Source organism: Agrobacterium sp. OT33, from assembly GCF_017313365.1.
Taxonomy (GTDB): Bacteria; Pseudomonadota; Alphaproteobacteria; order Rhizobiales; family Rhizobiaceae; genus Agrobacterium; species Agrobacterium rhizogenes_A.
The window spans coordinates 225,574-281,366 of the sequence record NZ_JAFLMZ010000003.1 but is presented as its reverse complement, the minus strand read 5'-3'; the positions used below and the strand labels follow the sequence as shown (position 1 = coordinate 281,366).

At 60.4% G+C, this 55,793-nt stretch carries 55 protein-coding genes (1 of these 55 running past the window's edge); 26 read left to right on the top strand and 29 right to left on the bottom strand.

Annotation, left to right across the window (positions count from 1 at the left end):
* The 3 genes in view from JZX88_RS08890 to JZX88_RS08880 are tightly spaced (each overlapping or abutting the next) and all read left to right on the top strand, a layout consistent with a single transcriptional unit that may run on beyond the window.
* Positions 1-581, top strand: partial view of a DUF1285 domain-containing protein gene (locus JZX88_RS08890; protein ID WP_206913299.1) — the 3' portion only. The gene continues 49 nt to the left of window position 1, outside the view; only the last 581 of its 630 coding nucleotides appear in the window; its start codon lies off the left edge, out of view; the stop codon is at positions 579-581.
* Entirely contained in the window at positions 578-1,210 is a 633-nt protein-coding gene (locus JZX88_RS08885) for a CoA pyrophosphatase (protein WP_206913298.1), read from the top strand. The genes JZX88_RS08890 and JZX88_RS08885 overlap by 4 nt, the downstream gene beginning before the upstream one ends.
* Entirely contained in the window at positions 1,207-2,463 is a 1,257-nt protein-coding gene (locus JZX88_RS08880) for a CCA tRNA nucleotidyltransferase (protein WP_206913297.1), read from the top strand. The genes JZX88_RS08885 and JZX88_RS08880 overlap by 4 nt, the downstream gene beginning before the upstream one ends.
* 26 nt (positions 2,464-2,489) lie before the next feature.
* Here JZX88_RS08880 and JZX88_RS08875 read toward each other — a convergent pair whose 3' ends face one another.
* The 3 genes from JZX88_RS08875 to hemF all read right to left on the bottom strand — a co-directional run bounded on the left by JZX88_RS08875 (position 2,490) and on the right by hemF (position 4,088).
* A complete protein-coding gene (locus JZX88_RS08875) occupies positions 2,490-2,675 on the bottom strand; it encodes a DUF1059 domain-containing protein (RefSeq protein ID WP_004442982.1) in 186 nt (61 codons plus the stop codon).
* A 109-nt stretch (positions 2,676-2,784) separates the two neighbouring features.
* Entirely contained in the window at positions 2,785-3,054 is a 270-nt protein-coding gene (locus JZX88_RS08870; RefSeq protein WP_206913296.1) for a hypothetical protein, read from the bottom strand.
* A 122-nt stretch (positions 3,055-3,176) separates the two neighbouring features.
* On the bottom strand, positions 3,177-4,088 hold the full coding sequence (gene hemF, locus JZX88_RS08865) for an oxygen-dependent coproporphyrinogen oxidase (RefSeq protein WP_206913295.1): 912 nt from the start codon (positions 4,086-4,088) through the stop codon (positions 3,177-3,179).
* A 131-nt stretch (positions 4,089-4,219) separates the two neighbouring features.
* On the opposite strand from hemF, the gene JZX88_RS08860 reads away from it, so the two are divergent.
* Entirely contained in the window at positions 4,220-4,495 is a 276-nt protein-coding gene (locus JZX88_RS08860) for a hypothetical protein (protein WP_065113883.1), read from the top strand.
* A 7-nt stretch (positions 4,496-4,502) separates the two neighbouring features.
* Here JZX88_RS08860 and JZX88_RS08855 read toward each other — a convergent pair whose 3' ends face one another.
* From JZX88_RS08855 to JZX88_RS08845, 3 genes are all read right to left on the bottom strand, one after another.
* A complete protein-coding gene (locus JZX88_RS08855) occupies positions 4,503-6,155 on the bottom strand; it encodes a Na/Pi cotransporter family protein (RefSeq protein ID WP_110756076.1) in 1,653 nt (550 codons plus the stop codon).
* A gap of 173 nt (positions 6,156-6,328) precedes the next feature.
* Positions 6,329-6,790, bottom strand: coding sequence for a tRNA (cytidine(34)-2'-O)-methyltransferase (locus tag JZX88_RS08850; RefSeq protein WP_174029982.1), 462 nt, complete (start codon positions 6,788-6,790; stop codon positions 6,329-6,331).
* 54 nt (positions 6,791-6,844) lie between these two features.
* Positions 6,845-7,405, bottom strand: coding sequence for a nucleotidyltransferase family protein (locus JZX88_RS08845; protein ID WP_206913294.1), 561 nt, complete (start codon positions 7,403-7,405; stop codon positions 6,845-6,847).
* Positions 7,406-7,549: 144 nt separating this feature from the next.
* On the opposite strand from JZX88_RS08845, the gene JZX88_RS08840 reads away from it, so the two are divergent.
* The 5 genes from JZX88_RS08840 (at position 7,550) to JZX88_RS08820 (ending at position 15,351) form a co-directional block, all read left to right on the top strand.
* Positions 7,550-8,425, top strand: coding sequence for a phosphodiesterase (locus JZX88_RS08840; protein WP_206913293.1), 876 nt, complete (start codon positions 7,550-7,552; stop codon positions 8,423-8,425).
* Positions 8,426-8,806: 381 nt separating this feature from the next.
* Positions 8,807-10,657 (top strand): ABC transporter ATP-binding protein, encoded by a 1,851-nt coding sequence (locus JZX88_RS08835; RefSeq protein WP_065113878.1) that lies wholly within the window; start codon positions 8,807-8,809, stop codon positions 10,655-10,657.
* A 177-nt stretch (positions 10,658-10,834) separates the two neighbouring features.
* On the top strand, positions 10,835-11,266 hold the full coding sequence (locus tag JZX88_RS08830) for a GNAT family N-acetyltransferase (protein ID WP_206913292.1): 432 nt from the start codon (positions 10,835-10,837) through the stop codon (positions 11,264-11,266).
* 107 nt (positions 11,267-11,373) lie between these two features.
* Positions 11,374-13,239 (top strand): ABC transporter ATP-binding protein, encoded by a 1,866-nt coding sequence (locus JZX88_RS08825; protein WP_206913524.1) that lies wholly within the window; start codon positions 11,374-11,376, stop codon positions 13,237-13,239.
* A 198-nt stretch (positions 13,240-13,437) separates the two neighbouring features.
* Positions 13,438-15,351, top strand: coding sequence for a methyl-accepting chemotaxis protein (locus JZX88_RS08820; RefSeq protein ID WP_065113877.1), 1,914 nt, complete (start codon positions 13,438-13,440; stop codon positions 15,349-15,351).
* 72 nt (positions 15,352-15,423) lie between these two features.
* On the opposite strand, the gene JZX88_RS08815 is transcribed toward JZX88_RS08820, so the two are convergent.
* A complete protein-coding gene (locus tag JZX88_RS08815; RefSeq protein WP_174029972.1) occupies positions 15,424-16,356 on the bottom strand; it encodes an endonuclease/exonuclease/phosphatase family protein in 933 nt (310 codons plus the stop codon).
* 307 nt (positions 16,357-16,663) lie between these two features.
* On the opposite strand from JZX88_RS08815, the gene petA reads away from it, so the two are divergent.
* The 4 genes from petA (at position 16,664) to JZX88_RS08795 (ending at position 20,220) form a co-directional block, all read left to right on the top strand.
* Positions 16,664-17,242: a ubiquinol-cytochrome c reductase iron-sulfur subunit gene (gene petA / locus JZX88_RS08810; protein ID WP_065113875.1), complete on the top strand. Its 579-nt coding sequence runs from the start codon at positions 16,664-16,666 to the stop codon at positions 17,240-17,242.
* 14 nt (positions 17,243-17,256) lie between these two features.
* Positions 17,257-18,540 carry a cytochrome b N-terminal domain-containing protein gene (locus JZX88_RS08805; RefSeq protein ID WP_065113874.1) on the top strand — a complete coding sequence of 428 codons (1,284 nt, stop codon included), beginning with the start codon at positions 17,257-17,259 and terminating at the stop codon, positions 18,538-18,540.
* Between the two features lie 22 nt (positions 18,541-18,562).
* A complete protein-coding gene (locus tag JZX88_RS08800) occupies positions 18,563-19,447 on the top strand; it encodes a cytochrome c1 (RefSeq protein WP_065113873.1) in 885 nt (294 codons plus the stop codon).
* A 230-nt stretch (positions 19,448-19,677) separates the two neighbouring features.
* Positions 19,678-20,220, top strand: coding sequence for an adenine phosphoribosyltransferase (locus JZX88_RS08795; RefSeq protein ID WP_065113872.1), 543 nt, complete (start codon positions 19,678-19,680; stop codon positions 20,218-20,220).
* A 15-nt stretch (positions 20,221-20,235) separates the two neighbouring features.
* On the opposite strand, the gene JZX88_RS08790 is transcribed toward JZX88_RS08795, so the two are convergent.
* From JZX88_RS08790 to ychF, 4 genes are all read right to left on the bottom strand, one after another.
* Complete coding sequence (locus JZX88_RS08790; RefSeq protein ID WP_206913290.1) at positions 20,236-20,871, bottom strand: bifunctional 2-polyprenyl-6-hydroxyphenol methylase/3-demethylubiquinol 3-O-methyltransferase UbiG; 636 nt, start codon at positions 20,869-20,871, stop codon at positions 20,236-20,238.
* A gap of 63 nt (positions 20,872-20,934) precedes the next feature.
* The gene (locus JZX88_RS08785) at positions 20,935-21,402 is read right to left on the bottom strand and encodes a MaoC family dehydratase (RefSeq protein WP_065113870.1); all 468 of its coding nucleotides are present in this window, start codon (positions 21,400-21,402) and stop codon (positions 20,935-20,937) included.
* Positions 21,399-21,872 (bottom strand): MaoC family dehydratase, encoded by a 474-nt coding sequence (locus JZX88_RS08780; protein ID WP_065113869.1) that lies wholly within the window; start codon positions 21,870-21,872, stop codon positions 21,399-21,401. Before JZX88_RS08780 ends, JZX88_RS08785 begins: the two co-directional genes overlap by 4 nt.
* A 302-nt stretch (positions 21,873-22,174) precedes the next feature.
* Positions 22,175-23,278, bottom strand: a complete 1,104-nt coding sequence (gene ychF / locus JZX88_RS08775) for a redox-regulated ATPase YchF (protein ID WP_065116026.1) — start codon at positions 23,276-23,278, stop codon at positions 22,175-22,177.
* 252 nt (positions 23,279-23,530) lie between these two features.
* On the opposite strand from ychF, the gene clpS reads away from it, so the two are divergent.
* The gene (gene clpS / locus JZX88_RS08770) at positions 23,531-23,842 is read left to right on the top strand and encodes an ATP-dependent Clp protease adapter ClpS (RefSeq protein ID WP_065116025.1); all 312 of its coding nucleotides are present in this window, start codon (positions 23,531-23,533) and stop codon (positions 23,840-23,842) included.
* A gap of 214 nt (positions 23,843-24,056) precedes the next feature.
* Here the strand turns inward: clpS and JZX88_RS08765 are convergent, their stop codons facing one another.
* The 5 genes from JZX88_RS08765 to JZX88_RS08745 form a co-directional block, all read right to left on the bottom strand.
* Positions 24,057-24,509, bottom strand: coding sequence for a GNAT family N-acetyltransferase (locus JZX88_RS08765; RefSeq protein WP_206913288.1), 453 nt, complete (start codon positions 24,507-24,509; stop codon positions 24,057-24,059).
* Between the two features lie 7 nt (positions 24,510-24,516).
* Positions 24,517-25,233, bottom strand: a complete 717-nt coding sequence (gene pth / locus JZX88_RS08760) for an aminoacyl-tRNA hydrolase (protein ID WP_174029962.1) — start codon at positions 25,231-25,233, stop codon at positions 24,517-24,519.
* A 91-nt stretch (positions 25,234-25,324) separates the two neighbouring features.
* Complete coding sequence (locus tag JZX88_RS08755) at positions 25,325-26,038, bottom strand: ABC transporter substrate-binding protein (protein ID WP_065113866.1); 714 nt, start codon at positions 26,036-26,038, stop codon at positions 25,325-25,327.
* A 16-nt stretch (positions 26,039-26,054) separates the two neighbouring features.
* Complete coding sequence (locus tag JZX88_RS08750) at positions 26,055-28,442, bottom strand: EAL domain-containing protein (protein ID WP_142857108.1); 2,388 nt, start codon at positions 28,440-28,442, stop codon at positions 26,055-26,057.
* Between the two features lie 299 nt (positions 28,443-28,741).
* A complete protein-coding gene (locus JZX88_RS08745) occupies positions 28,742-29,350 on the bottom strand; it encodes a 50S ribosomal protein L25/general stress protein Ctc (RefSeq protein WP_065113864.1) in 609 nt (202 codons plus the stop codon).
* Between the two features lie 306 nt (positions 29,351-29,656).
* Between JZX88_RS08745 and JZX88_RS08740 the strand changes: the two genes are divergently transcribed.
* The 3 genes from JZX88_RS08740 to adh all read left to right on the top strand — a co-directional run bounded on the left by JZX88_RS08740 (position 29,657) and on the right by adh (position 34,480).
* A complete protein-coding gene (locus tag JZX88_RS08740) occupies positions 29,657-31,741 on the top strand; it encodes a bifunctional diguanylate cyclase/phosphodiesterase (RefSeq protein ID WP_065113863.1) in 2,085 nt (694 codons plus the stop codon).
* Between the two features lie 108 nt (positions 31,742-31,849).
* The gene (locus tag JZX88_RS08735; protein ID WP_065116024.1) at positions 31,850-32,809 is read left to right on the top strand and encodes a helix-turn-helix domain-containing protein; all 960 of its coding nucleotides are present in this window, start codon (positions 31,850-31,852) and stop codon (positions 32,807-32,809) included.
* A 153-nt stretch (positions 32,810-32,962) separates the two neighbouring features.
* Positions 32,963-34,480, top strand: a complete 1,518-nt coding sequence (gene adh / locus JZX88_RS08730; RefSeq protein WP_206913286.1) for an aldehyde dehydrogenase — start codon at positions 32,963-32,965, stop codon at positions 34,478-34,480.
* A gap of 174 nt (positions 34,481-34,654) precedes the next feature.
* Here the strand turns inward: adh and JZX88_RS08725 are convergent, their stop codons facing one another.
* Entirely contained in the window at positions 34,655-36,919 is a 2,265-nt protein-coding gene (locus tag JZX88_RS08725) for a methyl-accepting chemotaxis protein (RefSeq protein WP_206913284.1), read from the bottom strand.
* A gap of 186 nt (positions 36,920-37,105) precedes the next feature.
* Here JZX88_RS08725 and JZX88_RS08720 point away from each other — a divergent pair, with 186 nt between their 5' ends.
* The 4 genes from JZX88_RS08720 to JZX88_RS08705 are packed head-to-tail and all read left to right on the top strand — an operon-like array spanning position 37,106 to position 40,574.
* Positions 37,106-37,945: a glycosyltransferase family 2 protein gene (locus tag JZX88_RS08720; RefSeq protein ID WP_065116023.1), complete on the top strand. Its 840-nt coding sequence runs from the start codon at positions 37,106-37,108 to the stop codon at positions 37,943-37,945.
* 20 nt (positions 37,946-37,965) lie between these two features.
* Complete coding sequence (locus JZX88_RS08715) at positions 37,966-38,253, top strand: lipid-A-disaccharide synthase N-terminal domain-containing protein (protein WP_065113860.1); 288 nt, start codon at positions 37,966-37,968, stop codon at positions 38,251-38,253.
* Complete coding sequence (locus tag JZX88_RS08710; protein WP_206913283.1) at positions 38,228-39,736, top strand: glycosyltransferase family 39 protein; 1,509 nt, start codon at positions 38,228-38,230, stop codon at positions 39,734-39,736. Before JZX88_RS08715 ends, JZX88_RS08710 begins: the two co-directional genes overlap by 26 nt.
* Positions 39,726-40,574 carry a phosphatase PAP2 family protein gene (locus JZX88_RS08705; RefSeq protein WP_142857100.1) on the top strand — a complete coding sequence of 283 codons (849 nt, stop codon included), beginning with the start codon at positions 39,726-39,728 and terminating at the stop codon, positions 40,572-40,574. The genes JZX88_RS08710 and JZX88_RS08705 overlap by 11 nt, the downstream gene beginning before the upstream one ends.
* Before the next feature lie 243 nt (positions 40,575-40,817).
* Here JZX88_RS08705 and JZX88_RS08700 read toward each other — a convergent pair whose 3' ends face one another.
* The 6 genes from JZX88_RS08700 to lgt form a co-directional block, all read right to left on the bottom strand.
* A complete protein-coding gene (locus JZX88_RS08700) occupies positions 40,818-41,750 on the bottom strand; it encodes a ribose-phosphate pyrophosphokinase (protein ID WP_065113857.1) in 933 nt (310 codons plus the stop codon).
* A gap of 220 nt (positions 41,751-41,970) precedes the next feature.
* A complete protein-coding gene (locus tag JZX88_RS08695) occupies positions 41,971-42,738 on the bottom strand; it encodes a hypothetical protein (RefSeq protein ID WP_206913282.1) in 768 nt (255 codons plus the stop codon).
* A gap of 90 nt (positions 42,739-42,828) precedes the next feature.
* Entirely contained in the window at positions 42,829-43,980 is a 1,152-nt protein-coding gene (locus JZX88_RS08690) for a Xaa-Pro peptidase family protein (RefSeq protein ID WP_110756045.1), read from the bottom strand.
* A 1-nt stretch (position 43,981) separates the two neighbouring features.
* A complete protein-coding gene (gene pgeF / locus JZX88_RS08685; RefSeq protein ID WP_065113854.1) occupies positions 43,982-44,776 on the bottom strand; it encodes a peptidoglycan editing factor PgeF in 795 nt (264 codons plus the stop codon).
* Between the two features lie 159 nt (positions 44,777-44,935).
* Entirely contained in the window at positions 44,936-46,036 is a 1,101-nt protein-coding gene (locus tag JZX88_RS08680; protein ID WP_206913281.1) for a class I SAM-dependent methyltransferase, read from the bottom strand.
* 15 nt (positions 46,037-46,051) lie between these two features.
* Entirely contained in the window at positions 46,052-46,864 is an 813-nt protein-coding gene (lgt, locus tag JZX88_RS08675; protein ID WP_161991746.1) for a prolipoprotein diacylglyceryl transferase, read from the bottom strand.
* 307 nt (positions 46,865-47,171) lie between these two features.
* On the opposite strand from lgt, the gene JZX88_RS08670 reads away from it, so the two are divergent.
* From JZX88_RS08670 to JZX88_RS08655, 4 genes are all read left to right on the top strand, one after another.
* Positions 47,172-47,435 (top strand): accessory factor UbiK family protein, encoded by a 264-nt coding sequence (locus JZX88_RS08670; RefSeq protein ID WP_065113851.1) that lies wholly within the window; start codon positions 47,172-47,174, stop codon positions 47,433-47,435.
* Positions 47,436-47,864: 429 nt separating this feature from the next.
* Positions 47,865-48,365 (top strand): YbjN domain-containing protein, encoded by a 501-nt coding sequence (locus tag JZX88_RS08665; RefSeq protein WP_003522870.1) that lies wholly within the window; start codon positions 47,865-47,867, stop codon positions 48,363-48,365.
* Positions 48,366-48,367: 2 nt separating this feature from the next.
* Positions 48,368-49,186 carry a pyrroline-5-carboxylate reductase gene (gene proC, locus JZX88_RS08660; protein WP_174034320.1) on the top strand — a complete coding sequence of 273 codons (819 nt, stop codon included), beginning with the start codon at positions 48,368-48,370 and terminating at the stop codon, positions 49,184-49,186.
* 44 nt (positions 49,187-49,230) lie between these two features.
* The gene (locus JZX88_RS08655) at positions 49,231-49,572 is read left to right on the top strand and encodes a tRNA-binding protein (protein WP_206913280.1); all 342 of its coding nucleotides are present in this window, start codon (positions 49,231-49,233) and stop codon (positions 49,570-49,572) included.
* A 78-nt stretch (positions 49,573-49,650) separates the two neighbouring features.
* Here the strand turns inward: JZX88_RS08655 and JZX88_RS08650 are convergent, their stop codons facing one another.
* The 4 genes from JZX88_RS08650 to JZX88_RS08635 all read right to left on the bottom strand — a co-directional run bounded on the left by JZX88_RS08650 (position 49,651) and on the right by JZX88_RS08635 (position 53,128).
* Positions 49,651-51,030, bottom strand: coding sequence for an ATP-binding protein (locus JZX88_RS08650; RefSeq protein ID WP_206913279.1), 1,380 nt, complete (start codon positions 51,028-51,030; stop codon positions 49,651-49,653).
* A 30-nt stretch (positions 51,031-51,060) separates the two neighbouring features.
* Positions 51,061-51,774 (bottom strand): response regulator, encoded by a 714-nt coding sequence (locus JZX88_RS08645; protein ID WP_065113846.1) that lies wholly within the window; start codon positions 51,772-51,774, stop codon positions 51,061-51,063.
* Position 51,775: 1 nt separating this feature from the next.
* Positions 51,776-52,303 (bottom strand): MarR family winged helix-turn-helix transcriptional regulator, encoded by a 528-nt coding sequence (locus tag JZX88_RS08640; RefSeq protein ID WP_065116022.1) that lies wholly within the window; start codon positions 52,301-52,303, stop codon positions 51,776-51,778.
* Positions 52,304-52,522: 219 nt separating this feature from the next.
* Entirely contained in the window at positions 52,523-53,128 is a 606-nt protein-coding gene (locus tag JZX88_RS08635; RefSeq protein ID WP_206913278.1) for a DUF1236 domain-containing protein, read from the bottom strand.
* Positions 53,129-53,361: 233 nt separating this feature from the next.
* On the opposite strand from JZX88_RS08635, the gene JZX88_RS08630 reads away from it, so the two are divergent.
* Positions 53,362-54,006 (top strand): MBL fold metallo-hydrolase, encoded by a 645-nt coding sequence (locus JZX88_RS08630; RefSeq protein ID WP_110756038.1) that lies wholly within the window; start codon positions 53,362-53,364, stop codon positions 54,004-54,006.
* 86 nt (positions 54,007-54,092) lie between these two features.
* On the opposite strand, the gene JZX88_RS08625 is transcribed toward JZX88_RS08630, so the two are convergent.
* The gene (locus tag JZX88_RS08625) at positions 54,093-54,308 is read right to left on the bottom strand and encodes a cold-shock protein (protein ID WP_003494703.1); all 216 of its coding nucleotides are present in this window, start codon (positions 54,306-54,308) and stop codon (positions 54,093-54,095) included.
* A 445-nt stretch (positions 54,309-54,753) separates the two neighbouring features.
* Positions 54,754-55,656, bottom strand: a complete 903-nt coding sequence (locus tag JZX88_RS08620; protein ID WP_110756036.1) for a DMT family transporter — start codon at positions 55,654-55,656, stop codon at positions 54,754-54,756.
* Positions 55,657-55,793 lie beyond the last annotated feature (137 nt).

The following is a 55,793-nucleotide window of genomic DNA, read 5'->3' as shown; positions in this document are numbered from 1 at the left end:
CGATGATTTCCCGCGCCGCCGAACAGAGCGGCGATGCCAAGCGCGGGCCGGCCCCGGTGGAGCGCTGGAATCCGCCTTTTTGCGGCGATCTCGACATGGAAATCCGTGCTGACGGCACATGGTTCTACCTCGGGACGCCCATCGGACGGGCACCTCTGGTTCGGCTGTTTTCCACGGTTCTGCGCAAGGATGAGGATGGTAAAACCTATCTTGTAACTCCTGTGGAAAAAGTCGGCATCCGGGTGGTGGATGCACCCTTCGTCGCCGTGGAAATGACGGTGACTGCGGCTGGTGTGGATGGCGAATCCCTGCTGACCTTTCGCACCAATGTCGGCGACGTGGTGGAGGCGGGGCCGGAGCATCCGCTGCGCTTTGAAATTTTCGGTGAAAACCGCGAATTGAAACCCTATCTTCTGGTGCGCGGCCGGCTGGAGGCGCTCGTCTCGCGGGCCGTGATGTATGATCTCGCGGCACTCGGCGAGGTGATCGACGTGGATGGCGTCGACATGTTTGCGGTGCGCTCGGGCGGGGTGATCTTTCCGGTGATGCCCGCCAAGGAACTGGAACGGCTTTCGCAATGACGACAACGGCATTCAAGGCTTTTACCGCCACCGATTTCCGCCGCCGGGTGCTGCAGGAAGGCGAGGGCGTGGCGGAGCGGGAAAATGGTGACCACGTGCTCAATCCGGGCGTGGTGCTGTCTGGCAATGGCATCCGGCTGAAGGATGCCGCAGTGCTGATACCGGTTATCGACGATGGCGACGATGCGCGGGTGATTTTCACCCAGCGCACCGCAACCCTGCGCCAGCATTCAGGCCAGATTTCCTTCCCCGGCGGCGGCATCGATGCCGAGGACCGCACGCCGGAAGAGGCGGCGCTGCGCGAGACGGAAGAGGAGATCGGCCTGTCGCGGTCTTTCGTAGAGACGGTTGGACGGCTGCCGGATTATATTTCCGGGACGGGTTTTCGCATCAAGCCGGTGCTGTCAGTCGTCCGCCCCGGCTTTGATTTGACGCTTAATCCCACTGAGGTGGATGAGGTTTTCGAGGTGCCGCTGTCCTTTTTGATGGACCCGGCCAATCATGGTCGCGGCAGCCGCATCTTTCAGGGGAAGGAGCGGTTTTTCTACGAAATGCCCTATGGCGAACGCTATATTTGGGGCATTACCGCGGGCATCGTGCGAACGATTTACGAGAGGTTTTATACATGAATAGCCTTGCCGGGCGGGACTGGTTTGAAAAACCGGCGCTGAAGCGCATCTTTACGCTTCTGAATGCCGATGGCGGCGAGGTGCGGATCGTCGGCGGCGCGGTGCGCAATGCGCTGATGGACCTGCCGGTCGTCGATGTCGACATGGCAACGACGCTTACCCCCGATGTGGTCGTTCAGCGAGCGAAAGCGGCCGGTATCAAGGCGGTGCCAACCGGCATCGAGCACGGCACGGTGACGCTGGTGATCGATGGCGAAGGCTTTGAAGTCACGACTTTGCGCCGCGATGTCGAGACCAATGGTCGCCATGCGCAGGTTGCCTTCGGCACCGACTGGCAGACCGATGCCGAGCGGCGGGATCTCACCATCAATGCTCTTTACGCCGATGAAAAGGGCGAGATCATCGACCTCATCGATGGTCTTCCCGATATTGAAACCCGCACCGTGCGCTTCATCGGCGAAGCGGCGATGCGGATTTCGGAAGATTATCTGCGGATTCTCCGGTTTTTCCGCTTTTTCGCCCACTATGGTTCCGGTCGTCCTGATGCCGATGGCTTGCGGGCGAGCGCGCGGGCCAAGGACAAGCTGGCGACACTTTCGGCCGAGCGGGTGTGGAGTGAGCTGAAAAAGCTGCTTTCCGCCCGAGACCCTTCCCGCGCCCTTTTGTGGATGCGGCAATCGGGCGTTCTTACGGAAATTCTGCCCGAAACGGAAAAATGGGGCATCGACGCCATTCACGGGCTGGTGGCGACGGAGCAGGCTCTCGGCTGGGCGGTGGACCCGATGCTGCGGCTTGCCGCCATCGTGCCGCCAGACAGGGACAGGATGGCCGCCCTTGCGGCGCGGCTGCGGCTGTCCAAGGCCGAGGCGGGTTATCTTGCCCATTGGGCTTCGGCTCCGGCGGCTGACCCCGAGATAAAGGAAACGGCGCTTGACCGGCTGCTTTATCGTCAGGGCGTCGAAGGTGTGAAGGTGCGGCTGAAACTCGCACTTGCCGCCGCCCGTGCCGATCTTTCGGCCGGCGACACGGCCATGCAGAAGGTCGCACGTCTTTCGACGCTGCTGGCAAGGGCGGAGAAGTTCCAGAAACCCGGCTTTCCGATAAGTGGCGCCGATGTGATGGCCGCAGGCGTGGCGCCCGGTCCGAAGGTGGGCGAAGTGCTGAAAAGCCTTGAGGAAAAGTGGATCGACGTCAATTTCTCGCTCGACCGGGCAGCGCTGACCGCCCGGCTGAAAGAAATACTCGGGAATTGAAGCCGCGATAGCCGCGGCGTTTCGGCTCAGGCCGCATTTGCCTCGTCGCGGATGCGGGCCTTGATGTTTTCGATCATGTTTTCGCGGATGACCGTTTCACCATGGGCAGAGCGCATGTGCTCCACCGTGCGGCGGACGACTTCCGCATCATCATCTGCGCGGGTATGCCAGGCACAGCCGGGCACGAGCGTTCCGCATTCAAACAGTCTCATGGTCTTGCCTCCCTGTTTCAGCGTGAGAGACAGCGGCTCAGGGTCCACTGTCTCTCCCACAGGAAACGAATGTTCGCCGCTTATGTTCCGAAGCGGCGTCTTTCAGCCCCTATTCGGGCATTGCCCAGCACTGGAAAACAGAGGATGTTCCGGCGGCCGGAATTTTGGTCCGGGGTATTTCGTCATTAGCTGCCCGCCGCGCCGTGATTTGCCCGGCAAGGCTGCGTTTGACCTGTTCGACGTAAAAGGAATGCGGCAGTTCACGATCGCCCGTGGCACGCATTTCCGCTGCCAGGCGGTCGATCAGTTCGGGGGTATCGATGGATTGCGGTGCTGCCTCGGGGGCAGCAGAAATAGGCATGCTGTTCGAAGTAATCATGACGATAGCTCCTCCAGTACGTCTGCGGGAGGAGACTACCACTGCCTTGATTTTTCCATAAGTCCTAATTTGCGCTATTTGCGACAAAATGGCTGATCAGCGTCAAATTTGCGTGAGGTTTTTTAAGGCCAGCGCACCACCGGCGGCAGGGACGACAGGATCGATTCGACATTGCCGCCGGTCTTCAGGCCGAAGATGGTGCCACGGTCGTAAAGCAGGTTGAATTCCACATAGCGGCCGCGACGGATAAGCTGCTCGTCACGGTCCTCTTCCGTCCAGTTCTGGTTGAAATTGGCGCGGACGATTTTCGGATAGACGAGGTTGAAGGCACGGCCGACATCCTGCACGAAGGCGAAATTGGCGTCCCAGCCGCCCTTTTCTTCTTCCGGGTGCAGCCAGTCGAAAAATATGCCGCCGATGCCGCGGGCTTCGTTACGGTGCTTCAGGAAGAAATACTCGTCGCACCAGCTTTTGTAGCGCGGATAATCGGCGACCGGGTGGCGTTTGCAGGTGATTTCGAAGGCGCGGTGGAACAGCTGGGTATCTGCGTCCTCCTGCGTCCGTCTGCGGCCCAGCACGGGTGTCAGATCCGCGCCGCCGCCGAACCAGTGACTGGTGGTGACGACCATGCGGGTGTTCATGTGCACGGCCGGCACATTGGGATTGACCGGATGAGCGATCAGCGAAATGCCCGAGGCCCAGAAACGCGGGTCTTCTTCCGCCCCCGGTATCTGCTTGCGGAATTCCGGCGAGAACTCGCCATGGACGGTGGAGGTGTGCACGCCGACCTTTTCGAAGACGCGGCCTTCCATCATCGACATTTTGCCGCCGCCGCCTTCGCCATTGTCGCGCAGCCAGTCCTTCTGCACGAAGCGACCGGGCTCCTGATCGGAGAGCGGGCCGGTCAGATCGTTTTCGAGCGTTTCGAAGGAGGTGACGATGGTGTCGCGCAGATGCTGGAACCAGGCTTCAGCTGTGGCCTTCTTGTCTTCGATGTCCTCGGGCAAGCCCTTCGGCAAGATTGGCCGTTCCATATCTTTTCTCTCCTGCGGTGAAGTCCGTTCCCTGCCGCGTCTAGCAGGTGTTTGCGCCGCGCACAAATTCGACTCGCCAAGGCGGCGTGCCGACACTATCTTTACCGATGTAGGTGCCAGAGGTGAATATCATGACGAAATTTGCCGGACCGCCGCCCCTCGAGGGTCTGAAGCGCAGGATCGCCAATCACCGCAAGGAACGCGAAAGCGCCGGCGGTGAACAGAAACGTGACGGCATGTTCGTGCGCCAGACCTTCTGTCTCAGCCGCGAGGAAGCCCGCGCCAAGGCGCGCGAATGGTTCGACAGTTTTCCCAAGGCCGCCTATTGGACGGAAGTGGAAAGCTGGCGGCAACTGGAAGGCGACCGCATCGAATTCACCATGCGCAGGCTGCCCTCGGCCGACTGAAATCGAATCAGGCGCGTGGTTCCGCGTAACGCAGGCGGCTTTCGATCAGCACGCCGCTTTCATCCAGAATGGGATGCGCCACCGAGACGATATGGGCGTTGATGCGCTTTAAATCCCGCAGCATGTCGAGATGCAGCGAGCTGGTCTGCATGCTTTCCGTCAGCCCGTCACGCAGCCGCTCCAGATGGCGGTTGGAGGACTGTTTTTCGAGGCGGCGTATATCCACCTTGCTTTCCATCAGCCTGCGGGCGAGCTCGAAATCGCCGGTCACCAGAATGCTCTGGGCGGCGCGCAGGTTCTCGATGGTCATGTCGAACAGGGTCTTCAGCTCCTCATAACCGTCATCGGAGAACTTGAAGCTGTTGAGCACCTTCTTGCGGATCTGCTCGCAGATGCCCTTTTCGATGATGTCGCCGATATGTTCGAGATTGATGGCATAATCGATGATGGCGATCGAACGGCGCGCTTCCTCGTCGGCAAGCCCCTTGCGCCCCAGTTGCGAGAGATAGACCTTCACCTCCTGCTGACGGCGGTCGACCTTCTTTTCGAGCAGGGAAACCTCCTGCAGCGGCGTCAGGTCATTGTGCTTGAAGGCGTTTTCGGCGCGGATCAGCATCCGCTCGATGCTGTCGCCGACGCTCAGCACTTCGCGGGTGGCGTTGGCAAGCGCCACGACGGGCATGTCGAGAGCCTGCTGGTCGAGGAAGTTCGGGCCGTCTTCAGCCTTCGGATCGCCCGGCACCAGCTTTGCCATCAGGTCGGATATCAGGCCGGAGAAGGGCCAGGCCAGCGCCGCCAGAATGACGTTGAAGATGAGGTGGGCATCGACAGGCAGTTTCGCGGGTGAAAGCGGCAATTGCTGCAAATACGTGGCGCCATAGGAAGCGAGCGGCAGCGCGATGAGGCAGCCGATGGTGCGGACCACAAGGTTGCCGATGGTGATGCGCCGCGCGGATGCGGGACCGGACAGCGTGGCGATGACGGGCGGAACGGCGCCGCCAAGATTGGCGCCGAGGATGAGGACGATGATGAGGCCAGTGGACAAGGTGCCGGTGGCGGCCAGCGACAGGATCAGCACCACGACAGCGAGGCTTGAAGAGGAAACGAAGGCCAATACGGCGGAAAAGATCAGCGCGACGGGCCATGCGCCATCAAGCAGGCCGATGAAAACGCCCAGTGCCGGTGACGCGCGCATCGGTTCGGTCGCGCCGCTCAAAAGATGCAGCGACAGAAGCATCAGGCCGATGCCGATCAGCGCCGTTCCGCCACCCTGTCTGGCGTTGGAACTGCCTTTTTTGAGCACGATGCCGGAAAGGATCAGAAGCGGCGACAGCCATTCCACCCCGGCCGCCACGATCCATGCGGTGACGGCGGTGCCGACATTGGCGCCCAGCAGAACGACCTGCGCCATGCGCGGCCGGATGAGGTCGCGTTCGGCGAAGGAAGCGACGGTGAGCGCCGTTGCCGTCGAGCTTTGCAGGGCGACAGTTGCGAAGAAGCCGGAAAAGAAGGAGCGGGGGCCATTCTGGGTTCCCGTGGCCAGCACGCTTCTGAGTTTCATGCCGAAGGCGCGGGTAACGCCATCCTTGACCTGGGCAAGGCCGAACAGCAGCAGCGCGACCGCGCCGAGAAGGTTGACTATGACAATGGTGGATTGCATGCGACGTCTCCTCACACCCGCCGGCGGATGGTTCCGGCGAGAGCGATTTTTATTGTCCGGCTAAGCAGTATAGGAGCGCTGACGCCTTCGGTACAGGCCGGGTTGCGACAGTTTCGCGGTAAAAACGGTCAATTTTCATATTTGCCTGAAAAAATGGCTGCAAAGATGGCAGGTCACACCCATGCCGTCTGGCGCAGCGCCTCGCCGGTGATCATCGCGGCCGACATGGCGACGTTGATGGAGCGTTGTCCAGCCACCATGGGGATGATGATTCGCTCATCGGCCTTGTCGTGCACATGGTCGGGCACGCCGGCGCTTTCCCTGCCGAAGAGGAGGATATCGTCGGGGCGGTAACCGATATCCGTATAGGGCAGGGCGGCCTTGGTGGAGGCGAGGACGAGGCGGCGGCCGGTGGTCGCACGCCATTCCTCGAAACGATCCCAGCTGACATGGCGCGTCAGCGCCGCCGCTGCAATATAATCCATGCCCGCCCGTTTCAGATTGCGGTCGGAAATATCGAAACCGGCCGGCTCGATGATATCGACGCCAAGGCCGAGACAGGCGGCCAGCCGCAGGATGGTGCCGGTATTGCCGGGAATATCGGGCTGGTAGAGGGCGATCCTGATGTTGTTCATGTTTTCTATGCCGGTGTTACGCGCTTCATACAGAACGCTTAACACGAGCGGACCTCAAACCGCCATCGTGAGCCAGGGCCATCTTGTCCGGTAGTCACGGCATTTGCGTTCGAAGAGATCGATTTGCGGATTGTTCGGATTGAGACGCAGGATGCCGTTCCACATGTCGTCCAGCCCGTCCGGCGCATAGAGGCTGCGGTCTCCAATCCTTATTCCGAGGCGCGTGCAGGCAACCAGATATCGGTCGATACCGTCTTCAACCCGCTTCAGGGGCGGACAGAAAGCGCCGAATTTCCGTTCATACCACAGGTGCACGCGCGCCTGATTCCTGATCTCGACCTTCTCCGCCAGATCGCCGAGGAGCCGGTTGGCCCGCCGGATCACCGCGTCTTCCGCTTCCCATGAAAGATCGCCGGCATCGAAATAGAAGACGTCGTAGTCCTTGATGGCCCGTTCAGGCTCGTAACCGCTCTTGAGGTTCCAGACGGTCTGGAACAGACATCCCGCCGTCAATGTGGCCTGCGGCAACTGCAGGTCGGCAAGACCATCCAGCAGCCAGGCGTTGGTTTGGTTTTGCGTGACGTATTCGATGAATTGCCGTTCGGAAATCGCCATGGTTCGCCGTGAATCAGTCTGCCGGTCAGGTTTCCCATGTTCCAGCATGGATCGTCATTGTCACGGAGTTTCAGAGCGCCGGGTCATTCGGCTGTCATGCGCCGATGCTAGTCATCCTGCAGTAGCGATGACAGGAAAAAAGCCATGTCCGAACGGGTGAATTTCGTCCATCTGACCGATCTGCATATCGGTAATCCGCAGGTGCAGGATGATGATCTTTATTCCGAGACATCGGCCACGCTGTCTGCAACGCTCGCGCAGGTCAAGGCGCTGGTGCCGCCGCCGGAATTCATCGTCGTCAGCGGCGACCTGACCAACCGGGGCGATGCCGGCAGCTATGAGGAGCTGAAGCGGCTGATGGCTGAGGCGGAACTGGATGTGCCGGTCCTTTTTGCGCTCGGCAATCATGACCGCCGCGACGGGTTTTACCCCGTGATGCTCGACCGTCATGAGGATGTGGAAGAACCTTACGATCATGCGCAGGTCGTGGCCGGCATCCATGTCATCGTCATGGATACCAGTGTTCCCGGCAAGGTCGGCGGCGCTTTCGAGCCCGGTCAGATCGAATGGCTCGAGGACGAACTTGAAAACCACCCGGAACTGCCGAAACTTCTGGTGATGCACCATGCGCCGGCGCTCGATTTCGACCGTGCCGAGGCGGAATGGGAATCCCTGTCCTTTGACGATACCGAGGCGCTGGACGAGCTGCTGTTCGAACATGATGTCATCGGCATCCTCGCAGGCCACATCCACTATGACCGCATGTCGCACTGGCAGGGCATTCCCGTGGTGGTCGGCATCGGCCAGCATTTCGCCACGGATCCGCTATGGCTGCATGAGGGCGTGCGCATGTTGTCCGGGGCGTCTTTCGCTATCGGCACGGTGCGGGATACGGGCCTGACCGTCACCTTCGCGCCGCAGCCCAGCGACCGCCGGGAACTCAAGCGCCATACGCAGGCCGGAATGGTCGAGCTGATCACGCAATATGAGAGTGGCCAGGCGCAGGACGCGGCTGAATAAGACGACACATTCGTGTCTGCTGCCGGGCGGAAACCTTAGCGGGTAAATCCGCCCATTTGGCCATGTCCGCCACAATCGAGAGTTTTCCAGCGCGTCAGTATCTTTCCGGCTGGTCATTGACTAATTTTTGCGCTACAAGGCCACATCTTCAACACCAGCTCAGGGAGGTTCGCATGGATATTTACGTTCGCTTTCGCCTCCCGGCCCCAGTAGTGCCGCTGCTGGCCTAGGTGTTACTCCGCGGTTCGACCGCGTTTCCCATATTCCGATTCGTCATGTGGCTGTCACGGCCATATCCAGAGACTTCTCCGTTCCGTCGTGAGCCATATTTGCGTCCGCTCACCTTTCACGATGGGGCGATTGATTGCCGGAGCTTGGCCTATGTTTGGCTGGTTTGAAAAACGCCTTGATCCCTTTCCGTCTTCGACGCCCTCCGTGCCGCCGAAGAAATTGCTGTCGTTCCTGTGGCACTATGTGAAGCCCGCATGGCCGTGGCTGCTGCTGCTCGGCCTGATGTCCATGGGCATCGCCATTGCGGAAGCCATGCTCTACAAATTCCTCGGCAATATCGTCGACTGGCTTTCCACGGCCAATCGCGAGACGTTTTTTGCCGATGAGGGCTGGCATCTGATCGGCATGGCCGGACTGGTGCTTTTCCTGCTGCCGCTGATGGGCGCGATCCACACGATGACGATGCACCAGACGCTTGCCGGCAATTTCGGCATGATCGCGCGCTGGAAAATGCACCGCTTCCTGCTGCGCCACTCCATGAACTTTTTCGCCAACGAGTTTGCGGGCCGGGTCTCGACCAAGGTGATGCAGACGGCGCTGGCGATTCGTGAGGTGGCGCTGAAGGTGATCGACGTTTTCGTCTACGCCATCAGCTTCGTTGTCTCTATGCTGTTCATGGTGGCGGCGGCCGACTGGCGGCTGGTCATTCCGCTGCTGGCCTGGCTCGGCATCTATATGGCCATCCTTGCCTATTTCGTGCCGAAACTCGGCCGGCTGGCGCAGGAGCAGGCCGATGCGCGTTCGATGATGACGGGCCGGATCGTCGACAGCTATACCAATATCTCGACGATCAAGCTGTTCTCCCATGCGGGCCGCGAGGAGAGATATGCGCGGGATGGCATGAACGTGTTTCTCGGAACCGTTCACCGCCAGATGCGCAAGATTTCCGGCTTCAACATCCTGATCGACCTCAACAATGCCGTGGTGCTGTTTTCCACGGCGGCGCTCGGTCTTTATTTCTGGATGCAGGGTTCGGTGACGGCCGGTTCGGTCGCCATCGCCATCAGCCTTGCCATGCGCGTCAATGGCATGTCGCAGTGGATCATGTGGGAAGTCACGTCGCTGTTCGAAAATATCGGCACGGTCTATGATGGCATGTCGATGATGACGAAACCGCACGATATCGTCGATGTCGCCAAGGCGCCGCAGCTTGCGGCACCGCAGGGCGCCATCCGTTATGACAATGTCCGCTTCCACTACGGCAAGAACAAGGGCGTGATCGACGGGCTGACGCTGGATATCAAGCCGGGCGAGAAGGTCGGTCTCGTTGGCCGCTCGGGCGCCGGCAAGACGACGCTGATGAACCTGCTGCTGCGCTTCTATGATCTGGAAGCGGGCAGGATCACCATTGACGGGCAGGACATTTCCAAGGTGTCGCAGGACAGCCTGCGCGAGCTGATCGGCGTGGTGACGCAGGATACTTCGCTGCTGCACCGGTCGATCCGCGACAACATCGCCTATGGCCATCCCGAAGCCACCGACGAACAGGTGATCGCGGCGGCAAAGCGGGCGAATGCCTGGGACTTCATCGAAACGCTGGTCGACATGCATGGTCGCCAGGGTCTCGATGCCCAGGTGGGCGAGCGCGGCGTGAAACTGTCAGGCGGCCAGCGCCAGCGTATCGCGATCGCCCGCGTCTTTCTCAAGAACGCACCGATTCTGGTGCTGGATGAGGCGACCTCGGCGCTCGACTCCGAAGTCGAGGCGGCTATCCAGGAGAACCTGTTCTCGCTGATGGAAGGCAAGACGGTGATTGCGATCGCCCACCGCCTTTCGACGCTGACGGAAATGGACCGGCTTATCATCCTCGACAAGGGCCAGATCGTCGAGGCGGGCAGCCATGCGGAGCTGGTGGCGATGGGCGGCATCTATGCCGATCTGTGGCGGCGCCAGTCCGGCGGCTTCATCGCCGACCACGAAGCGGAAGTGGCCGCGGAATAAGGAAAGAGAGAGGGCGGGAGCGATCCCGCCCTTTTTTGCCGAAGGCCTAAACCTCTCTGTCGTCATGCCGGCTTTGAGCCGGCATCCAGCAATGGCGTGTCTGCGCCGTGAGAAACGGGTCTTTTGCGATCAGGCGCTGATCGCGTCGGATTCCGGAGCCGGAGCAAAGGGATGCGAATGGAACTGATATCACCGCAAGAATCCACCCCTTCCGGGTTTACGACCGAGTGGCGTGGAGCGTTCGGGAATGCCGAGGTCAATGCCCTCCACGCCGAGTGCTTTGAGCATCGAATCCTCACCGATGACTGGTGGTCACAGGTCAATCGCTTCAGTCTCGGCTGGGTGTGTGCCCGCCATTCGGGGAAGCTCGTCGGGTTCGTTAACGTTGCATGGGATGGCGGGGTTCATGCGTTTGTTCTCGACACAATGGTGTCGTTGGCTTTCCAGCGTCGGGGCATTGCAATGGCGCTGATGGGGGAGGTGGTTGATCGGGCGAAAGATACCACCTGCGAGTGGCTCCATGTGGATTTTGATCCGCATCTCCGGCCATTTTACTTCGACGCCTGCGGATTCCGCCCTACGGACGCTGGACTCATCGCCCTGAAGTAGCGACATCGCCTGGCGTCCGTTTCATTTCACGAACGTTACCGAAATATAATCTCTTCCCAAAGGCTCCGCGGCTGTTCGCCAGCCGGGAATCCGCCTATATCCGGATGATGGTCATTACGCGCATCTTCGAGTTCTTCGAGAACTGGATCAGGCCTTTCGCCCGGAAGGACGACCTGAGGCCGCCTGAAAACACATTCGCTTTCATCTGGTTTTATATTTCACAGGCCAAGGCGCCGTTTTTCGCCATGCTGGTGCTGGGCGGGCTGACGGCGGCCATTGAGGCGGCGTTGTTCTGGTTCGTCGGGCGGCTGGTGGATATTCTCTCGACCGTCAAGCCGGGCGATGGCTGGGCCGGGCTTCTGGCTGCCCATGGCGGCGAACTGGTGGGCATGCTGGTGCTGATCGGCGTCGTGCGCTTCGTTGTCACGATGATTACGGCACTGGTGGACCAACAGATCATCACGCCCGGTTTTTACAATCTGGTGCGCTGGCAGTCCTACATGCATGTGGCGCGGCAATCGCTTTCCTTTTTCCAGAATGATTTTTCCGGACGCATCGTCACCAAGGTCTGGTCCGGCGGGCAGGCGGCGGGTGATCTCGTCACCTCGCTGATGGAAAGCGTCTGGTTTGTCGGCATCTATTCCGTCTCTATGCTGTTTCTGATCGGCGGGCTGGACTGGCGGCTTGCCCTTGTCGTCCTCGTCTGGGTGCTGATCTTTTCGGCACTGGCGCGTTATTTCGTGCCGCGCATCCGCTACCATTCGAAAGAGACGGCGGAAGCCGCCTCCATGCTTTCCGGCCGCATGGTGGATGCCTATAGCAATATCCAGACGCTCCGGTTGTTTGGACGCGACGATGCGAATGACCGCTACATGCGGCAGGGTTTCGACATTTTCCAGAATGCGACCATGACCTTCACGCGGTTCATTACCGGCGTGCGCGCCTCCATGGCGCTGCTGTCAGGCGTGATGATCACCTCGATGGCGGCGTTGTGCATCGATCTGTGGCTGTCCGGCAGGATCAGTTCCGGTGCGGTCGCCTTCACGCTGGCGCTGGTGCTGCGTCTCAATTTCCTGCTCGGCCGCTTGATGACGCAGTTCAACGGCATCATGCGCAATTTCGGCACGGTGCAGAATGCTGCCGAGTTGATTTCGCAGCCGATCGGTCTGGTCGATGCGCCGGATGCGGCGGTGCTGGAGGTCAAAAAGCCGAGCATCCGCTTTGAGAATGTCAGCTTCCATTACGGGCGGGCCAATGGTGTCATCGACAATCTCAACCTCGATATCAAGGCGGGCGAGAAAGTCGGCATTGTCGGACGCTCTGGCGCGGGCAAATCCACGCTCGTCAACCTGCTCCTGCGCTTTTACGATGTGGAGAAAGGCCGCATCCTGATCGACGGTCAGGATATCGCCCGGGTAACGCAGGAATCGCTGCGCGCCCATATCGGCATGGTCACGCAGGATACCTCGCTTTTGCATCGCTCCATCCGTGACAACATCATGTTCGGCCGCATGGACGCCACCGAAGCGCAATTGCGGGAGGCGACACGCCGGGCCAAGGCGGATGATTTCATCGAGCGGCTGGAGGATCAACGCGGCCGGACCGGTTTCGACGCACATGTGGGCGAACGCGGCGTGAAACTCTCCGGTGGTCAGCGCCAGCGCATCGCCATCGCCCGCGTGATGCTGAAGGACGCGCCAATCCTCGTGCTCGACGAGGCGACCTCGGCGCTCGATTCGGAGGTGGAGGCGGCGATCCAGAGCAATCTGGACGAGCTGATGCAGGGCAAGACGGTGCTCGCCATCGCCCACCGGCTGTCGACGATCGCGGCTCTCGACCGGCTGATCGTGATGGATCAGGGCCGTATTGTGGAGCAGGGCAGCCATTCCGATCTCGTCCTGCAGGGTGGGCTTTATTCGGAACTCTGGGCGCGGCAGTCGGGCGGTTTTCTCGCCGCTGAAGAGAAGGCCTGAGGGTGGCAGGGGTGAGCCCGCATTCGTTCAAATATGCATAAATATAAAATCATTGGTTGCTAATACCTTTAGCTATTCCGTTTATAAAAAGATTTATTCAACCTAAAATTTATGATCCGGCGGTAAGCTCTTGTTTATCGATGCGTGTAAAAAAAGGCCGCGGGAGGAACGCGCTCATTTTTTTTGGGATCGAAAACAATGCATATTTTCAGAATTCGTATTCTTCTGCCGGCATTGTTCGGCATCACCGTCCTCTTTTCCCTCGCGCAGGGAATTGCAAGCATGCGATCCGTCACCGAGATGGAGCAGCAGGCGGACAATATCGTTCGCCGCATGGAGCGGTCGCTCATCATCGCCGATCTGGGCGACAGGCTTAACGATATTCGCCGGAACTATCTGGCGGTCATGACTGCCGCGACGCCAGAGGCGCGAAACGCCCTGTTCCAGCGCATTCTCAAAACCCAGCAGGAGCGTGCCGAAGCTTTCGACGCCTATGCCGCGCATCTGCAGCTGCCTTTAGCGAAGGAAAAATTCCAGCGCCTGAATACGATGGTCGCAAATTACGAGGCCATGGGTGCGGAGCTGAAAAAAATCGTCATCACCGGCGATGTCGATGCAGCGCGGGCGCAGGTTTCCAGCATGACGCCGGTGGGCAATGCCGCCGGTGCGCTGATGAAAGAGATGATCGAGGATAATCGCCAGCGTGGTCTGGCGGACCAGCAGGCGGCGGAAGCGGCCGGACAGTTTGCCTTCTTCACCTCGGTTGCCGCAATGCTTGTCGCCGCCGCGGTCGCGCTTGTTGCCGCACTCTTCAGTTTCCTGCGCATTTCGCGTCCGATCAACGACATCACCCGCGCCATGAACGGTCTGGCGGCAGGCGATAATGCGAGTTCCATTCCGCATTCCGGCCGCAAGGACGAGATCGGGGAAATGGCTGCGGCCGTTGCCGTGTTCCGCGACAATGCCATCGAGCGAGAGCGCCTGGAGCGGGAAACCGAGGCCAATCGCAGCCTCAGCGAGCGGGAACGTCTGGAGCACGAGGCACAGAAGGCGCGGGAGGCGGAAGAAATCCGTTTCGCGGTTGAAAATCTGGGTGCCGGGCTGAAGAAACTTTCGCAGGGCGACATGACCTGCCGTCTGGACATGGCCTTTGCCGAGCGGCTTGACGGTTTGCGCGGCGATTTCAACGAATCCGTCGCCACGCTGCAATCGGCATTGCGCTCGGTCGGTGAAAATGCCCGGGTCATCGATGCCGGTGCCGGTGAAATCCTGGCGGCGGCGGGCGATCTTTCCCGCCGCACCGAGCAGCAGGCTTCTTCGGTCGAGGAAACAGCTGCGGCGCTTGAACAGGTGACGACGGCCGTGAAGGATTCGGCCCATCGGGCTGCCGAGGCTGGCCGGATCGTGGAACGGGCGCGCGAAAGCGCGGAAATGTCCGGCCAGATCGTTACACGCACGGTTCTGGCGGTACAGGATATCGAAAAATCCGCCAATGAGATCAGCAATATCATCAGCGTCATCGATGAAATTGCCTTCCAGACCAACCTTCTTGCACTGAATGCCGGGGTTGAGGCTGCGCGTGCGGGCGACGCCGGCAAGGGGTTCGCCGTGGTCGCGCAGGAAGTGCGCGAACTGGCGCAACGTTCGGCCAATGCCGCCAAGGAAATCAAGGTCCTCATCAACCGCTCCGGCGAGCAGGTGCGCGAGGGTGTCACGCTGGTCGGCAAGACCGGGGAGGCGCTGGCGGGGATCGTCGACGAGGTGCGTGATATCAACCGCCACGTCGCATCCATCGTCATCTCCACGCGCGAACAGTCGACCGGCCTTTCGGAAATCAGTTCCGCTGTGAACCTGATGGATCAGGGCACCCAGAAAAATGCGGCCATGGTGGAACAGACGACGGCGGCCAGCGGCAGCCTCGCTTCGCAGGCAAGCGCTCTCAATGCGCTTCTGGCGCAGTTCCGACTGCGGGAGGCGGCAGAGACTATCCTTGTCGCCGGTCCGGCCTCCGTTCCGCAGCCTTCGCCGGCACGCGCCATGGGGCATAAAATCGCTGCCGCCTTCGGGGGCGGGCGACAGGCAGCGTCGGCACAGGAATGGTCCGAGTTCTGAACCGCGCCCGGCAGCGTCCTGAAAAACACAATGGCGGCTTTCGGGCCGCCGTTTTCTTATGGTTTGCGTCTGCTACCGGCCGATCATGAAATCCGAGATCAGCCCGTAGTGATTGGAACCGAGGCTGCCGGGCAGGCGGGTCGTCTTCATCAGGATTGCCGGCGCACGGGCGAAGACGTGGTCGATGGCGATGCCGAAGCGGCCGGCCTCCGTCGGCCATGTGGCCGGTTCCCAGGTCGCTTTCCTGAGGTCGTTGGCGGCGAGGAAAGCGCGCATGTCGGGGGCGATGCTCGCCGAATTGAAGTCTCCGGCCAGAATGAGCGGCCCGGTGACACGAAAGAGAATTTCGCTGACTTCATCCAGCTCGTCGCGGTGATAATCGTCGAAATAAGGTTTGGTGATGTGCCCGGCGGCAAGCGTCAGCTCAGTGCCGTCGAAATCGACGCTGGCGATTGCGAAGCGGTCCCGGCGCAGATCGCTGAGACTGTGGAAACGGCCTTCCAGCAACGGCCGCTTCGACAGGATCAAAAGGTCGCATCCCGGCGTTCCGGCAAAACAGCCGAGCCTGTAAGGATAGGTTTGCTGCAGGCGCGGCAGGACCGACTGCAGCGCCGCCGCTTCGAACAGATAGACCGCATCCGCGCCCGAATCGAGAATGGTGTCGGCGATCGCATCGGCATTGGCGGCATTGTCCATCAGCACGTTGAAGGACAGGAGCCGGAAAGGCCGGGCATCGGGCGTCGAGGTTGCGGAGGTGGAGAATTCCAGAAGCATGACGACGGCATGGATGGCGAGCGCCAGCGACCAGACCACAAGCAGGCCGGCAACCGCGTCGCGCGTGAGCCAAAAGACGAGGCATGACAGCAGGATGCAGATGATGGCGATGTGAAGCTGGAAACTCGTGACGAAGGCAAGAAGCCAGAAATCCGTCACATAACGCAGGCTGGCAATGAAAAGAACGGCAGCCACCACCGTGGAGACCATGCAAGCGAGCTTCGCCGTCATCCGAATCCCTGCGTTCCAAGCTCTCCCTGCGCGTCTCCTAACATGGCGCAGGGGTGCGCACAATGTTGCCCGCCTGCCAAGGCGCGGGAAAAATGAGAAGCAAATCGGCCCCTTGGGCAGAATTACGGCAGCTTTGTGTGCTTTGCTCTTGCCAAGTCAGTCAATATTTTGCGATCAAACACAGTGACGCGGTTTCTTAATGCCGCAGTTGTGTCCAGGACGATGGGACGGAGTTTGTCCTGGATCAAATCATAGCGGGAGGACTCATGCGATTTACGGCAAAAACAGCGCAGAGGATGGTGTAGCGGTGAGCGAGCACGTAACCAATCACGACGCCTCGGGTGAACCGACCCGTCGCGATTTTCTATATCTAGTAACCGGAATGACGGGCGTCGTTGGCGCCGCTGCAGTCGCATGGCCTTTCATCGACCAGATGCGTCCCGATGCATCGACGCTGGCGCTCGCTTCCATCGAGGTTGACGTGGCGGCGGTCGAGCCGGGCATGTCGCTGACGGTGAAGTGGCGCGGTAAGCCGATTTTCATCCGCAACCGCACGGAAAAGGAAATCGAGGAAGCCAAGGCCGTCGCCCTTGGCGATCTCAAGGATCCGGTGGCACGCAATGCCAACATCGCTGTCGACGCGCAGGCGACGGATATCGACCGTTCCGCCGGTGAGGGCAAGGAAAACTGGATCGTCATGATCGGTTCCTGCACCCATCTCGGTTGCGTTCCGCTCGGCCAGGCCGGCGATTTCGGCGGATGGTTCTGTCCCTGCCATGGCTCGCACTACGATACGGCGGGCCGCATACGTAAGGGTCCGGCGCCGGAAAACCTCGCCATCCCGACATTTGCATTCACATCCGATACCGTGATCAAGATCGGATAAGGGGACAGATATTCATGAGTGGTCATTCCAGTTATCAGCCGTCCACCGGCATCGAAAGGTGGATCGATTCGCGGCTTCCCTTGCCGCGCTTGATCTATGACAGCTTCGTTGCCTATCCTGTCCCGCGTAACCTGAACTACGCCTACACCTTCGGCGCGATGCTTTCCGTCATGCTGATCGTGCAGATCCTCACCGGCGTCGTGCTTGCCATGCATTATGCCGCTGAAACGACGGTTGCCTTCAATTCCGTCGAAAAGATCATGCGTGACGTCAACCACGGCTGGCTGCTGCGCTACATGCATGCCAACGGCGCGTCGTTCTTCTTCATCGCGGTCTATCTTCACATTGCCCGCGGTCTTTATTACGGATCCTACAAGGCGCCGCGCGAAATCCTCTGGATTCTCGGCTGCGTGATCTATCTGCTGATGATGGCAACGGGCTTCATGGGCTACGTGCTTCCCTGGGGTCAGATGTCCTTCTGGGGTGCGACCGTCATCACCGGCTTCTTCACGGCGTTCCCGCTCGTGGGTGAATGGATCCAGCAGTTCCTGCTCGGCGGCTTTGCGGTGGACAATCCGACGCTCAACCGCTTCTTTGCGCTCCACTATCTGCTGCCGTTCATGATTGCGGGTGTCGTCATCCTGCACATCTGGGCGCTGCATGTGACCGGCCAGACCAACCCGACCGGCGTGGAAGTGAAGAGCAAGACCGATACGGTCCCCTTCACGCCCTATGCGACGCTGAAGGATGCGCTCGGCGTTTCGGTGTTCCTCATCGCCTATGCCTGGTTCATCTTCTACATGCCGAACTTCCTCGGCCACCCTGATAACTACATCATGGCGGATCCGCTGAAGACGCCGGCGCATATCGTGCCGGAATGGTACTATCTGCCGTTCTACGCGATGCTGCGCGCCATTACCTTCAATATCGGGCCGATCGATTCCAAGCTCGGTGGCGTTCTTGTCATGTTCGGCGCGATCATCGTGCTGTTCTTCCTGCCCTGGCTCGATACGTCGAAGGTTCGCTCCGCCGTTTATCGCCCCTGGTACAAGATGTTCTTCTGGGTGTTCGTGGCCAACGCCATCCTGCTCGGCTGGCTGGGTTCGCGCCCTGCGGAAGGCATGTATGTCGTCATGTCGCAGCTGGGAACGCTGTATTATTTCGGGTTCTTCCTCGTCATCATGCCGATCCTCGGTCTGGTGGAAACGCCGCGGCGTATTCCGAATTCGATTACCGAGGCCGTTCTCGAAAAGAACGCGGCCAAGAGGGGTGCCGCGCCAGCGGCCGCCGAAGTCTGAGCGCGAAGGAAGGATGACGACAATGAAGACGCTTCTCACGAGCATCGCGCTTATCGCCGCCATCGGCTGTTCCTCCGCCGCCTTTGCGGCCGAGGAGAGCCATGACCTTGCCACCAAGACCGAACATGCGATTGCCGGCGGCCACTTCCCGGTGATCAAGCCCGAGGAACAGAGCTGGTCCTTTGCCGGACCTTTCGGCAAATACGACAAGGGCCAGCTGCAGCGCGGTCTCAAGGTCTATAAGGAAGTCTGCTCCGCCTGCCATTCGATGAACCTTGTTTCCTTCCGCACGCTGGGAGATCTCGGTTACTCGGAAGACCAGGTGAAGGCCTTCGCCGCCGAATATGAGGTGCAGGACGGGCCAAATGCCGATGGCGAAATGTATAATCGCAAGGCTGTGCCTTCCGATCATTTCCCTTCGCCGTTCCCGAACCATGAAGCGGCTGCCGCCGCCAATGGCGGGGCCGCACCGCCCGACATGTCGCTGCTTGCCAAGGCACGCGGCGTGGAGCGCGGGTTCCCGCAATTCATCATCGACATGATCCCGATCGTCGGCGGTTATCAGGAAGGCGGCCCGGATTATATCCACGCGCTGCTGACCGGATATCAGGACCCGCCGGCCGGCGTTGAAGTTTCGGAAGGCACGCACTTCAACCCGTATTTCGTCAGCGCAGCGTCGCTGAAGATGGCGCCGCCGATCAGTGCCGATCAGGTGACCTATGACGACGGTGCGCCGCAGACCGTGGATCAATATTCCAAGGATGTCTCCGCTTTCCTGATGTGGGCGGCGGAACCGCATCTGGAACAACGCAAGCGCACCGGCTTCATGGTCATGGTGTTCCTGTTCATCTTCACGGCGCTGATCTATCTCACCAAGAAGTCGGTCTACGCCAACAAGGAACATTGAACCGGTTTTAATCGGTTGAAATCATTGGCCTCCACGGTCTTCCGTGGGGGCTTTTTCATGGCCGGCCGGATAAGCTTGCCTGTATCGCCGCTCGCGTGCCCCGGGCTATTGATGTTCCGTGCCAACAGATGATGGCCGTTGCCTGCGCCGGTCCTTTTTTGTTGGTCCGCAGCCGGCAAGTTGATAGGGTGGCCCGAACCTTCTGATCCATTCCCATCTATGGAAATACCATGACCGTTATCGCTTCGGAGCTTGCCGCCGCCATCCGTTCCATTCCCGACTATCCGAAGCCGGGCATCATCTTTCGGGATATTACGACACTGCTCGGCAATCCGCGCGCTTTCCGCCGGGCGGTGGACGAGCTTGTGCAGCCCTATGCGGGAACGAAGATCGACAAGATCGCCGGCATGGAGGCGCGTGGCTTCATTCTGGGCGGCGCGGTGGCGCATCAGCTCTCGGCCGGTTTCGTGCCCATCCGCAAGAAGGGCAAGCTGCCACACACGACGGTGCGGGTCGCCTACAGCCTGGAATATGGCGTCGACGAAATGGAAATGCATGTGGACGCCGTGCAGCCGGGCGAGAAGGTCATTCTCGTCGATGACCTGATTGCGACCGGTGGCACTGCTGAAGGCGCGGTCAAGCTTTTGCGGCAGATGGGCGCGGAAATCGTCTCCGCTTGCTTCGTCATTGATCTGCCCGATCTCGGCGGCCGCAGGAAGCTGGAGGATCTTGGTGTCGAGGTGCGGACGCTGGTGGAATTTTCGGGCCACTGAGGCCGAAGGAACGGCTCAGGGCTGCTGCGGCAGCCTGCGTTTTTGGCTCGTCTTTCGCAGGGCGATCCACGTCCAGTGAACACCCAGAGCGCGGTTCCCCGGCTGAATGGAGTCAACCTCCACCTGTCTGATGAGCGTGAAGCCGAAACGGGTGGCCTCGTCTATGGTTTCCATCGGGGAAATGGCAAAGGCGCGGCGGCCCCTGGGCGCCGGGCCGTGACGCAGCGACATGATCAGCAATCCGCCTGTCGCCGTCATCTCCGAGAGGCTTGCCATTGCGGCCTGCCTCACCCCGTGATCGATGTGGTGCCAGACGCCGCAAAGGGCAACCAGATCGAAGGCGCCATAGCGGCGAGCCTTTGCCAGTGCGGGCAAAGTGTCATCCAGCCAAGTTATTCTGTTCGATGGATGCAATTGCATGCCGGGTTCACGAAGCTCTCCAACCGGCTCGACGGCCAGAACATCATGGCCCTGCGCGGCAAACCAGGCGGCATCGCGCCCGGTGCCGCTGCCGATATCCGCGATTCGGGATGGTGTCGCCGGCAGCAGGTCGATGACGGGTGCGTAAATCTCTCCGCAGTCCAGTCCGTCAAATCTGGAAATCAGCTCAGGCGTCGCGGCTTCGGCATAACCCTTTAGAATATCGTTCATATTTATCTGCCCGCCGCGATTCTTCCGGAAAAGGTATCGCGGCGGATTGAGATGGACCAGCGCCTATTCGAATTCCAGAACCCCGCTGCGGAAGGTCAGCACCGTTTCTCCCGACTGGTTCACACCTTCATTGAAGGTGGTGTTGAGCCAGACGCCGGCGCGGGATTCCAGCGGACGGGCGTCGAGCAGCGTAACGAAATAGGTCACGTCGTCACCGGCGAAAACCGGCTTTTTCCATTTGAGTTCGCGAAAACCCGGGGAGGGGCCAAGCCGCGGTGGTTCAAGGCCCTGCTGTTTCAGCCTTTTGACCTCCTTTGCCCAATGGGACAGGAAACACTTCATCCAGCCCGCGCCGGTGTGCCAGCCGGAGGCGCACAGGCCACCGAAAACGCTGTTCCTGGCGGCTTCGGCATCGAGATGGAAGGGCTGAGGATCGAAATCCCGGGCGAAACGGATGATGTCCTCGGCGGAAAAATGCAGGGTGTCGAGGGTGACGCGCTCGCCGATCGGTGAAAGTTCCGCCAGTCTCATGCTGCAAGACCTCCACCCGCCCGCATCAGGAACATTACGGTGTTTTCGCCCTGCGCGACCAGAATACCGCGCTGATTGTAAAGCTCATGACGGAATTTCACGAGGCCGATACCGGGGCGCGATGCGGAAGGACGCTGTTCCAGAACGATGGATTTCCCCGAGAGCGTGTCTCCGGCCAGAACCGGTTTCTTCCAGTCGACGTAATCGATGCCGGGGCTGCCCTGCGAGGTCGAGTCGGAGATGTAGCTGTCGGCCATCATCCGCATCAGCAGGCTGCAGGTGTGCCAGCCCGATGCCGCAAGTCCGCCGAGAATGCTCTGGCGGCCCGCTTCTTCGGAAAGGTGCATGGGTTGCGGGTCGAATTCACTGGCGAAAGCAATGATCTGCTCTGCGGAAATCGATTGCGGCCCAAGGGGAAATTCCCGCCCGACGGGAAAATCCTCATAGGCATAAGTCGCGACCGGCGTCATGGCGTCCTCCCTTCGCACAGTCAAGGTCGGCGCATCTAAGATGATTTTTCCCTTTACGTAAAGGTCAAATCGAGGAGGCGACGTGCTCTATGGGGAGGTGGTGTGGAGCGTGGAGGCCCGTCGCCTTCTCCCCGGGGCGCGCAGTAGTGAGATGAGGGGCAAGGGAGGTGATTTCCGGAACGGATTTCCCCATCCAACCCCCTGGGCTGGCTTCTCCCCGGAAGGGAGAAGCACAAGCGACAGGTGTTGTGCCACTGGGACGTCAAAGAAACGACCGGGTTGTCACCTTGCTCAGGGCCAGATCAGGTATTGAAGCGGAAGTGGATGACGTCGCCGTCCTGAACCACATATTCCTTGCCTTCATCGCGGGCCTTGCCGGCTTCCTTGGCGCCGACTTCGCCCTTGAAAGCGACGTAGTCGTTATAGGCGATGGTATTGGCACGGATGAAGCCGCGTTCGAAATCGGAGTGGATGACGCCTGCGGCCTGCGGAGCCTTGGTGCCGCGCTCGATGGTCCAGGCGCGGCATTCCTTCGGGCCGACGGTGAAATAGGTGATGAGATCGAGCAGCTTGTAGCCGGCGCGGATCAGACGGTCGAGGCCTGCTTCCTCGAGCCCGAGGGCGGAGAGGAATTCCTTCGCCTCTTCATCGGGAAGCTGCGCGACCTCGGATTCGATCGCCGCGGAGATGATGACGGTTTCAGCACCCTGGGCCTTGGCCATTTCGGCAACCGCCCTCGTGTGTTCGTTGCCATCGACGGCGTCGCCTTCGGCGACGTTGCAGACGTAAAGAACCGGATGTGCGGTGAGGAGGTTAAGGCCCTGAAGGATGCGCAACTCCTCGGCATCGAGCGTGGAGAGCAGGGTGCGGACCGGTTTACCTTCGTTGAGAAGCTTCAGCGAAGCTTCCATCAGCGGCAGCTGCGCGAGCGATTCCTTGTCCTTGCCGGTGGCGCGCTTGCGGGTCTGTTCCGTGCGGCGCTCGAGGCTTTCGAGGTCGGAGAGCATCAGCTCGGTCTCGATGGTTTCGGCATCGGCCACGGGGTTGATCCGGCCTTCGACGTGGGTGATGTCGTCATCCTCGAAGCAGCGCAGAACGTGCACCACGGCGTCGACTTCGCGAATATTGGCGAGGAACTGGTTGCCGAGGCCTTCGCCCTTCGATGCGCCGCGCACCAGACCGGCAATATCGACGAAAGAGATGCGGGTGGGGATGATTTCCTTCGAGCCGGCAATGTCGGCGAGGGTTTTCATGCGCGCATCCGGAACCGCCACTTCGCCGGTGTTCGGTTCGATGGTGCAGAAGGGATAGTTGGCGGCCTGTGCGGCGGCCGTTTTCGTCAGCGCGTTGAAGAGGGTGGACTTGCCGACATTCGGCAATCCAACGATACCGCATTTGAAGCCCATGGCTTGAAACCTGTCCGTTTGAAAGAATTCGTTGAGGAGCCTTTTGCGGAAACGGCAGGGCAAGGTCAAGCCCGCGGGCCGATTTGTGCGGGCAAAGCCCTGCGAATGGCGCGGAATTTCGCGCAGGCACCGCGCCGGGCTTGTCGATGGCGCGGTTGCGGCGCAATATAGGCGGATCAAGCCACCGATCTTTCGTCATCAACGGGGTTTTCCATGAACAACCACGATGCGCGACAGGCACGAGCGACGATGATGAGTGACAGCCCTGTCGATCTCAAGCCCAAACCGAGCGTTAAACCGAAGCTGGAGCGGCCGAAGCTCTACAAGGTCATTCTGCTGAACGATGATTATACGCCACGCGACTTCGTCACCGTGGTGCTGAAGGCCGTCTTCCGGATGGGAGAGGAAACCGGCCACCGGGTGATGATGACGGCACATCGCTTCGGCAGCGCCGTGGTGGTTGTCTGCGAACGCGATATCGCCGAGACCAAGGCGAAGGAGGCGACCGATCTCGGCAAGGAGGCTGGATTTCCGCTGATGTTCACCACCGAGCCGGAGGAATGAGCGTTTTTTGAACGCCGGGGCGCGGCACACTGGATGCGTCCGTTCTCACTCGTCCTCATTCCTGCGCTAATCACGGGAAACCAGTTGACGCGCGTCTGCGCGGCCAGAAGGGCCCTTTCAGCCAAGAGATCCGGGCTGGCTGGATCCCTGTGACAAGCACAGGAATGCGAGGTGGGCAACAATTGCAGATAAAATTCCTATTCGTGCTCCGGGCCTAATCTTGCCGGATCTGGAAGCCGGTCTTGTTCTGCACGAAGCCGCAGTTTTCGTAAAAGGCATGGACTTCCGGTCGCTCCCGGCCTGTCAGCAGCATCACCTTGTAACAATTAGCGGCAAAAGCGGCCTCGACGGCATGGCGCACGACCGCGCGGCCATATCCAAGGCCGCGACGGGTTTCCAGCGTCACCACATTTTCGATGAAGGCATAGGGGCGGGCGGCGCGCGTCAGGTTCGGGACAATCTGGAGCGTGGCGGTGGCGACGGGGTTCTCGCCATCCATTGCCAGAAACACGGTAAGGCCGGGCTGCCTGAGCATGGCGGAAAAGGCAGTGTTTGCCTCGTCCACCGTTAATGCCGGATCGGACGGGTTAAGCGCGCGGTAAAGTTCAAGCAGGCCGGGCAGATCGCCGGCTTCGGCTTTGCGCAGGACGATGCGCTGAGCAGGCATCCGCGGTCTAGTCCTTCTTGCCGAACATGCGCTTCAGCATTTCGGCCATCGGGCCGGTTTCCGGCAGCTTTTTCGGCTGCGCGCTGTTGCGTGCCTGATGGATGTGGGATTGCGCGGCGGGCTTGGCTGCCTTGGCCGGTTTTTCAGCTTCCGGCTTGCTGCCCGTGGCGAGCGCCAGCTTGTTCATCAGCTGTGAATCCTCTGATTTCACCAGCATGGCGGCATTGTCGGCAATGGCGTCCAGAAGCGGATCGAGCCAGACACGGTCGGCCTTGGCGAAATCGCCGAGCACGTGGCCATGCACACGCTCCTTGTCACCGGGATGGCCGATGCCGAGGCGCAGACGGCGGTAGTCCTTGCCGCAATGGGCGTCGAGCGATTTCAGGCCGTTATGGCCGCCATGACCGCCACCCGTCTTGATGCGCGCGCGGCCGGCCGGAAGATCGAGTTCGTCATGGATGGCGATGATGTCGCCGGGCGCCAGCTTGAAGAAGCGCATGGCCTCGCCGACGGATTCGCCTGACAGGTTCATATAGGTCAGCGGCTTCATCAGCAGGACCTTTTCGCCACCGATCTCTCCTTCGGAAATCTCCGCCTTGAACTTCCTCGACCAGGGCGAAAAGGAGGGCAGGCGCTGCAGCGCGTCGACGGCCATGAAGCCGATATTGTGACGGTTTCCCGCATATTGCGCGCCGGGATTACCAAGTCCTGCAATGATCTTCATGGGGCATGTCCGCGTTTTACCTGATGATGCTGTTGTCACCATCCCGAAATCCGCCGGCTGTCAATCTTTTTATGGATTTGCGGGATGCCGCTCAGGGGCTGACGAGGTTGTAGCGGTCGAATATGCGCTGCTGCGTTCCGTCAGCGATCAGCCTGTCCAGCCGGGCCTGCAGTTTGGCGATCAGGGCGTCGGGAACGCTTTTATTGCAGGCAAGCCCCAGCTGTTGTCGCGTCAGGGTTATCACCTCCCTGAACGTATCCGCCGGCAGGCTTCTGAAGGTGCTTTCCGACATGGGCATCAGGTCGATGCGCCCGGCTTTCAGCTTGTGAAGCGTGATCTGGAAATCCGCCCCGACATCCACCTGCGGGAAACCGAGCGTTTCCAGAAGGGTTTCGGTATAATCGCCGCGCTGGGTCCCGACCCGGTATTTCCTGGCGTCCTCAAGACTGGAGATACTGATATCCGCTTTGCGGCGAGCCACGAGGATGTTGCGGTCGATATGGATCGGCGAGACCCATTTGAAGAGCTTTTCCCGCTCCTGTGTCCTTGCCGTGGCAAAGACGCAATGCATGGCCTGTGTCGTGGCCAGGGCGATCGCCCGCGCCCAGGGCATGACGGCGACCTCATAACTGGTGCCGGTTTCCTCCAGCACGATCTTCAGCTGATCGAAATAGACGCCCCGCACGCTGCCGTCAGCGGCCTGCAGACTATATGGGGGGTAGATTTCGGTCGTCAGGAAAAGCTTGGCGGCGCAGGCCGGGCTGGCGAGAGCAAGAAAGATCAGGCAAAAGCGGATCAATCCCATATCTCTTCCCTCCGCCCTACGCCTGCCGTGCCGCAATGCGGCCCATAGCGGATTGTCCTTCCAATGCGGTGATCAGTCCGCTGATAGGCTGCGGCCGGGCGAAGAAATAGCCCTGACCGTAATCGGCGCCTATATCGGCAAGAAGCTCCTTCTGCTCCTGCGTCTCGACGCCTTCGGCGATGACGGAGCAGTTCATCTTGTGCGAGATGGCGGCAATGCCTTCGACAAGCATACGGTTGCGCTGCCTGATTTCCATCGCGTCGTCGCAGATCGAGCGCGTGAAGGACTGGTCGATCTTGACGATGTCGACCGGGAAACGGCTGAGATAGCTGAGCGAGGAATAACCCGTGCCGAAATCGTCCAGCGCGATGCGGCAGCCCAGCTGGTGAATGGCATTGAGGATCGCCCGGATTTGCGGATCGTCCTTCATGATGACGGCTTCGGTTATCTCGATGACCAGCCGCTTGGGAAGAATGCCATGGCGGTGCAGCACGCCGGCGATGCGTGTCGGCAATCCCGGCTCGAACTGCAGCGGTGAGAAGTTCACCGCCACATAGGTCTGCTCCATGCCCGGCAGGCGCGACAGTCTGGCGAGATTGGCGATCGACTGATCGAGGATAACGTTGCCGATGCGATGGATGGTGCCGTTCTCTTCCGCAAGGCTGATGATGGCGGCGGGAGAGAGCAGACCCTTGTCCGGGTGATTGAGACGCAGCAGGGCCTCGAAGCCGGCCGTCTGGCCGGTTGCGAGGTCCTGAATCGGCTGGAAGTAGGCTTCGAACCAGTTTTCGGAAAGCGCCTGCGCGATATCCCGCTCCAGTTCCGCATGTTCGCGCGCCCGATCCATGATCGAACTGTCGAAGACCTGGGAACCATTCTTGCCCGTTCTCTTGCGGGTATACATCGCCATGTCGGCATTCTGCAGAAGCTCGGAGGCGCTGGAAGCGTGCAGGGGGTAAACCGCCATGCCGATGCTGGCGCTGAGGCGGATGCTGTTGCCGGCAATCTCGAAAGGTGTGTCCAGTATGGCGCAGATGCGTTCGCAGAACTCGAGCGCGCGCTCTTCCACCTTGTCGCCGGCCAGCAGGATGGCGAATTCGTCGCCGCCGAGCCGCGACGCGCTGTCCAGCGCCGTCAGCAGCGGTTCGAGCTTCAGCGTGAACTGCTTGAGAACCGCATCACCTGCCGCATGACCAAGATTGTCGTTGATGGCCTTGAAGCGATCGAGATCGATGAACAGGCAGGCCAGTTCGCTGCCGTTTCTGTCCGCTTCGCGGATCTGCAGGTCGAGGATCGCCTCGAAACCCTGACGGTTGAAGAGGCCGGTCAGGTGGTCGGAAATGGCCTGCTGGCGGTTGCGTTTTTCCGACTGGCGCAGTTCGGTCACATCCGTCATGACGCAGAGGCAGGTGCTCTGATGCACGGCATCGCCGGAATCGAGAGGCTTTTCGAGGATAAGCGCATCCATCACGCTGCCATCCATGCAATGAAAGCGGACGGTAATGCCGGCATGCGAGACATCTGGTGACTGCTGTGCTGCCTTGCGTTGCCGGAAGAGCAGGCGATCATCCGTGTGGATGAGATCGGCGAAGTTCAGGCCGAGTATCCTGGCGCGATCGTAACCGGTCGCCTGCACCCAATAGTCGCTGACGGCGGCGATCCGGTCGTGCCTGTCGAGCGAGAACAGCATGGCGGGTGTGCGGTTGTAGATTTCCGTCTTGCGTTCGTGGGCATTCTTGATCTCCAGCTCTTCCTTTTCGAGCTGGGTCTGCATTTCGTTGAAGCTTTTCGCCAGCCGGCCGATTTCGTCCTTCGACCGCCAGTCGACATGGTGGCGGGAGCCGAGACGACGTGTTGCCTCTATCGCTGCCGCGAGCCGCATCAGCGGCCGGATGACCATGAAGCGGTTGCCGGCAATCGCCGCCAGAACGATGGTGAGAATGGCGAGAACGAAAATCGTGATGAAGGCCATCTCGGTGCGGCTGAGGGAGGTGAGAAGGCTGACGCTGTTGTAGTAGACCGTCAGTTCCCCGACGGTGATCGTGCCTTTCGTCGTCTTGTAGGTCACCTCGCGCGTCGTCGTGGCCGCATCCTGAATGAACTCGCTGCCGGCCGTCTGCACGATATCGAGCTGGCCGGACGTGTCCTTGACCTCGACCATCCTGATCATCGGGTCGGAAACGAGGGTTCCGGTAATCTGGTTTATCGTGTCGTCGTCGAGATCCCAGAGGGGGCGGGCGAGTGCCTGTGCATTGGTCGACAGCAGAATTTCCAGGTGATTGCGCTGGCTACGGATGGCCTCGTTGTAGGAAAGCGTCAGCAAAAGCGTGAAGAGCGGGGCGACCACTGTGAGAAGTGCGCCGGAAACAATCGCGATAAAGCGACTTTCGACGGAATGAGCCATGTTCGATTGCAGCTACCCTTTGCCCCAGAATTGCTGCGCTCCGTTTCACCCATCCGGAGAGAACTTCGCGAGGGTTTCGGCAAAAGCCCTGTTTCCTCACGATGTTTCCCGGCCCGTCCGGTGTTTCCACGACAGCGCAAGGGTATCGTTTCATGGAAGTGTTAATCGACGCTGAAACAGGGGCCGCATCCTGCACAGGCGGCAAGCTTTCTGGTTTTAAAGTTCATAAAAACTAAAAGGCCCGTTCCGGAAGGGAACGGGCCTCAAGTCTCGAAACTGTCCGGCCTTGCGGCCGCCGATTATTCCTCGGAAGCTTCTTCAGTCGCTTCTTCTGCAATGCCCGCAGCCGGAGCTACGATCGTTGCGATCGTGAAGTCACGGTCAGCGATGACAGGCGTGATGTTCTTCGGCAGCTTCACACTCGAAATATGAACGCTGTCGCCGATCTTCAGACCGGTCAGATCAACCGTGATGAACTCCGGAATGTCGTTGGCCGGGCAGTGGAACTCGACCGTGTGGCGAACGATGTTCAGAACGCCGCCGACCTTGATGTCCGACTTTTCTTCGTTTTCGAAGTGAACCGGAACTTCGACGTTGACGAGCGTGTTGCCCGAAACGCGCAGGAAGTCGACGTGCATGGTGAAGTCGCGGACCGGATCAAGCTGGTAGTCCTTCGGGAGGACCTTGATCTTCTTGCCGTCGACGTCGATGACCGCAACCGTCGTCATGAAGCCGCCAGCGTGGATACGCTTGGTCACTTCGTTGGTCGAAAGCGCGATGGAAATGGGGGCCTGCTTGTCACCATAGATGACAGCGGGAATCAAACCGTTGCGGCGAAGTTCACGAGAGGACCCCTTACCAACTCGTTCGCGCGCCTCGGCCTTGAGCTCATACGATTCTTTGCTCATGGCAATTCCTTTCGAGGTTATATGGAGAGTTCATGCCGAACAAAGCGGCCTGAACCGGAGAGGCCTTAAGGCCATCCCGCCCGCGTTGCCTCCAAGGGTGTCTACACGGGTGCGGGCGCTATAATACAAACGGCACATAAAGACAAGAGTGATCCGTTTTTGCCCGATACCTAGTCATGATTTCATTAGTTGCAACTAATGCACTCGCTTGTTGCAACCTTTAATATATACTTATCCATTCATATAAACCCCGTGAAAACCTGATAAATGATAAGGCTGCGCAAAATTCCAATAGCGTAGACGCCAATGCTCACAGTTCTTCAGTGCCTTACCATCGATCACGACTTCCGGTACACCGCCGCAGCGGTCTTCGTCTGCATGTTGGGAAGTTTCGTTACGATACGCCTTTTTTCGAGGGCGCGCCTGGCGACGGGGGTGCAAAAGATCAACTGGCTGTTTCTGGCCGGCGTAAATGGCGGTGCGGCGATCTGGACCACCCATTTCGTGGCGATGCTGGGTTATGTCGCGGCGGGCGATGTGGGTTACGATCCCTATCTGACCGGGCTGTCGCTGCTGATCGCCATTACCACGACCACCATCGGCTTCGGTATTTCCGCCTATGCCGGGCGCAGCGTGCTGGTTGAGGCGGGCGGGGTTACGCTCGGCCTCGGCATCGCGGCCATGCACTATACCGGCATGGCGGCCTATAATGTTCAGGGCATGCTTTTCTGGAACCAGACCTATGTCATCGCCTCGCTGGTGCTGGGGGCGGTGCTGGGCGCCGTTGCGGTCAACCGGGTTGCGCGGCCTCTCAATCGCTTCTGCCAGTATAGCGCGGTGACATTTCTCATCCTGGCCATCGCCTCGATGCATTATACCGGCATGGCGTCGATGTCCTTCGCCTTCGATCCGCGCGTGGTCATTCCCGAAAACCTGCTGCCGCCGGCCATCATGGGCGGCGGTGCCATCGCCGTGACCCTTCTGCTGCTGGCGCTCGGACTTTCCACCTATGTCATCGATGCCCAGTCCACCCAGCAGGCGGTTGCCCGCTATCGCCATCTTTCGCTGCATGACCCGCTGACGGGCATTCCCAACCGGGCGGCTTTCATCGAGCATCTCAACCGTCGCACGCGCCATGTGTCCATGGGTGCGCATACCGCGCTTCTGTCCATCGATCTCGACCGCTTCAAGGAAATCAACGACGTCCACGGTCACGCGGCGGGTGACGCCGTGCTGCGCGCCATCGCCGACCGTGCTAGCTCCGTGCTGAAGGCCGGGGAGTTTCTGGCGCGCATGGGTGGCGATGAATTCGTGGCGATGACCCATTCCTATTATACCCGCGCCGATGGTGCGGAATTTGCCCAGAGGCTGATCGAACAGATCAGCAAGCCGGTGGAATGGAACGGTCAGACGTTTTCCGTCGGCGCCAGCGTTGGCATATCGGTCCGAAACAGCGGCTCCATCGATGCCGATACGCTGATGGCGCAGGCCGACGTTGCCATGTACCGGGCAAAAGGCGGCAGTTCGGACACGATCTGTTTTTACGACAAGTCCATGGATGAAGCGGCGCGCGAACGCAATGCGCTTGCCATCGCCATGCGCAGCGGCCTCGCCAACAACGAATTCGAGCTTTATTACCAGCAGCAGAATGATACCCGCAGCGGCAGCATTGTCGGTTTCGAGGCGCTCCTGCGCTGGAAACATCCCGAACGCGGCATGGTCTCTCCCGCGGAGTTCATTCCGATTGCCGAACAGACCGGCTTTATCGTCGAACTCGGCGAATGGGTTCTCCGGGAAGCCTGCGTGCAGGCGGCGCTCTGGAAAAAATCGCTTGCGATCGCGGTGAATGTCGCGCCACAGCAGCTCGCGGACAATGATTTTCCCGAAAAGGTTGAGAAAATTCTCTCGGAGACGGGGCTTGCGCCGGAAAGGCTCGAGCTGGAGATCACCGAAGGCAGCATCATCGCCGACCACCGCCATGCGCTGCTGACCATCCGCAAGCTGAAGGCGCTGGGTGTCAAGATCGCCATGGACGATTACGGCACGGGTTATTCCTCGCTATCGACCCTGCAGAGCTTCCCTTTCGACAAGATCAAGATCGACCGCGCCTTCATAGACGGCCTTTCGACCAATGTGCAGTCGGAGGCGATCGTTCGCTCGACGCTTATCCTGGCGCACAGCCTCAATATTCCGGTGCTTGCGGAAGGGGTGGAGACCAAGGCCCATATCGAGTTCCTGCGCCGCGAAGGCTGCCTGCAGGTACAGGGCTTCTTTTTCGGCAGGCCCGGTCCGTTGAACTCCATCGCCAATCTGGTGGATGACACGTTTCTTGCGCCCGAGGACGAGCCGGATGCCGCGGCTGATCGGCGTCGTTACTTCAAGGCGGTCTGATTTTCGGGCGCAGCCCGCGGTTGCGCCCCGCAATGGCGGTCGCGAAGTTTTTAGTTGAAACATGAACGCTTCCAGCGCACCATCGCCGAAAAGCTTTGGGAGGAGCGTATGCCGACAGACATCGCCCATGCAGAACGCGTGTATGAGACCGCACGCCACCGTTCCGCAGCCGCAAGTTCTCCGATTGTTGCCTCGTGGCGCCGCTGCATGGTCAAGCACCGTCTTGCGCCGGAGGAAAACCGCAAGCCGATCTTTCTCAGCGATTTCGAGTTTCGCCGCGCCCGTGAAAGCGCAGCCGGCCTGATCGCCGAAAGCACGGATGAACTGGACCGGATTTTTCACAGCGTCGGCAGGGCCGGCTGCTGCCTGCTTTTGACCGATGCGCAGGGTGTTGCGCTGGAGCGGCGTGGCGCTGCCGGCGACGACCGTGATTTCCGCGCCCTCGGTCTCTGGTCCGGCGCGGTCTGGAGCGAGGCGAGCGTGGGTACCAACGGCATCGGTACGGCGCTTGTCGACGAGCGCTCCGTGGTGGTCTATCGCGACCAGCACTTCTTTACGTCGAATACCGAGCTCTGCTGCACCACTGCGCCGATCCGGGATCACACCGGCCGGGTGACGGGGGCGCTCGATATTTCCACCTGCCGCGATGATATCAACGAGATGACCTTCTCCTTCGTCACGCAGGCGGTGAAGGATGCGGCGCAACGCATCGAGGGCAATCTTTTCCGCCGCGCCTTTCCCGGCGCGCGTATCGTTGTCGTGCCGACCGGTTTCGGCGCGGCGCTTTCGCTGCTGGCCGTGGATCAGGACGATCTCGTGCTGGGTGCGACACGCGCCGCACGCCTTGCGCTGAAGCTTGACGATCACGCCATCGCACAGGGTTTGCCGGCCGCGGATATTCTGCAGGAACAGCGCCATGACAGCGGTTCCGACCTTGCTGAAGCGGAGCGTTCGGCGCTGCGCCGGGTGCTGTCGCGCACCAACGGCAATGTCACGCAGGCCGCTTCCCTGCTTGGCATCAGCCGCGCCACACTGCACCGCAAGATGAAGAAGCTGGCCGTGCATTAAGGCTGTTTCAGCCGTCCCGCCGCGTGTCTGTCGCAGATGTGAGACAATGTGCGCTGCGGAACCGCGCCACCCCTCTACCGAACCGCACCATCTGGGCCCACCTTCCTCTCATGCGATCCGTCGCGGATCGTTTTCATCAGGGAGGATGAAACAATGAATATTCAGGTTCAGCAGAAAGCCGGCGAAGCGCCCTTCAAGCTGAAATACGGCAATTACGTCGGCGGAAAATGGGTGGAGCCGAAATCCGGCCGCTACATGGATAATCTTTCGCCGGTCACGGGCCACAAGATCTGCGAAGTGCCGCGTTCGGATGCGGCCGATATCGAGTTCGCGCTGGATGCTGCCCACAAGGCCCGTGACAAATGGGGCAAGACGAGCATTATCGAGCGCTCCAACATCCTGCTCAAGATCGCCCAGCGGATCGAGGACAATCTCGACCTCATCGCCCGGGCGGAAACCTGGGACAACGGCAAGCCGCTGCGCGAGACCACCAATGCGGATATTCCGCTCGCCATCGACCATTTCCGTTATTTCGCGGGCTGCATCCGCGCCCAGGAAGGCACGATCGGCGAAATCGACAACGACACGGTCGCCTATCACTTCCATGAGCCGCTCGGCGTTGTCGGCCAGATCATCCCGTGGAATTTCCCGATCCTCATGGCCGCGTGGAAGCTCGCACCGGCGCTTGCCGCCGGCAACTGCGTGGTGCTGAAGCCGGCGGAACAGACACCGGCCTCCATTCTCATCGTGATGGAACTGATCGAAGACCTGCTGCCGCCCGGCGTCCTCAACATCGTCAACGGTACGGGCCTCGAAGCCGGCAAGCCGCTGGCGCAGAGCAACCGCATCGCCAAGATCGCCTTTACCGGTTCCACCTCGGTCGGCAAGGAAATCATGCGTTATGCCGCCGACAACGTCACCAACATCACGCTGGAACTGGGCGGCAAATCGCCGAACATCTTCTTTGCCGATGTGATGAACGAGGACGACGCCTTCCTCGACAAGGCGCTCGAAGGTTTCGCCTTCTTCGCGCTCAACCAGGGTGAGGTCTGCACATGCCCGTCGCGGGCGCTGGTGCATGAGTCGATCTATGACCGCTTCATGGAAAAGGCCATCAAGCGCGTTCAGGCCATCAGCCAGGACGATCCGCTCAATCCGTCGACCATGCTGGGCGCACAGGCCTCGCAGGAACAGTTCGACAAGATCATGAGCTATCTGGAGATCGGCAAGAAGGAAGGCGCCAGGGTTCTGACCGGCGGCGACCGCAAGACGCTGACCGGCGATCTGAAGGACGGCTATTACATCCAGCCGACCGTCTTTGAAGGCAACAACAAGATGCGGATTTTCCAGGAGGAAATCTTCGGTCCGGTTGTTTCCGTCACCACTTTCAAGACGGTGGAAGAGGCGCTCGAAATCGCCAATGACACGGTTTACGGTCTGGGTGCCGGCGTCTGGAGCCGCGATACCAATATCGCCTATCGCGCCGGTCGCGGCATCGAGGCGGGCCGTGTGTGGACCAATTGCTATCACGTCTATCCGGCGGGTGCGGCATTCGGTGGCTACAAGCAGTCGGGCATCGGTCGCGAGACCCACAAGATGATGCTCGACCACTACCAGCAGACCAAGAACCTGCTGGTTTCCTACAGCCCGAACAAGGTTGGCTTCTTCTGAGGTCCTCCCCGGAAGCCGGCGACGGATCATCGTGATGTCCAGGACGCCGGCGTGTTCCCAGGGGCTTCGGCCCCTGGGAGCCCGGTTACAAACAAAAAGGCCGGAGGATTGCCTCCGGCCTTTTTGCTGATGGGAGCGGAAAACTCTCCCCCGTCATCTTCGTGTCTGTCGCGATCAGGCGGCGTAGCGCTGGTCCCGTTGCCGGCTATCACCGACGGAGAATTGCCCGACCTGTTCGGTCAGCCCATCCGCCTCGCTTGCCAGCGAGAAGGCGGAGGCGGTGGTTTCCTCCACCATCGCCGCGTTCTGCTGCGTCACATGATCGAGTTCGTTGACTGAGGCATTGATCTCGCTGAGGCGGCCGGACTGTTCGCGCGATGCGGTGGCGATTTCACCGATCTGGTCGTTGACCGACTGGATGCGCTTCTGGATCTGCTCCAGGCTTTCACCGGTCTTCAGCACCAGCGCCACACCGCTTTCCACATCGCCCGCCGAGGTGGCGATCAGCGTCGTGATGTCACGCGCGGCGGCGGCGGATTTCTGCGCCAGTTCGCGAACCTCCTGCGCCACGACCGCAAAGCCCTTTCCGGCTTCACCGGCGCGCGCGGCTTCCACACCGGCATTCAGCGCCAGCAGATTGGTCTGGAAGGCGATCTGGTCGATGACGTCGATGATCTGGCGGATCTTAGACGACGAGGTTTCGATACGCTCCATGGCGACGATCGCCTCTTTCACGACGGCCGTGGACTTGTGCGCATCCTGCATGGTGTCCGCCGTCGCCGCGACGGCGACGTTGCAGCGCGACAGCGAGAGATTGACGGCCTGCGTCATGTCTCCGAGTGCCGCTGCGGCTTCCTCCAGGGCTGCGGCCTGGCGTTCCGTGCGCCGCGACAGGTCTTCCGATGCGCTTTTCAGCTCGCCGGAGCCGGAGCGAATGGCGTTAGCGCTTTCGCCGATATTGGAGATCGTCGCCTCCAGCCCGGCCATGGAATTGTTGAAGTCGACGCGCAGATGATCGAGCGACGGCACGAAGGGTTTTTCAATGCGAAGATCGAGCCTGCCGGCGGCCAGATTGGCAAGACCGGTCGCGAGCGCGTCGACGGCTTCTTCCAGTTCCCTGGCGCTTCTTGCCTTTTCCATTTCCCGCTGGGCGCGTTCCTCGTCCAGCTCCTCGCCCTTGCGCTGGGCTTCGGTCTCCATGCGCTGCTTGTCGAGAATGCCCTGGCGGAAGGATTCCAGCGCGCGTGCCATGGTGCCGATCTCGTCGCCACGGGAAACCGCCTTGATCTCGATATCGTTCTCACCGCCGTTGAGGCGCTGCATCAGCCCGGCAAGGCCGGTCAGCGGTTTGGTGAGGCTCGCGGAAACGAAAATGCCAACAAGCGTCATGACACCGAGCACGGCAAGCGTGGCAAGCGTTGCCCAGAAGGCGAGATCGTTGGCGGCCGCGAGAACCTTGCTTTCCTGCTGGCCGATGGCAAGAAGATGCTTCTGCCCGAAGACGGAGACCGGACGATAGGCATAGAAAATATTGCCTGCAGGCGTCTGCGCCATCAAGGTTCCCGCCTCGCTTGCGCCCGCAAGGGCGGCGAGGCTTTCGGAAACGGTGGCATCCGCACCGCCGGAGAGCACGCCGGCGCGGCGTTTGCCCTCGGCGCTCAGAAGAACGGCGTCATCGATGGTCTTGCCGGTTTCCTCAGGGGTGACGACCGCGCCGACGCGGTCGGCCGAAATGCGCATGATGACGGCGCCCTTGCGCTGGAGCTGGCCCCAGTTGGAGACGGCGAGCGGCATGCCGATCATGGCCGAGTCATTGGCGCCGTTGCTGAAGCCCGTGGTGCTGACGACGCCGTCCTTGCCGGCTTCGATACGGTCGAACAGGTCCTTGATCGCGGCGTTCTGCGGTTCCGTCACGTTGGTCAGGAAGTTCTTTCCCTTGGTGACGGTGTAAATAATGAGGCCGGTCTTGTCGATCACATAGATGTCGCTGACCCGGGTGTTGCGCCAGACGCTGGCGATGGTGGAATTGATGGTGGCGTGGCGGATGGCATAGAGCAGCCGCAATCCTTCGCCGTTGAAGGAGGCGCGCTCCTCCTCGGAGACGCCTTCGCGGCGGAACGCCTGGATGATCGCATCCTTTTCCGTCGGCACGACATTGGTCATGGTTTCCAGTGCCTGGGCGATCGCGGCATTCTGCGACAGTTCGGAAATGCTCTGTTCAACCCGCAGCGTATAGGCGTCCAGCTGCTTGGACTGGTTTCCCGCAACCGTCTCCAGCCGGATCTCGCTGGCGTCGATCAGACCGGACTTGCCTATCTCATAGGACAGGAGCCCGACGGACAGGCATGAAACCAGAGTGGCGCCCGTGACGAGCGCTGCAAATTTGGCCTTGATTGACAATGATTTAGCTTTGACAGCAGTCGGATTTACACCCGGCATCTGTTTCCTCCCCCAAAAAACGTGGCCGCAGCGTCGCAACAATTGTTTACGGCCACGTTAAAGGGCTGAAATTTGTATGATTATTTCCCGCATACCGTGAAAAAATCGCTGACCGGCAGGGGCGCCGCGCCCGTAATAAAACTGCAACAGAACGGGCGCATACCGTGCGAAGTTCAACGGTCGTTCATATTCATGCAAGCTTTTCGCGCTCCATCTCCTGCCACTATCGATGATGTTTGCGGAACCCGCGCAGACGGATATGACGGAGCCACCGTGAGATCTATCCCGGATTTCGCCGTTATCGTGCCCATGCACAATGAAGAAGCGAGTGTCGAAACACTCGTGGCGGAGATCGTGGCTGCGTGCCAGCCGGTCGGCCGGTTCGAGATCGTCGTGGTGGATGACGCATCCTCGGACCGCACGGCGGAGGCCGTTCTCGCGCTCGGCAACCGTTATCCCATGCTGCGGCTGGTGCGGCACGACCGCCAGGGCGGGCAATCGGCGGCAATCCACAGCGGCGTGCAGGCGGCGCGCGCGCCCGTCATCTGTATGCTGGACGGAGACGGGCAGAACCCCCCGGACAATCTGCCCGCGCTTCTTGCGCCGCTGCTCGCCGCCAATGCGCCGGGCCGGCTCGGCCTCGTGGCGGGCCAGCGCGTCGGCCGGCGCGATACGCTTGGAAAACGGCTCTCCTCGCGCTTCGCCAATGGCCTGCGGGCGCGCATCTTGAAGGACGGCACGCGGGACACCGGCTGCGGTCTCAAGGCCTTCCGTCGCGATGCCTATCTTGCCTTGCCCTATTTCGATCATCACCACCGCTATTTCCCGGCGCTGTTCAACCGCGACGGCTGGCAGGTGGCCCATGTCGATGTCACGCACCGGGCACGGCTGCATGGCAATTCCCATTACACCAATATCGGACGCGCGCTCGTCGGCATCCACGATCTGATCGGCGTCGCCTGGCTGCTGCGCCGGCGCAAGCGGGCAAGCTGGGCCGAGACTTTCAAAACGGAGACATTGCCGTGAATGCACCGGCTTTATGGTCCATGCTGCATGTGAACAGCTGGAAGGAATTCATCTGGGTCTTGACCGGCTTCATGGGGCAGATGCTGTTCACCATGCGTTTTCTGGTTCAATGGATTTCCTCGGAGCGGGCAAACCGCTCGGTCATCCCCGTGGCCTTCTGGTATTTTTCCGTTCTCGGTGGGCTTGTGCTTTTGTCCTACGCAATCTGGCGGCGCGATCCGGTCTTCATTCTGGGTCAGGCATCCGGCCTGTTCATCTATGCCCGAAATCTCTGGTTGATCCATGCAGAACGCCGCCAGCACGCATAACGGGGCCACGTTGCCCTATGCGCAGGCGGGCGGGCAGCGGCAATGGATGACGCTGGCGCTTGCGGCCATCGTGCTGGTGACGGTGCTGCGTATCCTCGGGCTTGCCTTTAACCGCACGGATCTTTTCGTCGATGAGGCGCAATATTGGCTGTGGGGCCGCGAAATGGCTCTGGGGGCCTATTCCAAACCACCGCTGATCGGCTGGCTCATCCGCGCGGCAACCATTCTTGGCGGCGGTGAGGGCACTTTTCAGGTGCGGCTGGCCGCACCCGTAGTGCATGGCGTCGCGGCGGCGGCCATTCTCGTTCTCGGGCGGATGATCTACGACGTCAGGCTGGCTTCGCTTGCCGCGGTCGTCTATCTGACGCTGCCTGCCGTGACGCTCGGCAGTCTGCTGATCTCGACCGATACGCCGATGATGCTGTTCATCGTGCTGTCGATGATCGCGGTGCGCAAGCTGGCGCAGGCCCGCAGCGAGGGCAGGGGGGCGATGCTCTGGAGCCTTGCGCTCGGTCTCTGTTTCGGCCTCGGCCTGATGTCGAAATATGCGATGATCTATTTTCTGCCCTGCTTCATTGCGGCCGGCTGGCTCTGCGAGGCATGGCGCATCCGGCTGCGTGACGCGGGGGTCGCGGCCCTGGTTTGTGTCACCGTCATCGCTCCCAATCTGTGGTGGAACGCCGCGCATGATTTCATGACCGCGCGTCATACGGCAGACAATGCGAACTGGCATGGCATTCAGCTGAAGATCGGTCCGGCGCTCGAGTTTTTCTTCTCGCAGGCGGGCGTTGTCGGGCCTTTCGTCTTCGTTGCCATGATCATCGCGACAATTCGTGCGAAGAATGCTGAAACCCGGGCGCTGGTGGCGCTTTCCGTGCCGATCGTGCTTTTGATCACGGCGCAGGGGCTGATGTCGCGGGCGCTCGCCAACTGGGCGGTGGGTGCCTATGCGGCCGGTGTGCTGCTGGCGGTGCCGGTCCTGGCATCCCGACGCTGGCTGACTGTTTCCACGCTCGTTCTGGGCGGCATCGTCGCCGTCGCGCTGCCTGTCATGACGATTGCCGGGACGGAACTGCGCCTGCCGAGCGGCGAACTGGCGATGAAGCGGTATCTCGGTCGTTCCGAGCTGGTATCGACCGGCCTGTCGCGGGCACGTGAGGCGGGGGCGGATGCCATCGTTGCTTCCGACCGCTCCATACTGGCCGAGCTTTTTTATCAGCTGCGGGACGAGAAACAGGTCCTGACGCGCGCCTTGCCTGAGACGGGGGTGCCTTCCAGCCACTATGCGCTTCTTTACCCGTTGAAAGCCGGCGAAGCTGAAAATCCCCTGTTTCTGGCAAGCGCGGATGGTCTGCCGTCCTGCCTTGCCGGCGAGGCGTCGGTTGCGCGCTGGACCGCCGGACCGGGTTTCCTCGAGGGCCGGGAAATAGGGCTGTGGCGCCTGCTGCCGCAATGCATGCCGGAGGGCGCCAATGGACAATGATCTTTCCCATATGAGGATTACCATCTGGGTGACACTCGCGACATTGGCGATCGTCATCCTGTTCGCGACCTTTCCCTCTATCGACCTCCGGTTCTCCGCCCTGTTTTTTTCTCCGGTTGAGCAGCCCTGGTCCGGCCGCGAACCATTTCCCGAATGGCTGCGGGACACGCTGCGCGAAGGCACGGAGCTCGCCACTCTTCTGGCTTTTGTAGTCCTCGTCGGTAATCTGCGGCTGGGTACCCTGCAAAGAACCGGCTGGCGGGTCTGGGCCTTCCTGTGCGGGCCGGTGATCCTGTGCGCCGGGCTTCTCGTCAATGGCGTGCTGAAGGCGACGATCGGCCGGGCGCGTCCGTTCAGCGTCACCGAATTTGGCGGGCAGCAGCTCTTCACGCCGCCTTTCCAGTTCAGCACGCAATGTTATTCGAACTGTTCGTTTTCTTCGGGCGAAACCGCGCTGATCGCGAGCTTCTTCCTGCCGCTTTGTGTGCTTGTCTGGCCCCGCCTGCGGTCGCGCGGCCGGTTTGTGGTGGGCACAATCGCCGCCGGAGCCGTCGTTCTCATGTCCGGCCTTCGTATCGCGGCCGGAGGACATTTCCTTAGCGATGTGGTGATGTCCGTGCTGTTTTCCGCCCTCACGACGCTGTTTCTTTACCGGGTTCTGGCAATAAGCCGCCACCGCCACCTGTTCACCGGCACTGCCGTCTCGGCCGATACGGTGAGCATTTGGCGCAACGGTCGCCATGCTGTGCTGACGCGGGTTCGGCGCTGGTGGCCGAAAATCAAGGCCGCCGCCTCCCGGCTGCAACGGCCACCGGATGCGGGTGCTGCCTCGTCTTAAGAGGAAGTCGGGGCGCGGCATCAATGAGATGAAAGGCGAAGTGCGCCGGACACTCCCGTGTCATCTTCGGGCTTGTTCCGAGGATTTGCAGCCTGGTGATTCTATTCAACGTGATCAAATCCCCGGCGCAGGGCCGAGGATGGCGTCGAAAATATCTGCACCGGACCTCAGGGCCGGCCGCAGCCTGCCCGGAAATTTAAACCGGACAGCGGTTGGCAGTCCCCAGGGCGATTGCTGAAGCTTTCAGTCAAACAGGCCGGAAACCGACTGTTCCTGCGCGGTGCGGTTGATCGCTTCGCCGAGCAGGCCGGCCGTGCTGACCACGCGGATATTGTGCGCGGATTGCACGCCGGTGGTCGGCTGGATGCTGTCGGTGATGACGAGTTCACGCAGCTTCGAGGAGGCCACGCGGGCAACAGCGCCGCCGGAAAGCACGCCGTGGGTGATATAGGCGGTGACGCTGGTTGCGCCCTTCTTCAGCAGCGCTTCCGCCGCATTGCAAAGCGTGCCGCCGGAATCGACGATGTCGTCGATCAGGATGCAATCCTTGCCGGCGACGTCACCGATGACGTTCATGACTTCGGATTCGCCCGGACGGTCACGACGCTTGTCGACAATGGCCAGCAGACAGTCGAGGCGCTTGGCCAGCGCGCGGGCGCGAACCACGCCGCCAACATCGGGCGAAACGACCATGACATTGTTTGTGTCGTAGTGGTCCTTCACGTCGCGGGCGAGAATGGGCGCTGCAAAGAGGTTGTCGGTCGGAATATCGAAAAAGCCCTGGATCTGGCCGGCATGGAGATCGAGGGTGAGAACGCGGTCGGCGCCGGCTTCGGTGATCAGATTGGCGACGAGCTTGGCGGAAATCGGGGTGCGGGGGCCAGCCTTGCGGTCCTGGCGGGCATATCCGAAATAGGGAAGCACCGCCGTGATACGCTTTGCCGAGGAGCGGCGCATGGCATCGATCATGATGAGCAGTTCCATCAGATGATCATTTGCCGGGAAGGACGTGGACTGGACGACGAAAACGTCCTCACCGCGTACATTTTCACCGATTTCTACGAATATTTCCTGGTCGGCAAACCGCTTTACGGTGGCATTTCCGAGAGGAACATTAAGATACTTGCAGATCGCTTCGGCAAGGTGCCGGTTCGAATTGCCTGCGAAAACCTTCATTGCGGCCGCCTGTTTCCATGCCATCGCCTTGCGCCACGGGGCTTAATCCGCCGTAACCAAGCGTCGTTCAAGGGGAGGAACATCCGGCTGAAAAGCCTTTGCCGGATACGCCTTGTTGCCATGCGCGCCTTAATAGCGCTGTTGCTTCCGATTGCAAGAGGACTCCGCGCTTTCGCAATGATTTTCGTGAAATCTCTGTGACTTCTCCCGCCGTTTCACCTCATCCCCGTTGAGTTTGCTTCCATGACGAATAGTCGTTCAGCGTTTTTGCGGCGATATCCTGCATGACCCTGTCGGTTACGGCGGCCCATGGATCGCTGCCCCTGGCCGTCACCGTTTCCTGTCCCTGAAGGCGGTGCAGCCGCACGCCATTGGCGTCCAGAATATCCCAGACGTAAACGACGTTGACCTTGCTGCCATCGGCGAAGGCGGAAAAATATCCCTTCAGGATGTTCTCGGCAGAATTGTCGTTCGAGGCGCGGATGGTCAGCCCCTTGGCCCGGGCTTCCGCACCGAGCTGCCGCGACAATGGCGTGACGGCCTGAACGGGGGCGCCGATGATCGGCAGGAAGCGGATGGTATTGCCGGAGGTGGCGGGTGCAAGCGACGCCGTCTGCTGCGAGGGCGGTGGCTGGCCGCCTGCGGGAGATGGCGCGGATGGCTGGTTCTGGCCACGCAGCGGCTCGCCATACTGGTTGCCGCTGGAAAGCGCCTGTGCCTGCGCCTGCAGGGAATTCTGCGGCGCATAGGCGGGCACGGAAGATGCGGTTGCCGGGGCGCCTGCCGGGGCGCGGTCGGCGGCGGCGGCCATCTGGTCGAGATCGCCCTGCGTCACCGGCGTCGATTGCGAGGTATTGTGGCCGACATCCACCTGCGGTGTCAGCGCCTCCGTGGTGTTGCAGCCCGAGAGAACCAGCAGCAGCGCCGGAACGACGAGAGCCGGAAAGGCAAAGGCTGGACAAGGGGAGGTAAGCCCCCTCCGGCTCATGTGACGTTTCCTCTCATGTTCCGCTCCTTCTTGCCCAAGGTGGCGGCAATGTAAGGGCGGTTTTCCCGCTCTGTCAAACCCGGCGGTGATTTAAGCTGTGAGAAGATCGAGGCCATGGCGCGACAGGGGCTCCGGAGCGCCGTCCGTGGTCAGATAGGTCTGGCCGAGCGTCATGGCGGTGCCGGAATCGGAATCCATGACGATCATGTGCACGAACAGCGTCATATCGCCTGTGATTTCCTGCGGATTGCCGGCATGGAACATCTGATGCTCCATCCAGGACGGGGAGAAACGCGCGCCCAGCGAATAACCGCAGGAGTTCAGCCGGTGGCGGGTCAGACCGCGCTCGTCCATGACGCGGGCGTGCATGTCGAAGACATCGCCGAAGGTCTTGCCCGGACGCAGCACGTCCTCGATGGCGGTGAGGTTTTGCAGGCAGGCGCTGTAAAGCTCCTTCTGGCGGAAATCCTGTTCGCCGATCACCACCGTGCGCATCATGGCCGCATGGTAGTGGGCGCTGACGCCTGCCCATTCCAGCGTCAGCTGATCCCTGGTGTCGAGTTTGCGGCGGCCGGACTTGTAACGGCATAAAAGCGCGTCCGCTCCCGAACCGATGACGAACTCATTGGCGGGATAGTCGCCGCCGCCAGCCAGAATCGCCCCCTGCATCGCCGCGAGAATTGCGGCTTCATCCGCACCGGGCCTGATGAGCGGCAAAGCCGCTTCCAGCGCTTCGTCGGCCAGCTGGCCGGCCCTGCGGGCATAAGCGATCTCGGCAGGGCTTTTGACGAGCCGCAGGGTGCTGACCAGATAGGAGGCGTCGCTCATCTGGCAGAAGCTGGCAAGCTGGTTGTCCAGCAGGCGGGCGACGCGCCCCGTCATGCCGTGGGTGTCGTATTCCACCCCGACCTTTGCGCCGAGCAGATCAAGATCGCTGAGAAGATTTTTAAGATCGAGCGTCGGGTCGGCGTTGGGCCGGTCGACCCAGATGAGGATATTGTCGATGATCGAGGTATTGCGCGCCTGACGAAGATCGGCCGAACGGGTCAGCAGTGTCATGGAGCCGTCCGACTTGACCACCAGCGTCTGAAAGAAACAGTAGCCGAAAGTATCGTAGCCGGTCAGCCAGTACATGCTTTCCTGCGCGAAAAGCAGCAGGGCGTCCAGTTTCTCTTCCGCCATTTTCGCAAGCAGCCGCTCGCGGCGGGCCTCGAATTCCGAAGGCTCGAAGTGCAGGGCCATGTCAGTCCTCCAGAATTGCGATTGCGGAAATCTGCCGGCCGTAATCCGGTTCGGCGCGGTGGGTCGTGCGGCGATAGGAATAGAAACGCTCTTCGTCCGGATAGGTGCAGAGGCCGAGGTTTTCCGCCTTCACACCGGCCCGGGTCAGGCGGTCTATTGTGAATTGCTTGAGGTCGAACAGCGCGTGTCCCTGCTTGTCCGTCGTGGCGAAATAATCCGCATAGGCCGGGTCGATATCGGTGAAGCGCGCGACATATTCCGGCCCCACCTCATAATTGCTCTGGCTGATGGAGGGGCCGAGCGAAGCGACGATGCGCTCGCGGCCGGCGCCGAGCTTCGTCATGGTCTCGATGGTGTTTTCGAGCACGCCGAACAATGCGCCCTTCCAGCCGGCATGGGCCGCACCGACAACACCCGCCTGCGGATCCGCAAACAGGATCGGGCCGCAATCGGCACTCAGCACGCCAAGCACGAAGCCCGGGGTTGCCGTCACCATCGCATCCGCCTGCGGGCGGCTGCCGTCATAGGTTTCATCGACCACGAGGACATCGGGTGAATGGATCTGATGGACGGTGGCGAGGCGCTCTGTGGACAGGCCGAACCATTGCGTCACACGCCGCCGGTTTTCCTGCACCCGTTCCGGTTCGTCATGTGAGCCGAGGCCGACATTCAGGCCTTGATAAAGCCCCTCCGACACGCCGCCCTGCCTGGTGAAAAAGCCGTGGCGGACGCGGTTTTCGCCGAAGGCGGCGAGCAGGGGGCTCTGGATGGGGAGCGGCAGCGTTGGGTTCTGCATGGTGCGGGAGTTCCTTGGAGAATATCGCTGTTGGCCTGTGTTGTGCCAGAGTTGTCGTAAGCGAGATGTTTCCTGTTGCCGCGGCGTTGCGCGGCGCTTGTCTGATGCAGTTTGCCTGCTTCGCGTTGCGGCGATGTTGGCCCAGAGGTGATTGCGCTGTCAATCCACTGCGCGAAACGGCATGAGATGAAGCGCGGGACTTGAAACGGCGACGACTTTGAAAAGTTCCCCCATCTTGCCGGCGCCTTCACCGGCGAGACGGTTGACCGCTTCCGCAATCGCAAGCGTCTGATCGGGGGTTGCCTTGGCGGCGAGTGCGCTCGCCCTCTCCTTGAGGCCGAGGCCGTAGAGAAAGTCACCCTGTCTCAGGGCGCCGTTGACGTGAACACCGGTCGCTTCGGCCGTTCTGACGAGGCTTTCGAAATCGACATGGCTGGTCAGATCGGCTTCGCCGGGATTCGCGAGCGGCGGATCGAAGGCGTGGTTGCGCATGGCCTGCAGGGTGTCGCCAAAACCGGCGACGAGGTGACCGTAATCGATCGCAAGCGCCGTGCCGCCATGGGTCGACAGGCGCTGGCAGATCGCCGTCATCACGGCTTCGCGGGCAGGGGAAATCTCGAATATGGTGCCAGGCGGCTGCCGTTCGGGCTGCGGTGGCAACAGGACCGGGTCGATGCTGGCAAGCCCGGTCGAGAACACGAGTTCGTCTTCCGCATTAAGGCTCACCACCCTTTCGCGGAAACCCTGTGGCGTCTTGACGAATTGCCGGATCGGAATGGCGTCGAAAAGCTCATTGGCGACGAGAAGCAGGAAGCCTTCCGGCACATCGTCGAAACTTTCATGCCATGTCAGCCGGTCGGCATGGTCGGCCAGCGTTTCTCTCTGGATCGTGGAAAGGCGAGGGCTGGTTTCCACCAGATGCACCCGCATCGTCTCGTAAAGCGGCGGCGCGATGCGGCGGATGACACGCAGCATGTCCGACATCATGGTGCCACGGCCGGGGCCGATTTCCACCAGCCGGGTTTCAGCGGGTGCGCCGTGCCGCTGCCAGGCATGGACCACGAAGACACCGAGCATCTCGCCGAAAAGCTGGCTCACCTCAGGCGCGGTGATGAAGTCACCCGAACGGCCGAAGGGTTCGCGGCTTTTGTAATAACCATGCTCGGGGTCAGCGAGGCAAAGCGAGAAATAATCGGTGACGCTGAGCGGACCGTTGAGCCGGATAAGGGATTTGATGCGTTGCGCAAGCGGTGTCGTCATGGCAGGCCATACCGCTTAGGCGCTTTTTGCCGCGCCGCGCGCGCGCAGGACCGCCCACAGACCCAGAAGGAACATCGGTGTGGAAAGCACCATGCCCATGGTCAGCCAGTTGCCGGCGAGATAACCGATCTGCGCGTCCGGCTCGCGGAAGAATTCCACGAAGATGCGTGACAGCGCATAACCGCAAACGAAGATGCCGGTGATGAGGCCGGGTGTTTTCAGCGCCCTGAGGGCATAGATGGCGATGGCCAGAATGACGACGAGTACGAGGCCTTCGAGGCCTGCCTCATAAAGCTGGCTTGGATGCCGTGCGAAAGGGCCGCCGGTGGGGAATACGACCGCCCACGGAACGTCGGCGATACGCCCCCACAATTCACCGTTGATGAAATTGGCGATGCGGCCGAACAGCAGGCCGATGGGCGCGACAGCGGCGATGATGTCGAACATGCTCCAGACCGGGATGCCATTCTTGCGGGCGAAGAGGATCATGGCGATGGTGGTGCCGATCAGTCCGCCATGAAACGACATGCCGCCGTTCCATATCTCGATTGCCCTGATGGGATTGGCGGCGACGGCGGCAAGGTCGTAAAACAGGATATAGCCGATGCGTCCGCCGAGCACGATGCCGCCGGCGGCCCAGAGGATGAAATCGTCAAGATGCTGGGCGGAGATCGGTGACGTATCGTTTGGCCACAGGCGATCGGTGCGGGCGAGACGGCGGGCATAAAACCAGCCGAGCATGATGCCGGCAACATAGGCAATGCCATACCAGTGGATCGCCAGAGGCCCTATGGAGAGCGCAACCGGGTCGATATTGGGAAATGGCATGATGGCGAGTTGGGTGGGAGCGGCTAACAATCCGTATATTCCGTCATCGTTGCTGGGCGACAACAGAATCATCCATTGCCTTATGGGGCCGGGCGATGATGCTCACCGGTCTCCCTGACGCCAAGGAAAATGGCGATTGCCGAGGCGGCGGTCAAGGTGATTTTTCGTGATGGGATGGCGATGGCGGGCGCCGCAGCGAGAGGCCGCATTTTTCGATTTCGCTTGCAAGGCGGCTGTCGAGTGCCTACCTGAAAGGCATCAACAGCAGGGAACGGGATGCTCCCTGAACCGACGAAGGAACAGCGCCATGAGCACGACAGGCACCAATCGTTTTCTGGATGAATTCGCCAAGCTGATGACCGATGCGGCCGGCGCGGCGCAGGGCGTGCGCAAAGAAGCGGAGGCGGCCTTTCACGCGCAGGCCGACCGCTGGCTGAACAGCCTGGACGTGGTGCGGCGCGAAGAATTCGACGCGGTGCGCGAAATGGCCATTCAGGCGCGTGACGAAAACGACGCGCTGCGTGCCCGCATCGAGGCCCTGGAAGCAAAGCTCTCCGCCACCAAGGACTGATTTTTTCGCGCTTTTTCCTGATGGTCCCGGATCGCCTGCGATTCCGGGACTTTTTGTTTTCAGGCGGTGCAACCTGAAATTATCTCCGGTTGCCGCCGGCCGGTCTCCAGCGCGATTTTTTTGAGGCCTGTGGACACTTCCAAAAAACACAATTGCCAGAGTCGCTTATGTATCTCGCCTGAGGTGATGGGGGAGGAGATATCCACTGCTCAAAAAGCAAAAATGGCAGCCGAGGGGTGGCAGCGGGACTCGGCCATTATACACTGATTTTAAATGATGATTCGAAACGACCTGGTAAGCTCCGGACAGGGTGAATGCGTAATTCTGTCGGTGTCGGGCAATCGTCTCAAATATTGAATCCGGTTTGTGTGTGCGTTTTGTGCCCGGCGTTCAAAACAGAACATTCCATACCGGCTGAGAAGGTGCCGCATGAGTCTGATAGAATTTGAAATCGAGCGTCAGTCCAATCCCGTGGACATGATCGAGATTGTCGCTGCGTCGAACGACTGGTCTTTCGAGCGTTCCGGCGAAGACGAGATCGCCATGACGGTGGCTGGCCACTGGGCCGATTATCACGTTTCCTTTTCATGGATGGAAGAGTTCGAGGCGCTGCATCTGGCCTGTGCCTTCGATATCAAGGTGCCTGACCAGCGGGTCAACGAAGTCATTCGCCTGCTCTCGCAGGTCAACGGCCAGGTGCTGATGGGGCATTTCGATCTTTGGCGGCAGGAGGATGTGGTGATCTTCCGGCAGTCCCTGCTTCTGGCGGGTGGCGCGGAGCCGAACAACCAGCAGGTGGAAGTGCTGCTTTCCAGCGCGCTGGAGGCCTGCGAGCAATATTATCAGGCATTCCAGTTCGTCGTCTGGTCGGGGCTGGATGCAAAAAGTGCAATCGAAGCGGTCATGTTCGAGACCGTCGGAGAAGCGTGAAGATGGTATACAAGGCTTCCGGCCCGCTCGTCCTCGTCGGTGCCGGCAATATGGGCGGCGCCCTGCTTTCGGGTTGGCTGAAAAAGGGCGTCGCGGGATCGCAGGTGATCGTTATCGACCCGCGCCCTTCCGACGCGATGCGCACGACGATTGCCGAAGCCGGTGCGGTCCATCATGAAAGCGTGCCGGATGGTATCAAGGCCGGCATTCTTTTCGTGGCGGTGAAGCCGCAGATGATGGAAGCCGTGTTGCCGTCCCTCAAGCCGCTCCTGGGAGCGGATACCGTCGTCGTCTCGATTGCGGCCGGCACCACCATCGGTACGTTCGTTTCCTGCTTCGGCGCAGTTGCCGCCGTGCGGGCCATGCCCAACACGCCGGCCATGGTAGGGCGCGGTGTGACGGGAGCCTATGCCAATGAACTGGTCACCCCGGAACTTAGAGCCGTGGTGGACGGGCTTCTGAAGGTCAGTGGTCCGGTCGAATGGGTGGAAACCGAAAACGATATCGATGCCGTGACCGCGGTTTCGGGCAGTGGCCCGGCCTATGTCTTTTATCTCGTGGAATGCATGGCGGAAGCGGGCCGCAAGGCTGGTCTGCCGGCGGATGTGGCCATGCGCCTGGCGCGCGAGACAGTGGCGGGGGCGGGCGAGTTGCTGCACCAGTCCTCCGATGAGGCGGCGCGGCTGCGCCAGAACGTGACCTCTCCGGGCGGCACGACGGCGGCGGCGCTTTCGGTGCTGATGGCTGACGACGGTATGCAGCCGCTGTTCGACAAGGCGGTTGCGGCGGCAAAAAAACGCGCCGAAGAGCTTGCCGGTTGAAGGGTGGGCAGGGTTGAAGCATTGCGGGTAAGCGGGAGCAGGGCATGAGCGGTGAAATTTCCTACGCCGATTTCGAGAAGGTCGATATTCGCGTTGGCACGATCGTCGAGGCGGAACCCTTTCCCGAAGCCCGCAAGCCGGCAATCAAGGTGAAGATCGATTTCGGGCCCGACATCGGCATCAAGAAATCTTCGGCACAGATTACGGTGCATTATACGCCGGAAGGCCTTGTCGGCCGGCAGGTGCTGGGTGTGGTGAATTTTCCGCCGCGCCAGATCGGCCCGTTCCGCTCCGAGGTCCTGACGCTGGGTTTTGCCGACAGCAACGGCGATATCGTGCTTGCCGCCGTTGAACGACCAGTGCCGAACGGCGAGAAAATGTGCTGATACAGCACCATGGCCGCTCGATCTCTCAGGTTGAGTACGAGACCCCGAACTCTTCATTACAGTTTTCTGCCCGGTGTCTTACGCCGGAATTTTGACGATTACCCTCAAACCGCCCAGTGGGCTGTCATCCAGAGACACATCGCCACCGTGGCCGCGGGCAATGTCGCGGACGATGGAGAGCCCGAGACCTGTGCCCGAGGCGTTGAGGTTGCGCGCCTCGTCCAGCCGGAAGAACGGTTTGAAGACATCCTCGCGGGAGGTTTCCGGGATGCCCGGGCCGTCATCATCGAATGTCATGATGATGGAGCGCGGCGCCTTGCGGATATCGACATGCAGATTGCTGGCGTAACGCCTGGCATTCTCCGCCAGATTGGCGACGAGGCGTGAAAGGGCATTCGGCCGCGCGATGATCCTGTCGACATTATAGAGTTCGTAGCTGAATTTCTTGCCGTGAAGCTCGAAATCATGGCCGATCTTTTCCAGAAGTACCGGAAGCTCCAGTGTGCCGACATCCTCCTCGACATCGGTGCGGGCAAAGGTCAGATAGGCCTCCAGCATCGACTGCATGTCCTGGACATCCTTGTCCAGTCCTTCGAGGTCCGGATTGTCGCCTGCCAGAGCCAGTTGCAGCTTGAAACGGGTGAGGATGGTGCGCAGGTCGTGGCTGACGCCGTTCAGCATGGCGGTGCGCTGTTCCATCTGCCGTTCAATGCGTTCGCGCATCAGAATGAAGGCAAGGCCCGCCCGCCGGACTTCATCGGCGCCACGCGGGGAATAGGCGCTGATCTTCTGACCCTTGCCGAAATTTTCAGCCGCCTTGGCAAGCGCTTCGATGGGCTTGATCTGTCCGCGCAGGAAGAGGATGGAAATGGCAATCAGCACCAGCGATGCGCCGACCATCCAGACAAGGAAGATATGCGTATTGGAGGCATAGGCGGCGCTGCGGCGGGTAAAGACGCGCAGCGTCTTGTCTTCCAGCTGGATACGGATTTCGACCAGCGAACCGTTGCCATAGGTGTCGATCCAGAACGGTCTGCCGATCTGCTGCGCCAACTGGTCGGCCAAAATCCTGTCGAGGATTGAAAACAGCGGTTCCGGCCTGGGGGCGGGCAGGTCCGTTTTGGGCTCGATATAGACGCTGAGATCCAGCTTGTCGCGGGCAATGCGAATGACACGCTGGTAATCGTCTTCTTCGGGGTCGGTTTGCAGCAGTTCGATGATGGCGGCGATATCGCGGGTCACCGCGGCGGAAAGGCGTTCCGTCACCAGCTGCCAGTGGCGCTCCATGAAGACGGCGGCAACCACGGCCTGAAGCAGGATCATCGGCAAGATGATGATCAGCAGGGAGCGGGTATAAAGGCCGGTGGGCAGCCAGTGGCGCAGCCATCTGCCGGATGTGCGCCAGGCTCTCACTATGGCGCTTTTTCTGACCGTGCTGAGAAAATCGAGGCTCGCCATGCCGTCAGCCCGCCTTTCGTTTGGTGCCTGTCAGTCCACGCTCAGCCGGTAGCCGATGCCGCGCACGGTTTGCAGATAGACCGGATTGGCAGGGTCGTCCTCGATCTTGCGGCGAAGACGGTTGATCTGCACGTCGATGGTTCTTTCGCCCACTTCCGATTCCGCCTCGACCAGCTCGTGCCGCGGAATGGTGTCGCCGGCGCGGAGCGCAAACAGCAGCATGATCTCCTGTTCGCGGTCCGTCAGGCGGATCGTTTCGGGGCCGCGCCGCAATTCCTTCTTGGGAATGGAGAAGCTGTAGGGGCCGAACATGATCTGTTCGATCTTGGGCGTATCCGGCGAGGTGTTGCGCCGCAGGATATTGTTGATGCGCAGGACAAGTTCGCGCGGATCAAAGGGCTTGGCGAGATAGTCATCCGCGCCGGCCTCCAGACCTGCAATGCGGGAATCCGCTTCCGAGCGGGCGGTCAGAAGAATGACCGGCACGGATTTGTCCTCGTTCAGCGACCGTGTGAGAGAAAGTCCGTTTTCCCCCGGCATCATCACGTCGAGAATGAGGAGGTCGAACCGGATACCGACCATCTTGCGGCGCGCTTCGGCCGCATCGGCGGCAACGGAGATGCGATAACCCTTGTCGCCCAGGAAGCGCTGCAGAAGATCGCGGATGCGTGCATCGTCGTCGACGATCAGGAGATGTGCGGCGTCGTCATCCGCCGGCGGGCGCTTTGTCGTTGCTGTCGCCATGTCAGTCACCTTCGCCGGTTGCCGGGCTGCGCATCTGCGCCAGGAATTTGCGCACGCAGGCGCGGGCGTCGGGTCCTAGCCCTTCCAGTGCCCGATCGATGCGGCGCGATTGCGGCTCGCTCAGTGCGAGCGCCAGTTCGCGGCCCGTCAGTGTCGGATAGAGCCTGCGCTGGCGGCGATCTTCCGGGCCGGCCATCTGGCGGATATAGCCGTCGTCGATCAGCTGCTTGAGCACGCGGGCAAGGCTCTGTTTGGTGATTTGCAGCGTGTCGAGCAAATCCGCCACCGTCATTCCGGGCTGCCGGCTGACGAAATAGACCACCCGGTGATGTGCGCGGCCATATTCCAGCTTCGACAGGATGACGTCGGGATCGGAGACGAAATCGCGATAGGCGAAAAACAGCGCCTCGATCGTATCGAAGTCGATCTTGCCGTCGTCAACCTTCGGGAGTGCCGGTATCTGTCGGGCGGCGGCGGTTTTGAGCGATTGCGGTGGCACTGCGGTTCCTTCATATTCTGCGGCTGACATGCGTCGATGCGCCAATATTCTGTAAACATAGCCGAAAATGCGTCCGCTCGGGAGAATGCCGCCGATCATTTTCTGTTGCGGTGGATAATATGCTGCGGGGGCGGGTGCAACTGGAATCCTGAGCGGCATTTACCGGAAATAGAAAAGAGCGCGGGGAAGCCCGCGCTCTTTTCTCTTTTCATGCTGTCGGTCCCGGTCAGTCCAGTGACCGCCGGATGTTTACTGATAGACGTAGACGATCCGGTGGGTTGACGGTTCGACCAGAACCGGCACGTCGTTCACCCTTGTATAACGATACTGATAATCGGGGATTTCCACGAGGCGGGTATCGCGCGGCAGAGTGCTGCCTACGGCAATATCGCCGTCATAGGTAATGGTTTCGGCCGGATGTTCATCCATATAGGTAATGACAGCGTCCGGTGGGGCGATGTCGACATCACCGACGCGGCCGAGGTTCTGGTCACCGGGATTTGGTTCTGCCTGCACGCTTGCCGTCTTTTCATAGGTCACGACCGGCACGCTGAGTTCCGTGCGGCGCTCTTCCAGAATGACCGGCGAACCTTCGTACATGACATTCAGATAATCGGCATGGGCCCAGCCGCGCATGCCGTTGACCTCGATGCGGCACCAGCTGCTGCCTTCCATGCAGCCATCCAGCACGGCATTGCTGCCCCGCGTTGCCAGACCCAGTTCGGGATAGTCTTCACCGGGGCCCGAGCGAACGGAAATGTCCGATGCGGTGGTGGCGACCATGGCGGCGTTTGCGTAACCGGCCATCAAGGCGAAGGCGCCGCCAGCCATGAGCATTTTAAGCGTCTTGTCCATGTGTCTCACTCCTTTCAAGACTGGAACTACAACGCCACAGGCACGGGGGCGTTCCACATTTTTTCGGCGGCGATGCCCGTCCGCCATGGTGCTTTCCCAAATATCCAATTGAATTTTATCGTTATTTTTTGAGGTGGCCGCAGGGCTGAAAAGCGCGGATGGTCCTCCGCCATTGTGCGGAAACCGGCTGCAGGCTATAGGAGGCGGAATTTGTCAGACAGGGAGATACGGACATGGGAAAGTTGCAGGCGGGCATTATTCCGGTCACGCCGTTCGAGCAGAATTGCACCGTTCTCTTCGATCAGGATACCAAGGAAGGCGTCGTCGTTGATCCCGGCGGGGATGTCGATGTCATTCTCCAGGTGGTTGCCGAAAACGGCATAACGCTGAAGGAAATCTGGCTGACGCACGGGCATCTCGACCATGCCGGCGGCGCGGACGAGCTGCGTGCGAAACTTTCCTTGCCGGTCATCGGGCCGCATGAGGATGACCGGCCTCTGCTGGAGAGGATCGAGGTGCAGGCGGAGAAATACGGCATCAGCGGCCTGAAGAATGTGGTGCCTGATACATGGTTGAAGGACGGCGACAAGGTTTCCTTTGGAGACCACGTCTTCGAGGTCTATCATTGCCCGGGCCATGCGCCCGGTCACGTCATATATTACAATCGTGACCAGAACTTCGCCCATGTCGGCGACGTTCTGTTTTCGGGATCGGTGGGGCGCACGGACCTGCCGGGCGGAAACCACGAGCAATTGATGGCGTCCATTCGTGACAAGCTCCTGCCGCTGGGTGACGATGTCGGTTTCATCTGCGGCCATGGCCCGGGTGGACGGCTGGGTGAGGAACGGCTCACCAACCCCTATCTCAAGGGGCTCTGAGTGCCGGCCCATTGAGGCCCGCAGAACGCACAAAAAAACCCGGCATTCCTGCCGGGCTTCAACTAGAAAAGAAAGCCGTTTTAGGGTCAGCCAGCAATCTGCAGATTGACTGCCTTCGGGCCCTTGCCGCGACGATCCGGTTCCGTGTCGAAGCTCACTTTCTGATTTTCTGAAAGTCCGGACAGGCCAGAAGCCTGTACAGCAGAGATGTGAACAAAGATATCAGCGCCACCATTGTCTGGCTTGATGAAGCCGAAGCCTTTGTCTGTATTGAAGAATTTTACGGTGCCAGTTTCGGCCATGCATCAGGTCCTTTTCGCTCTGCCCGCGTTCAGCTACAGGCAGCATTACAGTTTTGCCCCGCGAGGGCGTTGGCAGGCAGTTCTTGACTATTGAGAAAATGGACCTTCGCAGCAGGAAGTAATGGCGTTCTCATCCAACGTTTTTCGTCCCACCGCCCAGGGTTTATAGCGTCCCCGGTGCGCAAATTTATAGGCCTTCCCATGCTCGCAAATTGCCCGAACCGCGGTAGAGTGATGCGTTTATCGAAAATTGGCAAGCAAAAGTTTTCACGGGCTTTTTGTCAGATAAAAAACCTGCGGTAGAATTACGACGTGGGATCGCATATTTTTTCCGCATAATCGATAATTGATGAAATAATTGCCGGTTGCGGCGGGTATTGCCGGCAAAATTTTGAACGCTAAACCGTGTTTTTCCGAAGATGGAGAAAAAACGGTTCTTTTCGCGTCACGCCGTTCCAGCCACGGTTTTTTGCCGCTTGCGGGTCAGTTCAGGCACGAGTTCCACGATCAATATGGCGACGAATATGATCAGGCAGCCGACATAGCCAGCGTTTGAAATGGTTTCCTGCAGGAAGATCGAGGCCAGCAATGCGCCGAAAAGCGCCTCCGAGGACAGGAATATCGCCGCCTGCGGCGCCGTGGTGTAGCGCTGGCCGATGACCTGCAGAACAAAGGCGAGGCCGGAGGAAACGAGGCCGACATAGAGGATTTCCGCCAGTGACGCCTCGATGGACGCCATGCTGATGGGTTCGAAGAAGACGCCGATCATGCAACTAAGAAGGGAGCAAACCGCAAACTGTGTGCAGGAAAGCGCGAGCGGCCGCCCGCTTTCGGAGACGAAACGCCCCGCCAGCGTGATCTGGATTGCCCAGAAGAAGGCGCAGATGATGCTGAGAATATCCCCCTGTGTCAGTGCTTCGAATGCGCCACCGGACAGGAGGAATATGCCACCCAGCATCATCAGGGCGCAGGGCCAGACGATCCAGTGCGGATGGCGACGATAAAGGACGACGGCGATGACAGGCACGAAGATGACGTAGAGCCCGGTCAGGAAGCTGGAATTGGTGACGGTGGTGGTCAAAAGCCCGACCTGCTGGGTGGTGGCGCCACCGAACAGGGCAAGCCCAACGAGGATGAAGCTGCCGATTTCCTTGCGGCGCGGCGGTGACTTTTTCGACCGGGTTTCGAGCATCGCGAAGGGCAGCACGGCGATTGCGGCGATGGCAAAACGCAGGCCGACGAACCAGAACGGGCCGATCGAGGCCATGGCGGAGGATTGCGCGACAAAGCCGCCGCCCCAGATTGCTGCGGCGAGAAGAAGCAGCATATTGGCCTGAATACGCGTCATGATAGGCACCAGCACAGCAGGGGCCGGAGGATCATTCGAGCACGGCCTTGGCAATTCGGGGATTTTTTGAAATGTCGATCCGACGTTTTCCCGGATGCTTTAGCAGCAAGCTGCTGGTGCCGCAAGTCGGCGAAAGA

Coding starts and splice junctions, on each gene's coding strand:
- JZX88_RS08820 (WP_065113877.1), top strand. CDS start 13,438: ATGCATATTTTCAGAATTCGTATTCTTCTGCCGGCATTGTTCGGCATC.
- JZX88_RS08755 (WP_065113866.1), bottom strand. CDS start 26,038: ATGGGATTGATCCGCTTTTGCCTGATCTTTCTTGCTCTCGCCAGCCCG.
- pgeF (WP_065113854.1), bottom strand. CDS start 44,776: ATGCAGAACCCAACGCTGCCGCTCCCCATCCAGAGCCCCCTGCTCGCC.
- JZX88_RS08825 (WP_206913524.1), top strand. CDS start 11,374: ATGGTCATTACGCGCATCTTCGAGTTCTTCGAGAACTGGATCAGGCCT.
- JZX88_RS08885 (WP_206913298.1), top strand. CDS start 578: ATGACGACAACGGCATTCAAGGCTTTTACCGCCACCGATTTCCGCCGC.
- JZX88_RS08805 (WP_065113874.1), top strand. CDS start 17,257: ATGAGTGGTCATTCCAGTTATCAGCCGTCCACCGGCATCGAAAGGTGG.
- JZX88_RS08705 (WP_142857100.1), top strand. CDS start 39,726: ATGGACAATGATCTTTCCCATATGAGGATTACCATCTGGGTGACACTC.
- JZX88_RS08745 (WP_065113864.1), bottom strand. CDS start 29,350: ATGAGCAAAGAATCGTATGAGCTCAAGGCCGAGGCGCGCGAACGAGTT.
- JZX88_RS08625 (WP_003494703.1), bottom strand. CDS start 54,308: ATGGCCGAAACTGGCACCGTAAAATTCTTCAATACAGACAAAGGCTTC.
- JZX88_RS08620 (WP_110756036.1), bottom strand. CDS start 55,656: ATGACGCGTATTCAGGCCAATATGCTGCTTCTTCTCGCCGCAGCAATC.
- JZX88_RS08800 (WP_065113873.1), top strand. CDS start 18,563: ATGAAGACGCTTCTCACGAGCATCGCGCTTATCGCCGCCATCGGCTGT.
- JZX88_RS08700 (WP_065113857.1), bottom strand. CDS start 41,750: ATGAAGGTTTTCGCAGGCAATTCGAACCGGCACCTTGCCGAAGCGATC.
- adh (WP_206913286.1), top strand. CDS start 32,963: ATGAATATTCAGGTTCAGCAGAAAGCCGGCGAAGCGCCCTTCAAGCTG.
- JZX88_RS08815 (WP_174029972.1), bottom strand. CDS start 16,356: ATGACGGCGAAGCTCGCTTGCATGGTCTCCACGGTGGTGGCTGCCGTT.
- JZX88_RS08740 (WP_065113863.1), top strand. CDS start 29,657: ATGCTCACAGTTCTTCAGTGCCTTACCATCGATCACGACTTCCGGTAC.
- JZX88_RS08735 (WP_065116024.1), top strand. CDS start 31,850: ATGCCGACAGACATCGCCCATGCAGAACGCGTGTATGAGACCGCACGC.
- JZX88_RS08795 (WP_065113872.1), top strand. CDS start 19,678: ATGACCGTTATCGCTTCGGAGCTTGCCGCCGCCATCCGTTCCATTCCC.
- JZX88_RS08750 (WP_142857108.1), bottom strand. CDS start 28,442: ATGGCTCATTCCGTCGAAAGTCGCTTTATCGCGATTGTTTCCGGCGCA.
- JZX88_RS08835 (WP_065113878.1), top strand. CDS start 8,807: ATGTTTGGCTGGTTTGAAAAACGCCTTGATCCCTTTCCGTCTTCGACG.
- JZX88_RS08645 (WP_065113846.1), bottom strand. CDS start 51,774: ATGGCGACAGCAACGACAAAGCGCCCGCCGGCGGATGACGACGCCGCA.
- JZX88_RS08680 (WP_206913281.1), bottom strand. CDS start 46,036: ATGACGACACCGCTTGCGCAACGCATCAAATCCCTTATCCGGCTCAAC.
- JZX88_RS08715 (WP_065113860.1), top strand. CDS start 37,966: ATGCTGCATGTGAACAGCTGGAAGGAATTCATCTGGGTCTTGACCGGC.
- JZX88_RS08630 (WP_110756038.1), top strand. CDS start 53,362: ATGGGAAAGTTGCAGGCGGGCATTATTCCGGTCACGCCGTTCGAGCAG.
- JZX88_RS08850 (WP_174029982.1), bottom strand. CDS start 6,790: ATGAACAACATCAGGATCGCCCTCTACCAGCCCGATATTCCCGGCAAT.
- JZX88_RS08840 (WP_206913293.1), top strand. CDS start 7,550: ATGTCCGAACGGGTGAATTTCGTCCATCTGACCGATCTGCATATCGGT.
- JZX88_RS08725 (WP_206913284.1), bottom strand. CDS start 36,919: ATGCCGGGTGTAAATCCGACTGCTGTCAAAGCTAAATCATTGTCAATC.
- JZX88_RS08855 (WP_110756076.1), bottom strand. CDS start 6,155: ATGCAATCCACCATTGTCATAGTCAACCTTCTCGGCGCGGTCGCGCTG.
- JZX88_RS08845 (WP_206913294.1), bottom strand. CDS start 7,405: ATGGCGATTTCCGAACGGCAATTCATCGAATACGTCACGCAAAACCAA.
- JZX88_RS08875 (WP_004442982.1), bottom strand. CDS start 2,675: ATGAGACTGTTTGAATGCGGAACGCTCGTGCCCGGCTGTGCCTGGCAT.
- JZX88_RS08635 (WP_206913278.1), bottom strand. CDS start 53,128: ATGGACAAGACGCTTAAAATGCTCATGGCTGGCGGCGCCTTCGCCTTG.
- JZX88_RS08790 (WP_206913290.1), bottom strand. CDS start 20,871: ATGAACGATATTCTAAAGGGTTATGCCGAAGCCGCGACGCCTGAGCTG.
- hemF (WP_206913295.1), bottom strand. CDS start 4,088: ATGGAACGGCCAATCTTGCCGAAGGGCTTGCCCGAGGACATCGAAGAC.
- JZX88_RS08830 (WP_206913292.1), top strand. CDS start 10,835: ATGGAACTGATATCACCGCAAGAATCCACCCCTTCCGGGTTTACGACC.
- pth (WP_174029962.1), bottom strand. CDS start 25,233: ATGAAGATCATTGCAGGACTTGGTAATCCCGGCGCGCAATATGCGGGA.
- JZX88_RS08880 (WP_206913297.1), top strand. CDS start 1,207: ATGAATAGCCTTGCCGGGCGGGACTGGTTTGAAAAACCGGCGCTGAAG.
- JZX88_RS08650 (WP_206913279.1), bottom strand. CDS start 51,030: ATGGCGAGCCTCGATTTTCTCAGCACGGTCAGAAAAAGCGCCATAGTG.
- JZX88_RS08640 (WP_065116022.1), bottom strand. CDS start 52,303: ATGTCAGCCGCAGAATATGAAGGAACCGCAGTGCCACCGCAATCGCTC.
- JZX88_RS08655 (WP_206913280.1), top strand. CDS start 49,231: ATGAGCGGTGAAATTTCCTACGCCGATTTCGAGAAGGTCGATATTCGC.
- ychF (WP_065116026.1), bottom strand. CDS start 23,278: ATGGGCTTCAAATGCGGTATCGTTGGATTGCCGAATGTCGGCAAGTCC.
- JZX88_RS08710 (WP_206913283.1), top strand. CDS start 38,228: ATGCAGAACGCCGCCAGCACGCATAACGGGGCCACGTTGCCCTATGCG.
- JZX88_RS08860 (WP_065113883.1), top strand. CDS start 4,220: ATGACGAAATTTGCCGGACCGCCGCCCCTCGAGGGTCTGAAGCGCAGG.
- JZX88_RS08765 (WP_206913288.1), bottom strand. CDS start 24,509: ATGCCTGCTCAGCGCATCGTCCTGCGCAAAGCCGAAGCCGGCGATCTG.
- clpS (WP_065116025.1), top strand. CDS start 23,531: ATGAGTGACAGCCCTGTCGATCTCAAGCCCAAACCGAGCGTTAAACCG.
- JZX88_RS08780 (WP_065113869.1), bottom strand. CDS start 21,872: ATGACGCCGGTCGCGACTTATGCCTATGAGGATTTTCCCGTCGGGCGG.
- JZX88_RS08665 (WP_003522870.1), top strand. CDS start 47,865: ATGAGTCTGATAGAATTTGAAATCGAGCGTCAGTCCAATCCCGTGGAC.
- lgt (WP_161991746.1), bottom strand. CDS start 46,864: ATGCCATTTCCCAATATCGACCCGGTTGCGCTCTCCATAGGGCCTCTG.
- proC (WP_174034320.1), top strand. CDS start 48,368: ATGGTATACAAGGCTTCCGGCCCGCTCGTCCTCGTCGGTGCCGGCAAT.
- JZX88_RS08785 (WP_065113870.1), bottom strand. CDS start 21,402: ATGAGACTGGCGGAACTTTCACCGATCGGCGAGCGCGTCACCCTCGAC.
- JZX88_RS08670 (WP_065113851.1), top strand. CDS start 47,172: ATGAGCACGACAGGCACCAATCGTTTTCTGGATGAATTCGCCAAGCTG.
- JZX88_RS08690 (WP_110756045.1), bottom strand. CDS start 43,980: ATGGCCCTGCACTTCGAGCCTTCGGAATTCGAGGCCCGCCGCGAGCGG.
- JZX88_RS08695 (WP_206913282.1), bottom strand. CDS start 42,738: ATGAGCCGGAGGGGGCTTACCTCCCCTTGTCCAGCCTTTGCCTTTCCG.
- JZX88_RS08870 (WP_206913296.1), bottom strand. CDS start 3,054: ATGATTACTTCGAACAGCATGCCTATTTCTGCTGCCCCCGAGGCAGCA.